Below are 57,671 nucleotides of genomic sequence, written 5' to 3' on the forward strand. Positions count from 1 at the left end.
TACTTCGTCTCGGCATAACCAAGCGGTGCTTGCTTCTGCGCTCGACTTTTCGTATCCTTGGCTTCGCCGAAGATACTTGCGCCTCAGCAATGCTCAAATAAATTTGGCATTGCTTTCGGCTTATTCGTACATTGGCTTCGCCGAAAATACTTCGTCTCGGCATAACCAAGCGGTGCTTGCTTCTGCGCTCGACTTTTCGTATTTTTGTCGCCGAAATTGTCCGAAACGTGTTCTCCGAACTTAAAAAAATCCTTTGCAGTCGCCGCGGAATCCTGCTTGCCGGCTGCGCGCTGACCCTGCTCTATGCCTTTTTCAGCCACGGCTATTACCACCACGACGAGCATTTCCAGATTCTGGAATATGCCTGCATGAAACTTTTCGCCACTCCGACGTCCGACCACCTGGCGTGGGAGTTTTCGCTGATGATGCGTTCGGGCATGCAGCCGTTCATCGTGTGGTGCCTGGGCCGGGTGCTGCTGGCGCTGGGTGTCTATTCGCCTTATCTGCTGATTTTTGTGCTTCAGCTGTTGTGCGGTGCATTTTCGGTGGCGGCGTTGCTGGTTTTCGGGCGTGCCGTGCGCGATGAGCTGGGCGATGAGCGGCAGGAGCGGATTTATCTTGCGCTGGGTCTGCTGTTGTGGTTCCTGGCCTATCTGCATGTGCACTTCAGCGCGGAGATGATGGCGGGCAACATGTTGCTGCTGCTGGCGGCCGCGACGCTGCGCTATCTTTCGTCCGACGGGCGGCACGAATTCCGGTGGGGGCTTCTGCTCGGGGCGCTGGCCGGAGCGACTTTCGTGGTGCGCTATCAGACCGGGTTCGCCTTGCTGGGCTATGGCTTGTGGCTGCTTCTCTTCCGGCGCCGCTGGAAACTCTATGCGGGTATGGTGCCGGGCGTGGCCGTACTTCTTGCGTTCGGCCTGCTGACCGACCGCTGGCTTTACGGCGAATGGACGCTTACACCGGTCAACTATCTGCGCGAAAACATTCTCAACGGCCATATGCTCAAGTTCGGCGTCGAACCGTGGTGGTATTATTTCACGGCATCGCTGGCCGAAAGCGGGGTGTTGTTCGGGCTGCTCGTTTGGGCCGCCATGCTGCGTTACTTCTGGCGGCAGCGGCGGAGCGTGGTCACGTGGATGCTGGTGCCCTTTCTGCTGGTCCATTTCTTCATGGGCCACAAGGAAATCCGCTTCTTCTTTCCTGTGCTCTTTTTCGCTCCCTATTTCATTACGCTTTTCTTCAGGGACCTGCTGCCGCATACCTCTCCGCGGCTGTTCCGCTGGGTAGCGGGTTTCATGGCAGCGTTCAACGTCGGTGCCGTCCTCTTTGTGGTGGCGCAGGACCCGGCCGACTTCTATTTCTACCGGATGATGACCCGCTATTGCCGCGACAGGGGCGAGGTCGTCGGGCTCAATGTTTCTTCGGAAAAAAGTTATTACAGCTGGCCGCAGTATATCCTTGAGCCGCAGGTCATCGAGACCCGTTTCTACATGCCGCGCAATATGGACCTCCGCCATTTCGCCACTTTCGGCGAACTCGAATCTGCCGTGCAGGAACTCTGCGGCGGCGGACGGCAGGTGCTGCTTTTCTCTCCGGACCCCGCCCTGGCGGAGAAATGCGCTTTGCCCCTGCGTAAAATCGTTTGGAGCCCTTATCCGACGTGGGTCGTGCGCCATTTCAATTTCAACGACTGGACCCGGTACAGCGTGCGCTCCAAGAACGTCTACGAGGTGCTGATTGCGGAGAGCCGCGACCCGGACCGGCTTTGATTCGGCGGGGCCAGTCGGCTTCGCGCGATGCGGCGCCCGGTCCTTTCGTTTTTTGTCCGGCCGAAGTCCGGCCGCCGGGTTCGGGGTGCTGTCATTCGGCCGCGTTTCTCTGCCGTTTTTCGTCTCTACGCGCTTTTCGATTCCTGCATAATCTTCTTTTCGGGCGCATGAATGCACTGCCCGGTAAATCCTCGCTTTCTGGAGTTCGTCGGCTTCCGGTTTGGCATGGGATTTGTCTTTTGTAGGTCAACTGCGGGTCAGCAACCGCAGTGAGGTTTCTTCATTTATTTAAGTTTGGGTTAGTAGTTTTAGGAGGGCAACCTCCGGGGGCAGCAGGCAATCGTGAGATTCCCTGCTGTTTTTATTTATAACGCCAATTTGAAAGAAATTGCAGATTTTCATTTGTAATTTGTATGATTTTTATTATATTTGGCGCAGAGGTTCAGAAATTTCCGTTTCGCATATTGTCCAACCTTAAAAACCGAAAGCCTATGAAACAGCTGTTCCCAAAACAGAATCATTCCGTTTTGCTGGCTGTGGTGGCCTTGTTGTTCGGGACCCTCTCGTGCAGCAAAACGGACGTGGCGGAGTTGCCGGTCGTCGGACCGGAGCCACAACAGCAGCGCATTGTGCTAACTCCCACGCGCAGTTACGAAGAAGCGCTGACCCTCGCGCAGCAGAGCATCGCCATCGTCGACAAACCTGCGACCCGCGCTCTGCATGCGCGTACAATCCGCAGCACCCGGGGCCAATGCGTCACGGTCCCCGTCACCCGCAACGGCGAATCGCAGGCCGACACACTGATGTACGTCTTCAATTTCGAGGGCAACAACGGGTTTGCCGTCATCGCAGCCAACCGGGCCGTCGACCCGGTGCTGGCCGTAGTCGAAAACGGCAACTATACCTACGGCGAGCAGACCGGCGTGGAGAATTTCGACTTCTACATGGATGCAATGACTGCCGGATTGGGTGAAATAGTCAAACCACCGATTTTCGATACATTGATTACTGTCCCGAGTTTCAAGACGGTCGAAGTCGACGAAGACAGACATTGCGACCCGCTCGTTCCTGTCGAGTGGAACCAATATGGTACGTTCGGATCTTATGCAGACAACGGATTAGCGGGATGCTCGGCTATCGCTATGGGCCAAATCATGGCGACCTACAAATATCCGACCTTGATTACAACCACTTATCCCAACAACGGATTTACGCAGCACTACGGTGAAACTATCGAATTGGATTGGGAAATCATGGTCGTTTATCCTTCAGTCTATCAGATTCCGGCTCTGTTACGAGAAATCGGACAAAAAGTCGGTATGGATTATAGTAAGAGCGGTGAGAGTGAAGCTAAAGTTTCTAAAATTCCGGCAGGATTCAGGGCATTCGGATTCCAATGCGGCGGTTATTCCGCATTCGATATCGGTTTGATACGTTCCGCATTGGACAAGCATCGTCCTGTTTTTATAGATGGTCGCAAGTCCACTAACACTAAAAAGGGACATGCCTGGGTCGCCGACGGATATATCTATACGCGAAAAGGTACCGAGTACTACGAACTTAGAATTATCGACGACGGATTCCGCAAGCCGTATCGGGATTACGTAAAGGTATCTTCCAATGTAGTAACTACCGACCTTGTACATTATAATTGGGGATGGGATAAGTCTCTCAACGGTTATTTTGCTGCAAACGGTTCAACTGAACCTTATATAAATCTGACTACGCTCGTTCCATATCTATAATCATAAATCTGAAAGCTATGAAAAAATTATTCGCATTTATAGTATTATCTTGCGCAATCTCGTTAACGGCTTGCAACAATACGGACAATGAGTTCGACAGCCCAATCTTGTCGAAGGTCGAAGAGATGTTGAACAATCGGACGTCCGAGCCCGATTTGGCCGCATTTCTCGAAACGGCGCAAACCGGAGTTTGGCTCTACGACGATCTTTGTCTCCATTATACGAACGGTGAAACTTATGACGGAGGTTGGGATGGGGGATGCCCTGTTGATTACATGATGCTTCTGCCAGGTGGAGAATGCCGTATTTTTTTGGATTTGATGTTCAATCCCTTGATTCCGATGCTTTACCAAAAAGTCGAGTGGAGCGTCAGCGAACAGCGGGCCAACACGCTCGAACTCTACAGCGAAGAAATCGAGCGGAGCGCTGAGACGACCCATTACGACCAGTATGACGCGAGAACTACGCTCGAATTGCTCTACTTCCAGGACGGCATATTCATCATGAAGGGCATGCAGCCGTTCGCCTATGGCGGCGGGATGACCTCGCAAGGCATTTATTGGGACTATTGCACCATCGTCGGCCGCATCGCCACGGACAAGGAAACGGTCGAAAAATACCGGGCCTGCGAATCCTACGACGAGTATCGCGCGCAGCATCCCGATATGTTCCCCGACAGATAGCCGGATAACCGCCACGCCCCGACGGCCGCCCCATCCGGAGCGGCCGTTTTTTTGTCCGTAGCGGTAAAGCGTCCTTGCAGGTTTGCGGACGAAAAACGGGTCCGGTCCGCCAAAAAATATTACCTTTATAGAAAATAGGCTGCGTCTCAACAGTATCGAATAAATTTGGTACTGCATTCGACTTGCGCTATCTTTGCAGAAGATAAATTTTGCCGCGGCAAAGCCCGAACGAGTTCGGCTGTGCCCTCGGCTTGATTATCTTTGTCGATGCAAAAAGCACGAACCGCCATGAAAACAGCGACTCTAACGTTCAATCCGATTCAAGAGAACACCTATGTGGTGTGGGACGAGACCCACGAAGCGGTCATCGTCGATGCGGGCAACAGCAACGACCGCGAAAACGCGGCGCTGGAGCACTTCATCGCCGAGCACGGACTGCGTCCGGTGATGGCCGTCAACACCCACGGCCATTTCGACCACACGCTGGGCGTCTGCCACCTCAAGGAGCGCTACGGCATTCCGTTCGCCCTGTCGGCCAAAGACGGTTTTCTGCTGGAACATGCGCAGACAAGCGGCTCGATTTTCGGTGTGAAAGTGGGCGCCATGCCGACTATCGACATCGACCTGGATCGCACGCCCGAAATCCGTTTCGGTACGACCGTCTTGCAGGTAATTCCCACCCCGGGCCATACGCCGGGCCATGTGGCGCTTTACGAGCCGCAGTCCGGGGTCGTCTTCACGGGCGACACTCTTTTCCGCGAGAGCATCGGGCGCACCGACCTGCCGGGCGGCGATTATTCGTGGATCATGCGTTCGATACTTGACAAGCTGCTCCCGCTGGGCGACGGCACCCGGGTGCTGCCCGGTCACGGTGAGGAAACGACCATCGGCCACGAAACGCTCTACAATCCTTTCGTGACCGAAGTGCTCAACAACGAAGTCGATTGCCGGCAATGACCCGTCTGCTGCATCGGATACTCTACCGCCTGCTTCCGCTCGAAGGTTATCTTCGGGCGGTCAGCCGGATGTTCTTCGTCTTCCAGCGGCTCGGAATCGGGCGTTTCGCTCCGGCTACGGAGTACGTCTACCACCTGCCGCAGTTGGTCCGCAAAGGCGACGTCTGCATGGACCTCGGCGCCAACCTCGGTTATTACACCCGCACGCTTTCGCGGCTGGCGGGTCCTGCGGGATGCGTCCACGCGGTCGAGCCCGTGGCCCCGGTCCGCAAGGTGCTGAGCCGCAACCTGCGCCGCTGCGGCAACGTGGAAATCTACCCGTTCGCCCTCGGCACGGAGAACAAACCCGTCCGCATGGGCAACGATTCGGCGCGCACGAGCGGTTACTTGGGTACCGGGCAGAATTTCGTGAACGACGCCGGCGGCACGGTCGACGTGGAGTTCACAGCCGAAATGCGGCGCGGCAGCGAGTTGTTCGCCCATTTGCCGCGGCTGGATTTCGTCAAGTGCGACATCGAGGGCTACGAGCTCATCGTCATGCGCGAGATGCGGCCCCTGCTGGAGCGGTTCCGTCCCACCGTGCTGATTGAAACCGGAGGCGAAAACCGTCCTGCAATCATCGGGCTGTTCCGCGCGATGGGATACGACGGATTCACCCTCGACCGCGGCCGCGAGGTGCCCCTCGACCCCGACCGTGATAACGGGAAAGACATCGTTTTCAGACCACGGCCGTGAACCATTCACCTTTCATTTTTCACTTTTCACCTTATCGAAAATGCGCATCGACATCCTTACCGTAGTACCCGAACTGCTCGTTTCGCCGCTCAACGAATCCATCTTGAAGCGTGCGCAGGAGAAAGGGCTGGTCGAAATCGTGGTCCACAACCTCCACGACTACGCCCACGACCGCCGCAAGACCACCGACGACTACCCGTTCGGCGGCGAGGCGGGGATGGTGATGAAGTGCGAACCCGTCTTCGAGCTGGTCGAGAAGCTCCAGGGCGAACGCTCCTACGACGAAATCATCTACACCTCGCCCGACGGCGTTCCCTACAACCAGCACGAAGCCAACCGTTTGTCGACGCTCGGCAACATCATCATCCTCTGCGGCCATTACAAGGGTATCGACCACCGTATCCGCGAGCACCTCGTCACGCGCGAAATTTCGATAGGCGACTATGTGCTCACGGGGGGCGAGCTCGCCGCCTGCATCATCGCCGATTCGGTGGTGCGCATCATCCCCGGGGCCATCGGCGACGAAGCGTCGGCGCTGACCGATTCTTTCCAGGACAACCTGCTGGCTCCTCCGGTCTATACGCGCCCGGCCGAGTTCCGCGGGTGGCGGGTCCCCGACGTGCTGCTTTCGGGCAATTTCGCCGAAATCGCCAGGTGGCAGGACGAGCAGGCCTACGAACGGACCCTGAAACTGCGGCCGGACCTTTTGACAGAAAGTGAGAGGTAAAAGGTTAAAAGTGAAAGGTATGTTTATCCGGGAGAAAAGCAAAACATTTGCAGTCCGAATCATTCGGTTTTATAATTATTTGAAAGAGTCGAATCAGCATACGTTGGGTAAGCAGGTTCTTCGGAGCGGGACTTCCATCGGTGCCAATGTGTCCGAAGCAACGAATGCCCAAAGCGACAGGGATTTTCTCTTGAAACTCAATATTGCGTTGAAAGAGTGTTCCGAAACCAAATATTGGTTGGAAATACTTTACGAGTCGGATACCGTCGATAAAGCTGTGTTCGATTCGATTTACCCGGATTGCGTCGAGCTCGAAAAATTGTTGACTTGCGCTGTCAAGACTACCAAAGCCAAGTTGTAAAAATACTTTTCACCTTTCACATTTAACTTTTCACTTCTTCATGAAATATTATCTGATAGCAGGCGAGCCGTCGGGCGATCTGCATGGCGCCAACCTCATCGGGGGGCTTCGGAACGCCGACCCGGCAGCCGAATTCCGTTTTTGGGGCGGTGACCGCATGGCCGAGGCGGGCGGACGCGTGAACCTGCGGAAGCATTACCGCGAGACTTCGTTCTTCGGTATCGTGCAGGTGCTTCGTAATTTGCGGACCATCAAACGGCAGATGCGCGAGTGTCAGGCCGATGTCGCGGCGTTCGCACCCGATGTGTTGATTCTCGTCGATTACCCCGGGTTCAACATGAAGATGGCCCGTTGGGCCAAGGAGCACGGCATCCGCACTTTCTATTACATTGCCCCCAAGGTGTGGGCGTGGCGCGAGTGGCGGGTCAAGGCCATTCGCAGGTATGTCGACCGCCTGTTCATCATCTTCCCGTTCGAGTGCGAATATTTCCGCCGCAAGGGCATCGAGCCGATTTTCGAGGGCAATCCGCTGGTCGATGCGCTCGAAGCCCGGCGGGAGACGCTGCCCACGGCCGAAGAATTCCGCCGCAGGCATGGATTGGACGAGCGGCCCATCGTCGCGTTGGTGGCCGGAAGCCGCCGGGGCGAAATCCGCGACAACCTGCCGCTGATGGCCCGGCTTTCGGAGCGTTTTCCCGGGCATCAGTTCGTCGTGACGGCCGTGCCGTGGCTCGAACGTTCGCTCTACGAGCAATATATGGCCGGGAGCGACCTCCGCTACGTCTGCGACGAGACCTACGAGACACTCCACGTTGCCGAAGCGGCCGTCGTGACTTCGGGTACGGCGACCCTCGAAACGGCCTTGCTGGGGATTCCCGAAGTGGTGGTCTACCGCACGCTGTGGTTCCAGGTCAAGTTGCAGCCCTACGTACTCAAGGTTCCGTGGGTATCGCTCGTCAACCTCAATCTCGGGCGCGAGGCCGTTACCGAAATCATTCAGTCGAACCTCTCCGTCGACCGGGCCGAACGCGAGCTGCGGGCCATCGTGGCCGGCGGGGCGAAGCGCGGGCGGATGCTCGCCGACTTCGACGAGCTGCGGGCCGTCATCGGCGGTCCCGGCGCCAGCGAGCGCTTCGCCCGCCGGATGGTGGAGGAGTTGAAACGTTGAACCCGCTTTGTCTGTAACCCCACCGGGCATGAATAGTTCTTTGCTTGCATCCATCGTTCTGCTGGTCTGCGCAGGCATCGCCTGCATCCGTCCGCAGTGGCTTTCGACAATCCGCCATTATTCCGATGCGGAGCGCCGGAACATCGAGTTGAAGCGGGTGCGGCGGACGGTCGGCGGTGGGTTGCTCCTGCTGGCTTTATTGACAGGCGCCGGAGGTTGGGTGTTTGTGGTCGCGGGTGTTCCGGAAACCGCACGCAGTGTTCTGCAAATCCTCGTGCTCTTTGTCGGAGTTGTCGCCATCGTTGCACGTGTAGAAAAGTTCAACCATAACAGATAGCCAATGAAAATCATCTGCATAGGTCGCAATTACCGGGCGCATGCCGAGGAGCTGCACCGGGACATGGGGCTGGCGGCGGATGCGGCCGAACCGATTTGGTTTCTGAAGCCCGACACGGCGCTGCTGCGCAACAACGACCCGTTCTACATTCCGGCGTTCTCGCACGAGGTGCATTACGAGTGCGAGTTGGTGGTGCGTATCGACCGTGTCGGCCGTTCGATTGCCGAGAAGTTCGCCCACCGTTATTACCGCGAGGTGGGGCTCGGCATCGACTTCACGGCCCGCGACCTCCAGCGCGAAGCCATCGCCAAGGGGTTGCCCTGGGAGCCGGCCAAGGCGTTCGACCGTTCGGCGGCGCTCTCGCCCGAATTTCTGCCGTTGGCAGAGTTGGGCGGCGACGTGCAGAACCTGCGGTTCGAGCTCTCCGTCAACGGCGAAGTGCGCCAGCAGGGTTTTACGGGCGACATGCTTTTCAGCGTCGACCGTATCGTCGCGGCGGTTTCGCAGTATACCACCCTGCGCATGGGCGACCTCATCTACACCGGAACTCCCGCAGGCGTGGGGCCCGTCGTTCCCGGCGATTGCCTGCGCGCCACGCTCGAAGGCCGCGAATTGTTGAATTTCGACATCAAATAGAATGAACCTAAATTCACACTGAAAAACAAGAATTCTGCAAGGCTTCCGGCCTTGCCGCCCGGGGCCGGCTCGCGCAAAGCGCGACCCCCGCAGCCGGCCCGGGCGAACACCTTTCACCTTTCACTTTTCACTTTTCACTTTTCACTTTATATAATGTTGCTTCCCGAAAAACTCCGCCCTTACCGCCTGTTGCTGGCTTCGCAGTCGCCGCGCCGCCGCGAGCTGATGAACGGCTGCGGCCTGCCTTACGCGCCCGCTCCCCCATACGAGTGCGAGGAGGTCTATCCCGACAAGCTCGCCGCCGAGGAGGTCCCGGCCTACCTTTCGCAGCTCAAAAGCGATGCTTTTCCCCGGCCCCTCGCGCCCGATGAAATCCTCATGACCGCCGACACCGTGGTCATCCTCGACGGCCGCGTGTTGGGCAAGCCCCGCGACCGCGACGATGCTTTCGCCATGCTGCGCCGCCTTTCGGGCCACAGCCATACGGTCGTCTCGGGCGTGACGCTGCGCACCGCCGCCCGGCGCCGTACTTTCTCCGCCCGCACGGAGGTGTGGTTCCGCACCCTCTCCGACGAAGAGATCGTTTTTTACATAGACAGCTACCGACCCTACGACAAGGCCGGTTCCTACGGCATCCAGGAGTGGATCGGCTATGCCGCCATCGAGCGCATCGACGGTTCGTTCTTCAACGTCATGGGGCTGCCGATTCAGCGCGTCTATACCGAACTCGAAAAATTCATCGACCAACATTGAAACCATGAAACGTATTCTGCTGACCCTTTTTTCGCTCCTGCTGCTCGCGCCCGCCACGGCCGACGAGGGGATGTGGCTTCCGAGCCTGATTTCGCACCGCATCGGCGACATGCGCGCCAAAGGATTCCGCCTCACGGCCGACGACATCTATTCGGTCAACAAGGCTTCGATGAAAGACGCCGTGGTGCTTTTCGATGGCGGCTGTACGGGCGAGCTGGTTTCCGCCGAGGGGCTTCTGCTGACCAACCACCACTGCGGTTACGACGCCATCCAGAGCCATTCGACGCTCGAACACGATTATCTGACCCGCGGTTTCTGGGCCCGCTCGCGCGACGAGGAGCTGCCCAACAGAAACCTTAACGTCCGCTTCCTCGTCCGCATGGAGGAGGTGACCGACCGCATGGCCGCAGGCGAGACGGCCGACGAAATCGTCCGCAAGGCCGAAGCCGAGGGCAAAGGCTACAAGGCCGCTGTCGAGCAGATGTACTACGGCAACCAGCAGTTTCTCTTCCTCTACGAGCAGTTCGACGACGTGCGGCTGGTCGCCGCGCCGCCCTCGTCCATCGGCAAGTTCGGCGGCGACACCGACAACTGGATATGGCCCCGCCATACGGGCGATTTCTCGGTGTTCCGCGTCTACGCCGGGCCCGACAACAAGCCTGCCGCCTATTCGCCGGACAATGTGCCTTATCGTCCGCGCCGCCATTTCACGGTCTCCACGCGCGGGGTCGGCGAGGGCGACTTCACGATGATTTACGGTTTTCCCGGCAACACGCAGCAGTATATCCTCTCGGACGTGGTGAAGTACATCGCCGAAACTTCCGACCCGATGAAGATTGCCATCCGCACGGGGCGGCTCGACATTATCGCCGAGGCCCAGGAGAGCGACCCGGCCCTGCGCATCTACTACGCGGCCAAGCACGCCACGATTGCCAACGCATGGAAAAAGTGGCAGGGCGAGGTGCTGGGCATCAACCGGCTGGGCACCTATGACAAGAAGCTGCGGACCGAAGCACGGTTCGTCGAAGCCACGGGCGACGCCGAAGTGCTGGAGGAGCTGCGCAAGGAATTCGCCCGGGCGCTGCCTTATTATTATACGCGCGAGCTGCTGGCCGAGACGCTGCTGACCCTCGCTTACGGTTATGCCGAGGAGGAGAAGGCCGACCCGCTTTTCGCCAAGCGCGAGCCGACCGAACGGGCGCTCTACCGCCAGGCGTTCGGGGAGTATGCCGCCCGCAACAATCTTTTGCCCGCGATTCCCGAAATCGAAGCCGGGATAGGGCAGTACGGTTCTCCGGAAGCCTATGCCGACCATATTTTCGGGTTGGCCGTGAACGACCCCGCGAACGGCGAAATCGCGGCGCTGAAAACCGCCGTCGGAAAGCTCCATGCCGAAATCGTCGGCCGGCTCGGCACCCGGTCGCTGCGCAACTTCAACAGCGCACACATGAACGAGCTCTATGCGCGTTATGTCGAGGGGCTGCGCCGCTGGGCCGCCGCCGAGAAGCGCGAGGGCGCCATGTTCCCCGATGCCAACCTCACCCTGCGTGTGGCCTACGGTACGGTGGCGGGCTACGAATATGCCGACGGCGAGTACCACAAGCCGCTGACCACCCTCGACGGCATCATCGCCAAGGACAACCCGGCGATTTACGACTACGACATTCCGCAGTCGCTGCGCGACCTCCATGCCTCGAAAGCCTACGGCCGCTGGGGCGTCGAAATCGGCGGCCGCCGCACGGTGCCGGTCTGCTTCCTGGCGACCAACCACACCACGGGCGGCAATTCGGGTTCGCCGATTCTCAACGCCCGCGGCGAATTGGTGGGCATCAACTTCGACCGCACGTGGCGTTCGACGATGAGCGACATCGAGTTCGACCCCGCTATCTGCCGCAACATTGCCGTCGACATCCGCTACGTGCTGATGGTCATCGACCGCATCGGCGGCGCAGGGTACCTGCTCGACGAAATGACCCTCCGTTAAGCGGTCGTCCCGCAGCCGGGCCGGCGGAGTGTTCGTCGGCCCGGCGGGCGGGGCGTTTCGGATAAAAATTCGTCGCGCGTATCGAAAAATTTGGCGGTTTGAAAATTATGTCCTATATTTGTGCTCCCGAATCGCAAGTTTCGGTATGTGTCGCCCAGGTGGTGAAATTGGTAGACACGCTACTTTGAGGGGGTAGTGAACGTTTAGTTCGTGCAAGTTCGAGTCTTGTCCTGGGCACTGGAAACCGCGTCAAACAATCGTTTGACGCGGTTTTGTTTTGCGGTTCCGCCGGACTGCGCGCCGAAGACGCGTCGCAGGCGGCAGCCTCGAAATACTTTTCGACTTTCGGCTTTTATTGCTATTTTTGTGTCGGCAAATCGAATCTTATGGCAAGAAAGAAAGCGAATTACCCTTTGATCGAAGGGCTGGAGATAACGACCCTGGCGGCCGAAGGCAAGGCGATGGGCCGCTGGAACGAGCAGGTGGTCTTCGTTCCGATGACCGTGCCGGGCGATGTGGTCGACGTGCAGATTCGCGTCAAGCGCCGCCGCTTCATGGAGGGTTATGCAGTCCGTTACGTGAAGAAGTCGCCCTTGCGGGCCGAGCCGTTCTGCGAGCATTTCGGTACCTGCGGCGGCTGCAAGTGGCAGAATCTGCCTTACGAGGAGCAGCTGCGGTTCAAGCGCGGGCAGGTGCGCGACCAGCTGACACGCATCGGCAAGGTCGAACTGCCCGAAATCGCGCCTTGCCTGGGTTCGGAGCATACGCAGTTCTACCGCAACAAGCTGGAATTCACCTTTGCCGACCGTCGCTGGCTCACCCGCGAGGAGGTGGCGGCCGGGGGCGACATCGCCACGGAGCCTGCCGCCGGGTTTCATATCCCGGGCATGTTCGACAAGGTGCTGGACATTCGCAGGTGCTGGCTTCAGCCCGAGCCCTCGAACGCCCTGCGCGACGAGGTAAAACGTTTTAGCATCGAGCACGGCTACACGTTCCACAATGCGCGGACGCACGAGGGGCTGATGCGCAACATGGTGGTGCGGACCGCATCGACGGGCGAGGTGATGGTCATCGTGGTCTTCGGGGCCGACGACCGGCCGAAAATCGAGGCGCTGCTGGACCACCTGGCGGCGAAGTTCCCGCAAATCACATCGCTGTGCTATGTCGTCAATACGAAATTCAACGATTCGACGGGCGATCTCGACGCGGTGTGCTACCGCGGCAAGGACCATATCGTCGAAGAGATGGAGGGGCTGCGGTTCAAGGTGGGTGCTAAATCGTTTTATCAGACCAATTCGGCGCAGGCCTACGAGCTTTACAAGGTGGCGCGGGAGTTTGCCGACTTGAAATCCGACGACGTTCTTTACGACCTCTATACGGGCACGGGCACTATCGCCAACTTCTGCGCCCGCCATTGCCGCCGGGTGGTGGGCATCGAGTATGTGCCCGAAGCCATCGAGGATGCGAAGCTCAATTCCGAGCTCAACGGCATCGGCAATACGGCGTTCTATGCGGGCGACATGAAAGCGGTGCTCGACGATGCGTTCGTCGAAGCCAACGGTCGGCCCGACGTGGTGATTCTCGACCCGCCGCGCGCCGGGGTCGACGAGCCTGTCGTCGACGTCATTCTGCGGGCTGCGCCCGAACGCATCGTCTACGTGAGCTGCAACCCCGCTACGCAGGCCCGCGACCTGGCTCTGCTGGACACCGCCTACCGGGTCGTGGCCGTGCAGCCCGTCGACATGTTCCCCCACACGCACCACGTCGAGAACGTGGTGAAACTCGTGAGGAGACAATAAAGGCGGGGATTCCGGCGTTATATTTGCAAACAGAACGCTTGTCCAAAAAAACAGAAGATTATGAAACGCATCGTTTTACTGGCGGCCGCCGTGGCCGCATTCGCACTGCCTGTCTCTGCGCAGACGCAGGAAGCCTTCCCGAGCTATATCCAGGTGAACGGACGCGCCGAAAAGGAAATCGCGCCCGACGAATTCTACCTTTCGGTGGTCATCGATGAACGCGATTCCAAAGGCAAGATTTCGGTCGAAAGCCAGCAGCGCGACATGATTGCCGCGCTGAAAAAGCAGGGCGTGAACATCGAGAAGCAGCTCAAGGTTGCCAACCTGTCGAGCGAATTCTTCAAGAAGAACACTTCGGTGGCGACGGCCAAATATCAGCTGCAGCTGGGTTCGGCGGCCGAGGTGGCCAAGGTATGGCAGGCACTCGACAAGCTGGGCATCTCCAACGTTTCGATACTGAAGGTGTCGCACTCCCGGATCGACTCGCTCAAGGAAGCGGTGCGCGTCGAAGCTATCCGCAACGCACAGCAGAGCGCCCGCACGCTGGCCGAAGCCATCGGTCAGAAGGTGGGCAAGTGCTTCTACATCTGGGACTCGAACAACGACATCATGCCCTCGTACTACAACAATGCGCTGACCATGCGCAGCATGAAGGCGATGGATGCCGCCGGGGCCGAGGGTGCTGCCGACGAAGAGCCGCTCGACTTCAAGACCATCAAGCTCCAGTACAGCGTGCAGACCAAGTTCGTGCTGGAATAGCGCGCGGCACGTGTTTCCGACAACCGAAGAGGATGGCCCCGCCGTCCTCTTTGTTGTCTGCGGCGGTGGAATTCGCCGCGCGGTTTGCGTTTTTCCGAAATTTAACCTAATTTTGTTTTCTTACGTTTCGATTATGAAAAAGGAACATCGTTTCAGCTACGAGCATTACGATTCGCCCGCGGCGCTTCCGGAGGCCGACCGGGCGTTGGTGGCCGAAGCCGAACGCGCCACGGCGAGGGCCTATGCTCCCTACTCGAAATTCCGCGTCGGAGCCGCGGCCCGGCTGCGCAGCGGCCGGATTCTGAGCGGCAGCAACATCGAGAGCGAGGTCTTCCCCGCGGGGCTGTGCGCCGAGCGGTCGCTGCTGTTCTATGCGCAGGCCAACTTTGCCGACGACCCCATCGAGACGCTGGCCATCGCTTCGGACCCCTCCGAACGCGAGTGCTACCCCTGCGGGCAGTGCCGCCAGGTGATGGTCGACGTCGAACGCCGCCAGGGCTGCCCCATGCGGGTCATCATGAGCGGCAGCGGCACGGCCAGCATCGTCGAAACGGCGGCGCAGCTGCTGCCTTTCACCTTTATCTTGTAGCCCCATGTTCTCGCCCGACGATATTCTTTATGAAGACAACCACCTGCTGATAGTCAACAAGCACTGCGGCGATTTGGTGCAGCCCGACCCCTCGGGCGAGAGTGCGCTGGAGGACCGGATAAAGCGCTTCATCAAGGAGCGCGACGGCAAGCCCGGCGAGGTGTTCCTCGGCGTGGTGCACCGCATCGACCGCCCGGTGAGCGGCGCGGTGCTTTTCGCCAAGACCTCCAAGGCGCTGGTGCGGCTCAACGAAATGATTCGCGAGGGGCGCATCCGCAAGGTCTACTGGGCGCTGACCGAGAACCGGCCCGAAGCCGAGAGCGGCGAGCTGCGCCACTATATCCTCCGCGACGGCAGGACCAACCGCTCCAAGGCGTTCGACGCTCCGCGGCCCGAAGCCAAGGAGGCGCGGCTGAAATACCGGATGGCCGGCGCCGGGACCCGCTACACGCTTTTGGAGGTGGAACTGCTGACCGGGCGGCATCATCAGATACGCGCCCAGCTCTCGAAAATCGGCTGCCCGATTCGCGGCGACCTGAAATACGGCGCCAAGCGTTCACTGCCCGGCGGGGGAATTTCGCTCCATTCGCGGCAGGTGGCGTTCGACCACCCGGTGCGGCACGAGCAGGTGGAGGTGACGGCTCCTGTGCCGGCGGGCGACAATTTGTGGGCTTGTTTCGAGAATTCGTAGCCGAATGCGTCTGCTTGTTCAACGTGTGCGGAGCGCCGCGGTCGACATCGGCGGCGAGCGCTGCTCCGAAATCGGGGCGGGGCTGCTGGTGCTGGTCGGCGTGGGCGGGGACGACACGCAGGAGGACATCGAATATCTGGCCGGAAAACTCGTGCGGCTGCGGATTTTCGACGACGAAGCGGGCATCATGAACCTCGACGTGAAGCAGGCAGGGGGCGGAGTGCTGGCAGTGAGCCAGTTCACGCTGATGGCCTCGACGCGCAAGGGCAACCGGCCCTCCTATGTCAAGGCGGCGCCCGAAGCGGTCTCCCGGCCGCTTTACGAAGCGTTCGTGCGGCGGGTGGAAGAACTGCTCGGACAGGCGGTGCCTACGGGGCGTTTCGGGGCCGACATGCAGGTGTCGCTCGTGAACGACGGCCCGGTGACGATATGGATGGACTCGAAGAACAAGGATTGAAAACTACGGCCCGGAACCGGATTCCGCCGCGGCCGACAAAATAAAATAACCGGACTAACGTTTCCTCCTCATGAGAAGATTTTTCGCGTTTGTTTATTGTTTTTCTGCGCTGGCGTTCGCGGCCTGCGACGACAACAAGGGCGATTCGCCCGAGCAGTGGTTCCGCCAGCCCGAAGTGACGGTCGACGGACTGACCGCCGAGGTGACCTGCCTGACGCTTTTCGGCAAGGGCGTGCTTGCGTCGAACCCCTGCGGCTTTGTCTGCCAACCCGTTTCGAGCGCTTCGACGGCTCCGGCGATTACGGTCACCGACCCCCGTATCGAGGACAGCATGCTCAAATGTACGCTGACTTCGCTGGCCCCCGAGACGGTCTACATGGTTTATCCGTTCGTCGATATGAACGGCGAGCGCATGGCCGGAAAGCCCGCCGTGTTCCAGACCTGGGAGGCTCCCGAAGAGCCCGACCCGGACAACCCGGGCCCGGACGAGCCTAAGCCAGATCCCGATCCGGACCCCGACCCGGATAATCCCGACCCCGACAAACCTACCCCCCCCCAGGACCCCGGTGCGACCCGTCACTCGGGCTGGGCCGAACTGCTGGGCGAGAAAGAGAATGCGGACTATTATTATGCCTACTACATGTGCGCCAATGCGCCGACGGTCCGCAACTATACGGTATGCTTCAGTAAAGAGCTGTGCGGTCCGATATGGGTGGCGTACCCGATGCACAAGTACTACACGAACGGAGATGTGGGCCGTAATGAAAAATGGCAGTACGGGCCGATTATCCCGACGAGCGTGCAGCCCAGTCTGAAATCGGCGTACAAGCCCATCAACAGCTATTCCCGCGGCCACATGCTGGCCTCCAACGACCGTCAGTCGAGCGTGGCCATCAACGAGCAGACCTACTATTTCACTAACATGTCGCCGCAGATTCAGAACGGCTTCAACGGCGGTATCTGGAAAGACCTTGAACTGAATTGCCACAAGATGATATGCTCCGATACGCTCTATATGGTGACGGGCGCTCATTTTGCCAATCGCAATACGACCTGCGAGGACAACAGCAAACCCGCCAAAAAAGTAACCGTGCCGACGAACTTCTACAAGGTGCTGATCCGTTCCAAGGCGGGCAATACGGGCAAACCCCTGTGGGAGCTTTCGGCCGATGAAATAGAATGCGCCGGATACTGGTTCGACCACAAGTCCTATTCGGGTGTGACGCCGTCGCAGTTCATCAAATCGGTGGCGTGGATCGAACAGCAGACCGGACAGACGTTCTTCCCGAACGTGCCGCAGGCGCCCAAAGGCAAGCTCAATACGTCGTTCTGGAAGATATAGATGGTTTATCCTTGGGGCGATTCGCGGCGGTATAACTCCTATGCCGGGTATTTCCGCCGGGTATTCGGCGGCCGGGTGCAGAAGCTCTCGGCAGATGCCGGATTCACCTGCCCCAACCGTGACGGCACGATAGCCGAGGGAGGGTGTACGTTCTGCAACAACGGAGCGTTCACCCCCTCTTATTGCATCCCCTCGAAAGGCATCCGCCGGCAAATCGAGGAGGGCATCGAATTCCATAGGCGGCGTTATCGCGGTGCGTCGCGCTACTTGGTTTATTTCCAGTCGTTTTCCAACACCTATGCGCCGCTCGAACGGCTGCGGACGCTCTATGCCGAAGCGCTGGCGCATCCGGAGGTGGCGGGCATTGTCGTGGGGACGCGTCCCGACTGCATCGACGAGGAGAAGCTCGATTACTTCGCCGGGCTGGCCCGGACGCACTACGTAGCCATCGAATACGGCATCGAATCGACCTGCGACGAGACGCTGCGCGCCGTGAACCGCGGCCACGACTTCGCCACGGCCTGCCGTGCCGTGCGGATGACTGCCGAACGGGGGCTGCATGTCGGCGCCCATTTCATTTTGGGCCTGCCGGGCGAGAGCGACGAAATGCTTGTTGCGCAGACTTCCCTTATCAACGCCCTGCCGCTGACGACGGTCAAATTCCACCAGCTGCAGATTTTCCGCGACACGCCGATGGCGGCGCAGTACGATGCCGACCCCGGGCAGTTCCGCTTCTGGACGCTCGACGAATACATCGCTCTTTTCACAGAAATCCTGCGCCGCCTGCGCCCCTCGCTGGTGGTCGAGCGTTTCGCCTCCGAAGCGCCGCCGCGTTACCACTACGGGCCGAATTGGGGCTTGGTGCGCAACGAACAATTGTGGGCGATGCTCGAAAAACGGCTGGAAGAGACAGACGCCTGGCAAGGGGAGCTTTTTGCTGCTAAAACGTTTTAGCAACGAGTGCTGCCATATGCCGCCGAGGGCCGGATATTGGCCGGGAAAGAAAAGAATCTACCGTAGCGATTTTTTATTATCTTTGCAACAAGCTAATATTTCGCCATTATGGACGGTTTCTCGACCAATCGGTTCTTTGCAGGCATCAAGGAGTATTTCCTGATGACCGTGGGCATGTTCCTCTACGCGTTCGGCTGGATAGGCTGCATCCTGCCTGCCGACGGCATGGGCGGCGGCGCGGCGGGTTTGTCGCTGGTGCTGTGTATGTTCGTCGAACACCTTTTCGGGTGGCAGGTGAGCATCGGCACGATGGTTTTCATGATCAATGCGCTGCTGCTGCTCGTGGCGGGATTCATCGTGGGGTGGAAGTTCGGCGTCAAGACCGTCTTCTCGATCATCATGATTTCCGTGGCGATGAACTTCTGGGAGAGCGTACTGCCGCCCGAAGGCCTCTTCTCGGGCCTGGAGAACATCCTCCAGGTTATCCTGGGCGGTATTCTGGCCGGTTCGGGCGTGGCCATCTGCTTCATGCAGGGCGGTTCGACGGGCGGCGTGGACATCGTGGCGATGATTATCAACAAATACCGCACGGTGCGCTACGGCAACATCGTCATGTGCTCGGACTTCATCATCATCGGCTCGTCGCTGCTGGTCGGCAAGACCCTCACGACGGTGGTCTACGGCTATATCCTCACGGCGGTCTTCGGCTATACGGTCGACATGATCATGTCGGGGAACCAGCAGTCGAACCAGATTTTCATCATGAGCCGCAAGTACGACGAAATCACCAAGGCCATTCTGGAAGTCGCCCACCGCGGTGTGACGCTGCTCGACGGCATGGGCGGCTATACGCGCGAGGAGATGAAGGTTGTGGTCGTCGTGTGCCGCAAGCGCGAGACGTCCGACGTGCTGAAGGTCGTCAAATCGGTCGACCCGACGGCTTTCATGTCGATAGGTTCCGTGGCGGGCGTCTACGGCCAGGGTTTCCAGTCCCTGCCCAAGATGTAGATGGAGCGCTACGCTGACGTCGTGCTGCCGCTGGCGCAGCCGGCCTATACCTTTGCCGTCCCGGAGGGGATGGAGCTGGCGGCGGGCTGTGCTGTGGAGGTGCAGTTCGGCCCCCGCAAATTCCATACGGGAATCGTGTGGCGCGTGCATGAGCGCAGGCCCGATTTCAAACGTATCAAACCCGTGCAGCGTCCGCTGTACGACCGGCCCCTGCTCACCGCGGCGCAGATGAAGCTGTGGGAGTGGGTCGCTTCCTATTACATGTGTTCGCTGGGCGAGGTGATGCGCGCGGCGCTGCCGTCGCTGATGAAGCCCTCGGCCGACAGCCGCGAGCGTTTCGCCGACGAGGAATTCCGCCCCCGCACGGAATGCTATCTGTCGCTGGCGCCGGAACTTCGGGACGAAGAACGGCTCCACGAGGTGTTCGAGAAGCTGGAGCGCCGGGCTCCGAAGCAATACGAAGCGCTGCTTGAACTGGTCTCGGCCGGCGACGGCGGCGGACTGCCCGAGGGCGAGGTGCCGCGGCGGCTGTTGCAGGCCGACCGGGCTGTGCTGCATGCGCTGGAGCGCAAGGGCTTTGTCCGGGCTGCCGAACACGAACGCACCGCCGAGCGCGGCGAAGCCGTTTTCCGGCTGCCGCAGCTGACGCCCCACCAGCAGGCGGCGCTCGACGAACTGCGGCGCCAGTTTGCCGACGGCAAGGCGACGGCCCTGCTGCATGGGGTCACTTCGTCGGGCAAGACCGAAATCTACATCCATCTGATTGCCGAAGTGCTGGCGCGGGGCGGCGACGTGCTGCTGCTGGTGCCCGAAATCGCGCTGACGGCCCAGCTGATCGAACGCATGGAACGCATCTTCGGCAGCCGGGTGACCCCCTACCATTCGCGGCTGACGGACCGCCAACGCTCGGAAACCTACCTGCGGCTCAACCGCTCCGAGGGGGGCGAATTCGTGGTGGGGGTGCGGTCGTCGATATTCCTGCCGCTGGCGCGCCTGCAACTCATTATTGTCGACGAGGAACACGACGCCAGCTACAAGCAGGTCGAACCTGCGCCCCGCTACCATGCGCGCGACTGCGCTGTGATGATGGCGCGGATTTTCGGGGGCCGGACCCTGCTGGGGAGCGCCACCCCCTCGCTCGAAACGTGGCTCCACGCCTCGGGCGGGAAGTACGGCCGGGCGACGCTGAGCGAACGCTACGGCGATGCCCGGATGCCCGAAATCATCGTGTCGGACACGCTGCGGGCGGCGCGGCGCGGCGAACGGCACGCCCATTTCAACAAACTGCTGCTCGACAAAATCGGCGAGACGCTCGGCCGGGGCGAACAGGTCATGCTGTTTCAGAACCGCCGCGGGTTTTCGCCCTATGTGGAATGCACGGAGTGCGGCTGGACGGCCCGCTGTCCCGACTGCAACGTGACACTGACCTACCACAAGGCAGGCGGCAGGCTGGTCTGCCACTACTGCGGCCACAGCGAACCCGTACCTGCCAAATGCCCGTCGTGCAAGGTGACCGACGTGGTGCCGATGGGATTCGGCACCGAGAAAATCGAAGAGGAGATAGCCCGCATCTTCCCCGAGGCGCGGGTGGCGCGGCTCGACCGCGATACGGTGACTTCCGAAAGGGCGTTCAGCGCCATTGTGGCGGCGTTCGCGCGCCGCGAAACCGACATCCTGGTAGGCACGCAGATGATAACCAAGGGGTTCGACTTCGAGGGGGTCGCGCTGGTGGGGATTCTCAACGCCGACAACATGCTCAACAATCCCGATTTCCGGGCCGGGGAACGGGCCTTCCAACTGATGATGCAGGTGGCGGGCCGGGCAGGCCGCCGGGCGCAGGGGGGCGAGGTGGTCATCCAGACCGCCGAACCGGGCCATCCGGTCGTCCGGCAGGTGGTCGAGGGCGATTTCGGGGCGATGGCCCGGATGCAGCTGGCCGACCGCGAAGCCTTTTTCTATCCGCCCTACGCCCGGCTGACGACCCTCACGCTGCGTCACCGCGATTTGCAGCTGCTGCGGCGCGGAGCCGTCCATCTGGCTGCCGGGCTGCGCCGACGCTTCGGCCGCCGACTATTGGGCCCGATGGCCCCGCCTGTCGACCGCATCCGCGGCGAATACCTGCTGGGGCTGCTGCTCAAAATCGAAAGCGGCGCATCGTCGGCCCGCGCCCGAGAACTGCTGGGCGCCGAATTGCAGGCTTTCGCGCAACACCCCGAATTCCGCCATATTGCCGTCATCCCCAATGTCGACCCTCAGTGAGCTGCTGCGCGATGCGGCCGCGCTTGTGCTTCCTCCGGTCTGCCCGGTCTGCGGCACGCGGCTGATGCCGGGCGAACGGGGGCTCTGCACGCTGTGCCGCCTGACGGCGCCGCTGACGGGCTACTGCGGCGAAGCCGACAATCCGGTGCTGCGCAAATTCTGGGGGCTGGTGCCCGTCGTGCGGGCGTCGGCTTTTCTGTATTACGTCCGGGACAGCGGGTGGCGGCGGATGATTCACGGATTCAAATACCGCGGAGCGTGGCTCGCGGCCCGGACCATGGGCGAGTGGTACGGCGAATGCTTGGCCGAAAGCGGGCTGTACGGCGGTGTGGATGCGGTGGTTCCGCTGCCGCTTCATCCCGTCAAGCGGATTTGGCGCGGATACAACCAGTCGGAATACCTTGCCGAGGGAATCGCCGCGGCGTTGGAGGTGGCGGTCGACCGCCGCAGCGTGCGCCGCAGCCGCTATACGGCATCGCAGGCGCTCAAACCGCACCGCGAACGGGCTGGAAACGTGGAGGGAGCCTTTGCGGTGCGGCATCCCGAACGGCTGGCGGGCAGGCATATCCTGCTGGTCGACGACGTGATGACAACGGGCAGCACCTTGGCCTCCTGCGCCCAAGCTATCGTGCAGGCGGTTCCCGACTGCCGCATCAGTATCGCCGTCCTTGCTGTTTCTCGCCGCGAGTTGGGGCTGAAAGAGTGACCTCTCCTCCCGCAAAATGAAAAACCGGCCTTGCAAAGGGCCGGTTTTTTGTTGTGTCGAGCGGGGCGCTAAGCCGGGCGGATGCGTCCGCGGAAAGTGCAGAGGTGGTTCTGCCCCCGGGCGTGTCCCATCCGGACGGCGCATTGGTCGCTGCCCGCATAGAGCGTGATGTACATTTCGTAAATTGCTTTTAGGTTCTTTTTATTCGCAATTTTCAATTGAAATATTCGGTCTCCCTTTTCAGTAACTGAATTTGCTTCAACCTGTACGTCATAAGATGCTCGTAAATCGCTCAATCGTCGAAACGGTTCGTTTCGGAAAAGTACTGATGATAAATTGAGCAATCCTTGATTGCCTTCTACGGAGAAATAACTGCTGGTTACGTCTGTGCGTTGACCGTTAGGAGCGTACACTTCGTCGATGTCAATGACATAATAACCTGCATCGAGGGCTGCGATTGCCACAATGGAGGAGGACTGCCGAGCAGAAGAGTTTTTTTGCGCTGCGCATCCCGTAAGCAGCGCAGTGGCCGTCATTGCGGCAAGCAGGGTTCGGATGGATTTCTTCATGGCGGTGTGGTTTGCTGTCAAGATACGAAAAAACAGCGACACGGCCGCATCGTTCCATTTTTTTTTGCGCTGTTTTTTGATATGTCCGCCCGAATCGCTACTTTTGAAGGCTGAAAGAAACCCTACGAAATGGCTAAGGATTTTATCCCTTCCCGGCGCAACGGCGAAGCCTACGAAGCGCTGACCGACACGCTCGGCAGCGTACCCCCGCAGGCGGTCGAACTGGAGGAAGCGGTACTGGGCGCGCTGATGCTCGAAAAGGACAGCATCATCGCGGTGCAGGAATTCGTGACCCCCGAATCGTTCTACACCGAGGAACACCGGCTCATATACAAGGCGATCGAAGAACTGTCGATGGAGCTGAAGCCCATCGACCTCTACACCGTGACCGAACGGCTCAAGGTGAAGAAAGAGCTGAAGAAAGTCGGCGGGGCTTCGTATCTGGCTCAGCTGACGCAGAAAGTCGGGTCGGCGGCCAACGTGGAGTTCCACGCCAAAATCATTGCCCAGAAGTACGTGCAGCGCGAGCTGATACGCTCGGCGACCGAAATCCAGAAACGCTCCTACGACGAATCGACCGACGTGACGGAGCTGATCGGGTTTGCCGAGGGCGAAATCTTCAAGGTTTCGGAGGGGCATGTCAAGCGTTCGGTGCAGTCGTCCAAGGATATTCTGGCCCGGGCGCTGATGCAGATCGAGGAGGCCTCGAAGAACACCAGCGCTTTCAACGGCGTGCCGTCGGGTTTCATGGCCATCGACCGGGTGACGCTGGGCTGGCAGCTCTCGGACCTGATTATCATCGCGGCCCGTCCGTCGATGGGTAAGACGGCGTTCGTGCTTTCGATGGCCCGCAACATGGCCGTCGACCACGAAGCGGGCGTGGCGTTCTTCTCGCTCGAAATGTCGTCGGTGCAGCTGATGATGCGTCTTATCATCGCCGAGACGGGGCTGAGCGGCAACGACGTCAAGTCGGGCCGCCTGTCGCCCGAGCAGTGGCGCCACCTCGAATCGGCCACCAAGCCGCTGGGCGCCGCGCCTTTGTTCATCGACGACACCCCGGCCCTTTCGGTCTTCGAGTTCCGCTCCAAGGCCCGGCGGCTCAAGATTCACAACGACATCAAAATCATCATCATCGACTACCTCCAGCTCATGACGGGCAACCAGGACTCCAAGGGCAACCGCGAGCAGGAGGTGGCGTTCATTTCGCGCACGCTCAAGGCCATCGCCAAGGAACTGAACGTGCCGATTATCGCCCTGTCGCAGTTGAGCCGCGCCACCGAGATGCGCGGCGGCTCGAAGCGTCCGCAACTCTCGGACCTGCGCGAATCGGGCGCCATCGAGCAGGACGCCGACATCGTGGCGTTCATCCACCGCCCGGAGTACTACGGCATCAACCAGGACGAGAACGGCATGCCGACGGCCGGAATGGCGGAAATCATCATCGCCAAGCACCGTAACGGCGCCGTGTGCGATGTCAATCTGCGCTTCCTCAAGGAGCAGGCGCGGTTCGCCGACCTGGACGATTCGATGCTGCCGCCCTCGCAGGCCTACGAAAGCCAGCAGGCCTACGACGACTATGCCAGCGGCTCGAACGGCGGTCCGGCACCGGGCGGCATGGGCGGTCTGGGAGCCGCTGCGGGCGGCGGCGAATTCGACATAACGCCTCCGTCGCTGGGCGATGAGGCTCCTTTTTAATCCGCACTACGCACCGTGTTCGTCAAGACATTCGCAGGGGCAGTCGTCGGTATCGACGCCGTGACGGTGACCGTCGAGGTCAACATCGCGGGCGGCGGGCTGGGGCTCTACCTGGTGGGGCTTCCCGACAACGCCGTGAAGGAGAGCGAGCAGCGCATCCGTGCGGCGTTCGAGAACTCCGGCGAACACATGTCGGGCAAGAAAGTGGTGGTCAACCTGGCCCCGGCCGACCTGCGCAAGGAGGGCGCCGCGTTCGACCTGCCGATTGCCGTGGGGATTCTGGCGGCCATGGGGCGGATAGAGACCGGATCGCTGGCCGATACGCTGTTTGCGGGCGAGCTGTCGCTCGACGGGTCGGTCAAACCCGTGCGGGGCATCCTGCCCGTAGCCATCCAGGCTCGGCACGACGGTGTGAAACGGCTGGTAGTACCCGCGGCCAATGCGGCCGAAGCGGCGGTCGTCGAGGGCGTCGAAGTGTTCGGGGCGGGCAGCCTGAAAGAGGTGGCCGCCTTTCTCAATGGCGAAGCGGAGATTGCTCCGGCTGTGGCGGCTGCGGACAAAACAGCGGTTGCGGAAGCGGGCCGCTACGACGAGGATTTCGCCGACGTCAAGGGGCAGGCCCATGTCAAGCGCGCGTTGGAAATCGCTGCCGCCGGGGGCCACAACGTACTGATGATCGGTTCGCCGGGTTCGGGCAAGACGATGCTGGCGCGCCGGATGCCTACGATTCTGCCGCCGCTTTCGTCGGAGGAGGCGCTGGAGACGACCAAAATCCACTCCGTGGCCGGGCTGGCCGGCAGCGAGGGGCTGCTGTCGCGGCGTCCGTTCCGCTCGCCACACCACACCGTGTCGCAGGTGGCGCTTATCGGCGGCGGGCAATCGCCCCACCCGGGCGAGGTGTCGCTGGCCCACAACGGGGTGCTGTTTTTGGACGAACTGCCCGAGTTCGGCCGCAGTGCGCTGGAAGTGCTGCGCCAACCGCTGGAGGAGAAGCGGATTACGGTGGCCCGGGCGCGTTATCGGGTGCTCTACCCGGCCAACTTCACGCTGGTCGCTGCCATGAACCCGTGTCCGTGCGGCTACTACAACCACCCCTCGAAAGAGTGCAGCTGCTCTTCGGGCGCGGTGCAGCGATACATGGGGCGGGTGTCGGGCCCGCTGATGGACCGCATCGACATGCACGTCGAGGTGACGCCCGTCGAAGCGTCCGAACTGGCCGACGCCGCGCCGGGCGAACCGAGCGCTGCCATTCGCGAACGGGTGTGCCGGGCGCGGGAGGTGCAGCGCGAACGCTTCCGCGATTGTGCGGGGGTGCATACCAACGCCATGATGAACGCGGCGATGCTGCGCGAATACTGCCGGCTGGACACCGCGTCGTCGGCGCTGCTGGAACAGGCCATGCAGCGGCTGTCGCTCTCGGCCCGGGCCTACGACCGGATTCTGAAAGTGGCGCGCACGATTGCCGACCTGGCGGGACGCGAACGGATCGAAGCGGCCGACGTGGCCGAAGCGATCAACTACCGTTCGCTCGATCGCGAGAGCTGGGGACGATGAAAATTAAGACTTGAAAATTATCCGGTTCGCCGTTCGGGGCGGCGACGAAGCGGGCGGAAGATTCCTCGCTTCGCTCGGAACGACAGAACAGGCGGATCGAAATTGACCGATACGATGAAGACGAAGAAACATATCATTCTTTCGGGCGGCGGCACGGGCGGCCATATCTATCCGGCCGTGGCGGTTGCCGAAGCCTTGCAGCGCCGTTTGGGCGACGGTGTGGAACTGCTGTTCGTGGGCGCCGAGGGCAAGATGGAGATGGAAAAGGTCCCTGCCCTGGGCTATCGCATCGTGGGACTGCCCATCGCCGGATTGCAGCGGCGTCTGGAATGGCGCAACCTGCTGGTGCCGCTGAAGGTGTGGCGCAGCATCCGGCTGGCCCGCAAGACCATTCGTGAATTCGGCGCCGATGCCGTTGTGGGCTTCGGGGGCTATGCCAGCGCTCCGGTGCTGTGGGCGGCCCAGCGCATGGGAGTGCCGACCCTGATTCAAGAGCAGAATTCCTATGCCGGAGTGACCAACAAGATTCTTGCGAAAGGCGCCCGGCGCATCTGCACGGCCTACGAGGGGATGGAACGGTTTTTCCCGGCCGGCAAAATCCGGCTCACGGGCAACCCGCTGCGGGGGCGCTTCTCCAAGGAGGGGGCCGACCGGGCCGAAGCGCTGCGGCACTACGGCTTCACGCCCGACAAGCAAGTGGTGCTGGTGGTCGGGGGGTCGCTCGGCACCCGGTCGCTCAACGAAATGATGAAACACTGGATTTGCTCGCTCGGTGGAGCTGAAGCTCCCGTGCAGGTCATCTGGCAGACGGGCAAATATTACGAACGCGAAATGCGCGAATTCCTGGCGGCCCATCCGACGCCGGGCATCTGGCAGGGGGCGTTCATCGAGCGGATGGACCGCGCCTATGCGGCGGCCGACCTGGTGGTGTCGCGCAGCGGCGCGGGGACGGTGTCGGAGCTGTGCCTGGTGGCCAAGCCTGTGCTGTTCGTACCCTCGCCCAACGTGGCGGAGGACCACCAGACCAAGAACGCCCGGGCGCTGGAACAGCACGGGGCGGCGGCTATCGTGACCGATGCCGCATGCCGCACCGAGGCGATGCCGCGGGCGCTGGAACTGCTTGCCGACGGGCAGGCGCTGCGCCGCATGAGCGAAAACCTCGAAAAACTGGCCCGGCCGCGGGCCGCCGAAGAAATCGTGGACGAAATCATTCAATTGCTGGCATAGTATGGAGTTCTCGAAAGTCTATTTCCTGGGAATCGGGGGCATCGGCATGAGCGCCCTGGCGCGCTACTTCCTCCACGAGGGCAAGCGGGTGGCGGGCTACGACCGCACGCCGTCGCGGCTGACCGCGGAGCTGGAGGCCGAGGGAGCCGAAGTGCATTACGACGACGATGTGCAGGCCATTCCGGCGGCATTCCTCGACCCGTGCGACACGATGGTGGTCTATACGCCTGCTGTGCCGCAGGACCACGGCGAGTACCGCTATTTCTGCGAAAACGGGTTCACGGTCGAGAAGCGCTCGCAGATGCTGGGTCATCTGGCCGAGGGCAAGTACGTGATGGCCGTGGCGGGCACGCACGGCAAGACGACCACGTCGACGCTCGTGGCGTGGCTCAACCGGGCGCTGACGGGCGGCGGTTCGGCTTTCTTGGGCGGCATATCGAAGAACTTCGGCGGCAACCTGGTGCTGGGCGACGGACCCCGGCTGGCGGTCGAAGCCGACGAATTCGACCGTTCGTTCCTGCGGCTTTTCCCCGATGTGGCGGTGGTCACCTCGGCCGATGCCGACCATCTGGATATCTACGGTACGCACGAAGCGGTGAAGGAGGCTTTTTCGCAGTTCGTGCGGCAAATCCGCCCGGGCGGCTTCCTTGTTATCAAGCAGGGAGTCGACATCGTGCTTGACAATCCGGCAATCCGGGTCTACCGCTATGCCTACGATACGCCGTGCGACTTCTATGCCCGCAACGTGCGGCTACAGGAGGGCGGGCACTATCTGTTCGACCTTGTGACGCCTGGCGGGGCGGTCGAAGACTGCACGCTGGGGATTCCCGGGTGGGTCAATATCGAGAATGCCGTGGCGGCCGTGGCGGCCGTGTGGTGCGCCGCGCAGGCCGAGGGGGCGGCGTTCGATGCCGAACGGCTCCGGGCGGCGCTGGCGTCGTTCTCGGGCGTCAAGCGGCGTTTCGAGTTCTACGTGAACACGCCCCGGCAAGTCTACATGGACGACTACGCCCACCATCCGCGCGAACTGGCCGCGACGCTTACTTCGGTGCGCAAGATGTTTCCGGGGCGGCGCATCACGGCGCTGTTCCAACCCCACCTCTACACCCGCACGCGGGACTTCTACGCCGGATTCGCCGAAGCGCTTTCGCATGCCGACGAGGCAGTGGTGCTGCCGATTTACCCGGCCCGCGAGGAACCGATTCCGGGCGTGACCTCCGAAATCATCGCCGAGCGGGTGACCGTTCCCTGCCGCATCGTCGGGCGCGAACAACTGGCCGACGAAGTGGCCGCCATGGATACCGACGTTGTGGTGAGCTTCGGCGCAGGCAACATCGACGCCTGCTGCGAAGCCATCGCCGAAAAACTCCGTCCGAAAAGCTGATACCGAATGCCTATGAACCGTTCGCTGCGATATGTTTTGCTGGCGCTGCTGTGGAGCGCGGTGGCGGGCTACCTGTGCTTTGCGGGGGCTGTGGCCGTGCGCGGCCGTGCGAAACGGACGGTCTCGCGGGTCGAAATCGAAGTGGTCGACAGCACCTCGCGGGGCTGTCTGGTCTCGACGATGCGCGCGCGCGAATGGATAGGCCGCAGCGGAATTCCCACGATCGGCACGGCAGTTGATGCGGTGGACCTGCGGGGCATCGAACGGCTGATAGCCCGCAACGGTTTTGTGAAAGAAGCGATTGCATCGGTGGACTATTCGGGCACGCTGCGTGTTTCGATCAGCCAGCGCGAACCGCTGCTGCGGCTGCTGACCGACGGGACGAACAGCTATGTGACGGCCGACGGCTACGTGTTCGCGGCGCCCAAGGCCTCGTCGCTCTATGTTCCGGTTGTCACGGGCGACTACCGCCTGCCGTTCCCCAAGGACTATGTGGGCAGCGTGCACGCCTACATGCAAGCCGAACTGGCCAAGTCGGAAGCGCGGATTGCCGCCCTCGAAAAAGAAAAATACCCCTTTTTCCGGCAGGAAATCGAAATCGAACGCCGCATGAAGGAGGTGCGCCGCCGCCGAATCCGGCAGGGCTTTTTCGAGCGGGCGACCGACTTCGAGCGCCGGGTCGCCGAACTCAGGGAGGAGAAGACCGTCCTGCGCCGCAAGTTCCGCTACGAAGCCGCCCAGGTGCAGGAACGCATCGACCGGCTGGGCCGCCGGCAGGAGGAGGAGCGCGAACGGCAAAAAAAATTGGTCGAAAACTACGAAGATTTCGCGAAACTCCTTACCTTTGTGGAAAGTGTCCGCAGCGATGCGTTCTGGAGGTCGGAAATCGTGCAGATAATTGCCCGCACGACCCCCGGCGGAGCCTTGGAGGTCGATCTGGTGCCGCGCAGCGGCCGCCATGTCGTCCGTTTCGGGCGTCTGGAGCAGGCCGACCGCAAGTTCGGCAAGCTGATGCGCTTCTACGAAGGGGGCCTTTCGCGCATCGGATGGGACCGCTACCGGACCATAGACATCAGATATAACGAGCAGGTGGTTTGCAGGAAATAAAAGATTCAGCCGTGGAAACAAAAAACTATACCGTTGCGGTCGATTTGGGTTCGTCGTCCGTCGTGGTCGCCGTCGGGGAGACGCGTGACGACGGCCGGATGCACGTCGCGGCCGTGGTCTCGAAGCCCGTCGAGGGGGTCAACGCCGGGCGGATCGACAACATCGAGCTGGTGAGCCGGGCCATCCGGGAAGCCGTCTCGGAGGTCGAAGCCCAACTGGGCATCCGCATCACGGAGGCTTACGCCGGCATTTCGGGCGATTTCGTGCGGTGCGCGCGCCATACGGACCATGTCTATGTCTTCGATCCCGAAACGGGGGTCAGCCAGCGCGATGTCGACGCGCTGTTCGACCGCATGCGCAATGTGCAGGCGCCCGACGACGAGACCATCATGGAGCGTATCCCGCAGAACTACATGGTCGACGACAGCCAGGAGGTGAAGAACCCCGTCGGCTCGTTCGGCAAGAAACTCTCCTCGACGTTCAATTTCATCCTGTGCCACAAAACCCCCATCCAGCGGCTCGATATGGCGCTGAAGCGGCTCAGTATCAAGATGCTGGGCGTTTTCTCCGACGCGCTGGCCACTCCCGAGGCGGTGCTGCTGCCCGAAGAAAAGGAGGAGGGTGTCGCCGTAGTCGATTTGGGGGCAGGGGTCACCGACGTCACGGTCTACTATCGCAACGTAGTGCGCTATACGGTCTCCATCCCGATGGGCGCTTCGGCCATCAACCGCGACATCCGCACGATGGGGGTTCCCGAAAAACATGTCGAAAGCCTCAAGCGCCGCTATGGTTCGGCGGTCGCCGAGCTGGCGCCCGAGGACAAGCTCATACGTGTCAACGGCCGCACGGCCCGCGAAGCCAAAGATATTTTGCTGCGCAACCTCGCAACGGTCATCGAAGCGCGCGCGACCGACATCGCAGAGTTCGTGCAACAGGAAATCAAGGATTCGGGCTACGCGTCGAAACTCGCCTACGGCATCGTGCTTACGGGCGGTTCGGCCCAACTGAAAGACCTCGACGAGCTGTTCCGCCGCGTGACCGAAACGGACGTGCGTGTGGCGGTGCCCGATGTGGGCATTGCCGAAGAATCGGGCGAGTTGGCGGCCAATCCGGCTTATGCGACGGCGGTCGGCATTCTGCTCAAGGGTGCGGCACAAGGTGCCTGCGCCGTGGTCGAGTTCGTGGCTCCGGCAGCATCCGCTCCCGCCGCGTCGGCACCGGCGGCCCAGCCTGCGGCGCCTGCGCGTCCGGCTCCGGCCCAACCTCGTCCGGCCGCTTCGGAGCCGCGCCGCGGTTTCGTGCCGCCTGCCGCACAGCCTGCTCCCCAACCAGCTCCTGCGCCCCGGCCCGCACAGCCCCGGGCGGCTCAGCCGCGCCCTGTGCAGCCCCAGCCCGAAGCTCCGGCACCGACGGCTCAGCCTGTCGCCCGCATTCCGGCCCGGCAGCCCGCGCCCCAGCAGGAACCCCCGAGAATCGAACCCCGCCAACCGCTGGCCGCGCAGCCGGAACCCGAGGAGGAACGCCCCGTGGTGATAGATTCGCGGCGCAAACGCGACTGGAGCTCCATATTCCAGAAAGCATTCGACAAGGTGAACCAAAGTTTCACGGCCGCCGAAGACGAGGAAATCTGACGCCGGGGGAGCGCTCACGAATTACGCAACAGAGAATCGAACAGCGATTGCATAATCTGCCTTTCAACGACTTATGACAGACGAATTGATGTCGGAAATCAGAGCGCCGCGCGGCACGCGGTCGATTATCACGGTAGTGGGAATCGGCGGTGCGGGCGGCAATGCCGTCAACCACATGTGGAGTCTCGGCATCCGCGGCGTGTCGTTCATGGTCTGCAACACGGACCAGCAGGCGCTCGACAAGAGCCCGGTGGAGACCAAAATCCGTCTCGGCGCCGAAGGGCTCGGGGCGGGCAACGACCCCGAGAACGGACGCCGTGCCGCCGTGGAGACCCTGCCCGAAATCCGGCAGCACTTCGAGGAAGCGGGCACGCGGATGCTCTTCATCACGGCCGGAATGGGCGGCGGCACGGGTACGGGCGCTTCGCCCGTCATCGCCAAGCTGGCCCGCGAAATGGGGCTGCTGACCGTGGCTATCGTCACTTCGCCGCTGGCCGTCGAGGGCAAAATCCGCTATGAGCAGGCGTTCCGCGGTATTGAGGAATTGCGGCAGAACGTCGATTCGCTGCTGATTATCAACAACGAGAACATTCTCGAAATTTACGGGCGTCTGTCGCTCAAGCAGGCGTTCGGCAAGGCCGACGACATATTGGCGTCGGCCGCCAAGGGCATCGCCGAAATCATCACCGTGGAGAGCGATCTGGTCAACGTCGACTTCGCCGATGTCTCCAAGGTCATGCGCAATTCGGGCCGCGCCCACATGGCCGTCGCTACGGCCGAGGGCAACGGACGCGCCGAATCGGTGGCCGAAGCGTCGCTGCGCTCGCCGCTGCTGGACCACAACCTTATTTCCGGGGCCAAGAATATCTTGCTCAACATTTCCGTGTCGAACGCCGACGAACTGATGTACGAGGAAGTCACGCGCATCCTCGAATACATCCAGGCCCATGCCAGCGTGCAGGACGAAAACGGTGTGGTCCACGACGCCAATATTATCTGGGGCACGAGCGAAAAGCCGCAGTTGGGCAATGCCATTGAACTGGTGGTAGTCGCCACTGGATTCCGGAGCGAGGAGGTGCCCGAGGCGATGAAGCAGATCATTCCGCCTGCGCGGACCGTCCAGCCTGTCGGGGCTGCGGAGCCGGGGGCTCCGGTGCTGGAGCCCATCAAGCCGCTGGCTCCGGCCAAGCCGGCACAGCCGCGGCCCGGCGAACAGGTGGTGCTGGGCGCCAAGTCGACCCGTTACAGCAATATCGACGCGCTGCTTTCCAAACCCGCCTACCAGTCGCGCAACTCGAAGTTCGTGGAGCGCGTTTCCGGCGGCCGCAAAGAGGTGCTGCGCGACAAGACGGCCGAGAACCAGGCGCCCAAGGAGGAGCCGGACAGCGGTTCGCTTTTCGACTAACTAACACGCTCCCGGTTTGGAAGAGACCCCCTGGATTCATTTCAACGGTTTTTCGGCCCATATCGCTGTGCTCTGCGCGGTGACGCTGGTGCTGCTGTGCATTTCGGCCTTGGTGTCGGGTGCCGAAACCTCGTTTTTCTCGCTCTCGCACAACGACGTGCAGCGGCTTAAGCAGCGTTCGAGCGCTTCGGCCGCCGCTGTGCTGAGACTGTTGGGCGATGTCGACATGTTGCTGGCAACGATTCTGGTAGCCAACAACCTGGTCAATATCTGCATTACGATTCTTACGGCAAGCATCGTCGATGCGGTCTTCACGTTCTCCCACCTGGAGTTCCTTTTCAAGACCGTCGTCGTTACGTTCCTGCTGCTGCTTTTCGGCGAGGTGCTGCCCAAGGTGCTGGCGCAGACCACGCCCATGCGCTTTGCGCAGTTCGTCGCCCAGCCGCTTATCGTCCTGCGGTGGGTGCTCTATCCGCTGTCGTTCATCCTTGTGCGGACCAGCAGCCGCATCAGCGAAAAGGCGGCCCACAAAAGCGAAATTTCGCTCGACGAACTGGCCGATGCCGTCGACATGACGCAGGCTTCCAACCCCGAAGAACATGTCATGCTGTCGGGAATCGTCAACTTCGTCAATACCGAAGTGCAGGAGATCATGAAGCCGCGCGTCGACATCACGGCGCTGGAACTCACCGACGACTACGAAAAGGTCAAGCGCACCATCATCGCGTCGGGCTTTTCGCGTATCCCCGTTTTCGAGGAGGACATCGACAACATTCGCGGCACGCTCTACGTCAAGGACCTGCTGCCCTATATCAACCACGGCAACGAATTCGGGTGGCAGCAGCTCATACGCAAGCCCTATTTCGTGCCCGAGCACAAGAAAATCAACGACCTGCTGGGCGATTTCCAGACCAACAAGGTCCACATGGCCATCGTCGTCGACGAATACGGTTCGACGCTCGGCCTGGTGTCGCTGGAAGACATCATCGAAGAGATCGTCGGCGAGATTTCCGACGAGAGCGACAACGACGAGAGTTTGTACACGCGGCTCAATGCCAAGAGCTACCTGTTCGACGGCAAGACCCATATCGGCGATTTCGAGCGCATTCTCTCGCTCGACGAGGAGACTTTCTCCGACGTGCGGGGCGACGCCGAGACGCTGGCGGGGCTGATGCTCGAACTCAAGCGCGACTTCCCGCGCAAGGGCGATGTCTTCACTTCGCACGACATCCGTTTCACGGTCAAGGAGATGGACGCCCACCGCATCGACAAAATCCGCGTCGATTTGAAATAGTTGCGCGAGTTGAAAAATTGTTTCCGCCTTGCCGCTCCGGACGAAGGTCCGGGCATGAACCCAATGGGTGATAATGTTCTGTGCGGTCGGTCGGAGTGCGGCCCGATTTATAATTCTTAATTTTTCATTTTTCATTCGGTCGATGTTCCGCCTCTTTGTCGAACGGCCCATGTCCGCTTCCGATGCCGCCCCATGGGCGACGCCGGACGAACTTGCGTCGGCGGCGGCTTTTCCGCCAGCGCGGCAGGCGGAGTGGCTTTCGTGGCGGGCGATCGTGCGGCGGGAAGTGTGCCGCGAATTCGGGTGCCGTCCGGCTGAAATCGCAATCGCTTACAACGAGACGGGGGCTCCCGTTGTCGAGGGTGCGGCGGTGCATGCGGCGGTTTCGCATTGCCGGGGCAGTGTCGCCGTGGGGCTGTCCGACGCTCCGTGTGCGGTGGACATCGAATCGCTGGACCGGAATTTCGGCCGCATTGCATCCCGCTATATGACCCCCGCGGAGCAGGCGCTCTCTGACGACCCGCGGTGGCCTGCCGTGGTGTGGAGCGCCAAGGAGACCCTTTATAAATATGCCGGGCGCAAAGAGCTCGATTTGCTCTGCGACCTGCGTGTGGAGCAGACCGATTTCTCGGCTGGCAGGCTTGTCGGCCGGATTCGCAGCGGCGAAGTGCTGCTATTGCGCTTTCTGTTCTTCGCGGGCCGCGTCATCGTCTTTTTGTCGTAGTCATGGAAAGCCCTCCGCCCCGTTTGCCTGCGGCTTCCGCTCCGGATGCCGATGCGGCTCGGTGTTGAGTTCGAGGAATAAACAGAAAGCGACCGGAACCGTATACGGTTCCGGTCGCTTTCTGTGAGTGAAAATGCGAAACGGGTGAACTTATTTCAGCCCCAGCTTCTTGGCGATTTCCTTGGGCAGAGCCTTTTTGTTGACCATGATGTCGGTGGTCTTGTAGGCCACGAACGGCCGCGAGAAGTAATAATACCCGGCGTAGGGCGGTCGCACGTCCCACGAATTGAGCACCTTGTAATAGGCGTTGCCTGCCTGGTCATGCGCCGTACCGACGATCACCATGCCGTGGTCGTCGGTCGTTTCGTAGTTGTCGAAAGCTGTCTGGCGCATCTCCTGCGTGATGACACGCTCTTTGCCCGGCTTGTCGAACGTGTAGAGGGCCGCTTCCTTTTCGCGTTCGGTCAACTTGCCCCAGCGTTCGGCTTCGGTGCCGCTCATGCTGTCGAGGTCGGCTTCGGGGACGATGCCTAAGGCCAGCGAACGGCTGAATCCCTTTTCACTCACGTCGGTGCCCCATGCGATGGGGTGGTTCTCGGCCAGCGCGTGGTCGATGACGGCCATCATTTCGTCGAGCGGCAGGTTGTAGACCGTGCCCCACATCCAGTTGTCGGGCACTTCGAGGATGAACTGCGTGTAGAACGGATGATGGGTGAACGACGTCAGGTCGATATAATCCTCCATGTCGATGGGCAGCGAGGCCGCATAGGAGGCCGGGGTGTATTCCTTGCCCTCGTAGGTGAAAGTCTCGGGCATCTCGCCGAAATAGGCGTCGAGCAGGGCGCTGAAGCCGCGGCGCCACGCCGTCGACAGCGGTTTGCCCGAACGGTCGCCGACCGAAATGATCGTGTCGAGGTAGGCCTTGAATACGGCCGTCAGCTCGTGGAAGTCGGGCTTGTCGGTGCCGTAGTTGAGCCCCGGGTAGACCTCGAACGGCACGATGCCGTATTTCTTGATGGTCTCGGTGACGTCGTGCGCCGCACCGCCCTCGGCGAAGTTCAGTTCGCCGTGCATCCGGACGTATTTTTCGGCCTTTTCCATGAAGGTGTGGCGGACGATCCACATCTCCGAGAGGTGGACCGGAGCGCCGCCTGCGCGCAGGATTTCACCCTCCAGAAACGAAAGGGTCGAGAAGCACCAGCATGTGCCGCTGCGGTGCTGGTCCTTGACGGGTGTCATTTGCAGCACCTTGGTGTCGGTGAAGCGGTAGCCCTCGGGCTGGGTCTCTTCGGGTGTCGTCTGGGCGACGGCGCTGCACAGAGCGCCGACGGCCAGCAGGGTAAGCAAAAAGTTTTTCATCTGTCGTTGGGTTTGAAGTAGCGTTCGTTTCGCCGAACGCCGGGGGCAGCAGCTGCGGTCGGGCCGGCTGCTCCCGGTGGACCGGGATGCCGCTCTGCGGACCGCTGCACGCATAAGAAACGGCTGCGGCGCCCGGATAGTATATGCCGGCGTCTATTTTTTCGCTCCGGCCACGATTTTCCGGCACTCCTCCAAGGTCAGCTCGGCCGCCTTGGCCCCTTTGGGCAGACGGTAGTTCTTGCCTTGGTAGGCGATATAGGCGCCGTAGCGGCCGTTCTTGACCAGCATGTCGGGGTCTTCGGCGAATTCGCGGAGCGGTTTGTTGGCTGTGGCGGCGGCTTCCTTGTGGGCGCGGACTACCTCTACGGCCCGGTCGTAGCTCACCGTGTAGGGGTCGTCGGTCTTGGCCAGCGAAGCGAACGACCTGCCGTAGCGGACGTAGGCGCCGTATTTGCCGATGCCGACGGTCAGCTCCTCGCCGTCGAGCTCGCCCAGCATGCGGGGCAGCGCAAAGAGGGCCAACGCTTCGTCCAAAGTGATGGATTCGATGAGCTGCCCTTTCTTGAGCGATGCGAAGCGGCTTTTCTGCCCCTCGCCGCCCTCGATTTCGACCATCGGGCCGTAGCGGCCGATGCGCGCCTTGACCGTATGGCCTGTCGCGGGGTCGGTGCCGAGGATGCGGCCCTGGCTTTTCTTGTCGGTCTGCTGCTCGATGGCCCTGTCGACCATCTTGTGGAACGGCTGGTAGAAGTCGCCGATCATGCGGTTCCATGTGATGTCGCCCTCGGCCACGCGGTCGAACTCCTTCTCGACGCTGGCCGTGAAGTTGTAATCGACGATGGAACCGAACTGCGCTTCGAGATAATCGTTCACGACCATGCCTATGTCGGTGGGCGACAGGCGGTTTTTCTCCTTGCCGAAGTTTTCGGTGAGGGTCTTGGCCGTTACCTTGGCGTTGGCGAGCGTCAGTTGCACGTAACTGCGTTTCTGCCCGTCCTTGTTCTGCTTGACCACGTAGCCGCGGTTGATGATCGTGGAAATCGTCGGGGCGTAGGTCGACGGACGGCCGATGCCCAACTCTTCGAGCCGCTTGACGAGCGAGGCTTCGTTGTAGCGGGCCGGAGCCTGCGTGAAGCGTTCGGTGGCGGTAATACCGGCGACGCTGAGCAGGTCGCCCTGCGCCATCTTGGGCAGCAGCCCCTCGCCGCTTTCGGCGGTCTGGTCGTCGTCGGTCGATTCGGAGTAGAGCCGCAGAAAACCGTCGAACCGCACCACCTCGCCTGTGGCGATGAACTGGAGCGGCGACCCCTCGATGTCGATGGCCACCGTCGTGCGGTCGATTTCGGCGCAGACCATCTGCGAGGCGACGGTGCGCTTCCAGATAAGCTCGTAGAGCCGTTTTTCGGCCGTCGTGCCCTCGATTTGCTGGCGGTCGATGTAGGAGGGGCGGATGGCTTCGTGGGCTTCCTGGGCCCCCTTGGTTTTGGTCTTGTAATTGAACCAACGGGAGTATTTTTCGCCGTAGAGCCTGATGATTTCCTCCTTGCACTGGGCCAGCGCCTGCTGCGAAAGGTTGACCGAGTCGGTACGCATGTAGGTAATCAGACCCTGCTCGTAGAGGTGCTGGGCCACGGACATGGTTTGCGAAACGGACATGCCCAATTTGCGCCCGGCCTCCTGCTGGAGCGTCGAAGTGGTGAACGGCGGTGCGGGATAGCGCTGGGCGGGCTTTTCTTCGGCCTTGGCGACCGTGAACGCCTTGCCGACGGTGCCGCGCAGGAATTCTTCGGCCTGCGCCTGCGTGTCGAAGCGCGAGGAAAGCTCGGCCTTGAAAAGCGTCTTGTCGGGGTCGCCGGCGGCGTAGAACTGGGCCACGACGCGGAAATAAGGCTTCGACCGGAACGCAATGATTTCGCGCTCGCGCTCGACGATGAGCCGCACGGCGACCGACTGCACGCGTCCGGCCGAGAGCGACGGCCTCACCTTTTTCCACAGCACGGGCGAGAGCTCGAAACCCACCAACCGGTCGAGGACGCGGCGCGCCTGCTGGGCGTTGACCAAGTCCATGTTGACCGTGCGCGGCTTCTCGATGGCTTCGAGGATGGCCCGCTTGGTGATTTCGTGGAAGACGATGCGCTTGGTGCGGTCGACGGGGAGCCCCAACACTTCGGTCAGGTGCCATGCGATGGCTTCTCCTTCGCGGTCTTCATCGGAAGCGAGCCAAACGGTTTTGTTCTTGGCCAGCCGGGCCAGCTCGTCGACCACTTTCTTCTTGTCGCCCGGGATTTCGTAGACGGGCGCGAATCCTTCGTCGATGCGGATGCCGAGGTCCTTTTTCGAGAGGTCGCGGATGTGGCCGAAACTCGACTTGACGATGAAATCCTTGCCGAGGAACTTCTCGATGGTTTTGGCCTTGGCGGGGGACTCGACGATGACTAAATTTTCCTGCATGGTGTGTATGGCTTCGTTCAAATGCGAAAACCTAAGCGGATAGACTTAGGTTCGCATCGCAGAGACGTGTCCTGCTATTTGATGAGGTTGTATGCTATTTCAAAACGGATGGGCGCGGTGTTCTGCACGGGGGCCTCCTCGTCGGTGGTCATGCCCTGCAATACGCCGTAGGCCGAACTGTAAAGACTGTATGCTTCGAGACCCGCGTAGATGGTACGGTTCTTCACGTTGTCGAGTTCGACCGGGCGGTTTTCCGCTTCGGCGGCCCGGCGCTCGGCCAGATAGCTGTTCCACAGCGTCTGCGCGTAACCCGTTATGTCCATCGCGTAGCAGCCGCGGCTGCGTTTGAGATAGCCGTCGTAGGCAAGGGTGTAACTGCTGTTGTTCTTCTCGGCCGTGTAGTTGTAGTCTGCAATCGGGGTCAGCTTCTTGTAATCCGTGTAGAGCCCGATGCGTTTGGGCGCCGCGTCCATTTCGGCAATCAGACGCCCGGGATTCGCCGGGTCGATTTGCGAAGGGTCGTAGTCGCTGCCGCTGAAGTAGACCAACATGCGGACCTTGCTGAACGCCAGCGTCGAGTATTCCTGCTTGTCTTCGGCTCCGGCTATCAAGGCTTCCAGCTCGTCGAAAAACTGCTGTGTGAAAGTGATTTCGGTGGCTATGCCGCCCAAACCCTCGACAATCAGGCGGCTGTCGGGCTCGCGCGTGTCTTTGCTTCCCGGTGTCGGTTCCTTGACGTTGGCCGGGTTGATCATCGTCCCCTTGCCATAGTCGCGTCTGAGGGTGTTGACCGAGACGTTGCCGTGGGTTTCGGACCCTGTGTGGTAAAAGGCATAGTTCATCCGGATGGTGTCCTGGACGAGCGAGGGGTCCGCTTCGACCCGGTTACGGCCGTAAATCACCAGCGACGACGCCAGGAGGTCGGTGGCATAGATAGTGCCCTTGCCGCTCACGGCCTGGTCGCTCTCGGGCCGGATGTAAAGCCCCTTGAACTCCTCGAGCCATTGTACCAGGCTGTCCTGCGTGGTGTAAATCGAATATTTGCCCTTGTAGGGACCCTCCTCCAGCATCAGCCGTTTGATGAAGTGCTCGCCCTCGTCGGTGATTTCCAGCGGGATGTTGGCTGACGACGGTTTCGTGCGCTTGCCGTCGGGGAACGTGAATCTGAAAAGCGGCTTTTTGCCGACGTATTTGTCGGGGTTGAAGTTCAGATAGAACACCGTGTCGGCCTCGCCCTCCTTGAGATAGTCGTTGCTGACGATTTCATAGATGCCGAACTGCTGGGGAGTGAGCGTATCGGCGCCGTACTGCGAAATCGAGAGCTTCAGCACGGCCGAATCGACGAAAGGCCTGTACCCGAAAAATCCCGGCCGGTCCACTTTCATATTGTAGAGGAACTGCGTGAGGAATCCCGCCGTGCGCAGGCCCAGCGTATCGTTCAACTCCGACCCCATGTATCCGTAGCTGAGGTTCGACGACACGAGCGAATCGCTCTGGAACAGACGTGTCTCGACGTAGCGTGCCGGTTTTTCGCCTTTGCGGGGCAGGGTCGTATAACCTGCCAGCATCTGCTGATTCTCCGGCACGAGGTTCGAGCCCAGCGAATCGTCCACCGTCGTGCAGGCTGCTGCCGCCGCAGCCGCCATGACCAGGAGCACGAGCGCCCGGGCCGCGTCGGTCCGGAGGAATCTATTGAATATCTTCATAGAATCGGTTGTAATTATCGAAAAATCCGTCTTCTTCGGGCGAACGGTATTCGAGCATCGGCTTGCCGCTTCGGCGGGCGAGCTTCAGCACCTTGGCGTCGACGTCGGGCGACGCGACGATGATACCGTCGGCATATTCCATAACGAAACGGCAGAGATTTTCGTATGACGGACGTCCCAGAAGCGAAAGATTCGCGTCCTGCACCCCCTCTCCGGCTATCTTGAGGCCGAACTCCTTGTCCAGTTCGCCGGGGAAGCCGTCGTCGTAGAGCGAGACCACCACCTTCACGTCGCGGAAAATCGGGTCGTCGGCGAAGACCTTTTTCAGATAGACCGGCACGACACCGGCGAACCAACCGTGGCAGTGGACCACCGTCGGGGCCCAGCGCAGCTTCTTGACCGTCTCCAGGACGCCGCGCGCAAAGAAGATGGCCCGCTCGTCGTTGTCGGCGAATTCGCGGCCCTCGGCGTCGTGCAGAATCGCCTTGCGCGAGAAATAATCGTCGTTGTCGATGAAGTAGATCTGTACGCGGGCGGCCGGTATCGACGCGACCTTGATGATGAGCTGGTGGTCGTTGTCGTCGATGATGAGGTTCATGCCCGAAAGCCGGATTACCTCGTGCAGCTGGTGGCGGCGCTCGTTGATGCAGCCGTAGCGGGGCATGAACGTGCGGATCTCGTTGCCGCGCTCCTGCATGGCCTGCACCAGCGAACGGCACAACTTGGAGGCCTCCGTTTCGGGAAGATAGGGCGCTATCTGCTGACAGACGTACAGAATCTTGCTTGCCATGATCCGTGGTTTTAGTCGGACGGGGCGGTTGCCGCGGTCGGGAATGCGTCGGGGGCGTTCCGTCGGACGGCGGCCGCTCCGGGCCGGATTTATGTTGCTACAAAGGTACGTAAAAAATCTGAAACTCCCGGACGTTTCCGGGCCGGCGGGGCGCGGGCGTCAGAGAATCAGCATCGCGTCGCCGTAGGTTCCGAAGCGGTAGCCCTCGGCCTTGGCGGTTTTGTAGGCGTTCATGACGGTTTCGTAGCCGCCGAACGCCGCCACCATCATCAGCTGCGTCGAGTAGGGCAGGTGGAGGTTCGTCACCATTGCGTCGGCCACCGAGAACTCGTAGGGCGCGAAGATGAACTTGTTGGTCCAGCCCTCCATGGGCTTGATCATGCCTGCGGTCGAGACGGCCGTTTCGAGCGTCCGCATGACGGTTGTGCCGATGGCCACGATCTTGCGGCCGTCGCGTTTGGCCTCGTTGACCGTCGCGGCCGTTTCGTCCGTCACGATGAACTGCTCGGAATCCATCTTGTGCTTCGAGAGGTCTTCCACGTCGACCGTGCGGAAGTTACCCAGCCCTACGTGCAGCGTGATGAACGTCCGGTCCACCCCTTTGATTTCCATGCGCTTCATCAGGTGTTTCGAGAAGTGCATGCCTGCCGTCGGAGCCGCCACGGCGCCTTCCTTGGCGGCAAAGATGGTCTGGTAGCGTTCGGCGTCCTCGGGCTCGACCTTTTCGCGCACCCACTTGGGCAGCGGCGTCTCGCCCAGGGCGAACAGGGCTTCCTTGAACTCCTCGTAGCTTCCGTCGAAGAGGAAGCGCAGGGTCCGCCCGCGCGAGGTGGTGTTGTCGATGACCTCGGCCACCAGCAAGTCGTCGTCCCCGAAATAGAGCTTGTTGCCGATGCGGATTTTGCGGGCCGGGTCGACCAGCACGTCCCACAGCCGCAGCTCGCGGTTCAGCTCGCGCAGCAGGAAGATTTCGATTTCGGCCCCCGTCTTCTCCTTGTTGCCGTAGAGCCGCGCCGGAAACACTTTCGTGTCGTTGAATACGAACAGGTCCTTTTCGTCGAAGTAGTCGAGGATGTCCTTGAACATGCGGTGCTCGATCGTGCCTTTGGCGCGGTCGATGACCATCAGCCGCGATTCGTCGCGGTTGTCGGCCGGGTGGCGGGCCAGCATCTCCGGGGCGAAGTCGTAGCCGTATTGCGATAATTTCATGTTGAAGATGGGTTTTCGTTATTTCATGCAGGTTTTCTCTCCTCGGCAAAGCCCGAACAAGTTCGGCCTGCGCTCGGCTTGCCGAAAAGCGCGCGAAAAAACACGTACAATATAATACGCAAAAATCGTTATTTTGTTTCGGTCTGCCGCAGTTTTTCCAGAAACTGCTCCAGCTGCCACGCCTGCTCGGCCGTGAATCCGCCGCTGCGGGTGCGGCGTAGCGAGGTCAGGTGGGCGCCGCTGCCGAGCGCTTCGCCGATTTCGCGGGCCAGCGAACGGATGTAGGTGCCCTTGCTGCATCGTACCCGGATGCGGATGCGCGGCAGGGCGTATTCCAGCAGTTCGATTTCGTAGATGTTTATCCGGGCCTGGCGCAGTTCGACCGTCTCGGTCGTCTCGCCCGCCCGGGCCAGTTCGTAGGCGCGCATCCCGTCGATTTTCTTGGCCGAGAAGAGCGGCGGGGTTTGCAGGCGCTCGCCCTCCAGCGTGCGGAGCGCTTCGAGCACCCCCTCGCGCGTAATGTGCTCGTAGGGGTAGGTCCGGTCCACGGGGTGTTCCAGGTCGTAGCTCGGCGTTGTGGCGCCCAGCATCACATCGGCCACATATTCCTTTTCTTCGGCTTGCAGCGCTTCCACCATCTTGGTCGCGCGGCCGATGCAGACCAGCAGAATACCCGTAGCCAGCGGGTCGAGGGTCCCGGCGTGGCCCACCTTGATGCGCTTGTAACCAGCCTTTTGCAGGGCGAACTTGATTTTGCGGACCACGTCGGTCGAGGTCCATTCCAGCGGCTTGTCCAGCACGGCGATGTAGCCCTCCTCGAAGTTGAGGCCCCGGAGGTCGAATTGTCCTTGGGTCATATGCAGTAGCTGATGATGCAGATGCCACCCGCCACGGCGCAGTAGAGGGCGAACCAAATCAGCCGGCCCCGCTTGACGGTTTCGATCATGAAGCGGCAGGCCAGGCAGCCCGTCACGAACGCCGCCGCGAATCCGGCCAGCAACGGCCCGGCGGCCACGCCTGCCGTGAGTTTTCCTGACGCGATTTCCAACAGGGTTTCGCCCAGAATCGGCGCCAGCACCATCAGAAACGAGAATTGCGCGACGGCCGCTTTCTTGTTGCCTAAGAGCAGCCCCGTGGCGATGGTCGAACCCGAGCGCGAGAGCCCCGGCATGGCGGCGCAGGCTTGGGCGATACCTATTATAAAGGCGTCGCGGTAGGATATATCTTCTTTCTGCCGCGGTTTGGCGTAGTAGGCGAAGGCAAGCAGGGCCGCTGTCAGCAGCAGCATCGCCCCCACGACGGCCAGAATCCACGGCGCTCCCAGCATGGCGTCGATGCGGTCCTTGAGCGCGAAGCCCACGATTCCGATGGGAATCATCGAAAGCACGATTTTCAGTACGTAGGCTTGTTCGGCGTTGAACCGGCGCGAGAAGAGACCCTGCACCAACCGCCGCACTTCGCTCCACAGCACAACGAGGGTGCTCAGCACCGTCGCGGCGTGCAGCGTCACGTCGAACGTGAGGTTCTCTTCGATTTCCACGCCCAGGAGCTCCTTGGCGATTTGTAGATGTCCGCTGCTCGACACGGGCAGGAATTCGGTGATGCCCTGCACGATGCCCAGCAGAATGGCCTGCAACGTATCCATCGCTCTATTTCCAGCGTTTCAGAATGGCGTATGCCTCCACCGCGAAGCCGCCGATGACGAGGATGGGGGCCAGCGTGATGCGGCGCCACGAGAACATGGCGTAGTTGAATTCGTCGGGCGAATCGCTGCCGCCGCCGGCCATCAGGACGAAGCCTAAGAGGATGATTCCGAAGCCCGCGGCCAGCAGGATGTAGTTGCGGCGTGTCAGCGGCATCCGGGGATTCTCGGGGGTGTCGTTCGGTTGTTTCATATCAGTAGAGATAGATTTTGTTCGATTTCATGTTGACGAATTTGTTGAGGGCGGCCCAGGTGAACAGTCCCGAGATGACGATTCCGCCGCCGAGCATGGCACCGAAAATCAGCAGGCCCGTGCGGTTTGCGTCGGCGAGGGCCTGCAATTCAGGCACCGCTTCGTTCAGTCCGTAGGCCGCGGCGGCCAGGAGCAGCGAAGCCATCGTTCCGGCCCAAATGCCCTGTGTGATACTGCTGGCAAGGAACGGTTTCATGATGAACCACTTCGTCGCCCCTACCAACTTCATGGTGTTGATCAGATAGCGTTTCGAGAAGATGGCCAGCCGGATGGTATTGCTCAGCAGAATCAGCGAAATGACGAGCAGCGCCCCGCCGAACAGCAGCAGTACGAAGCGGATTTTGCCCACGGTCGAATGCAGCCGCTGGGCCATCAGCGCCGGGTAGCCCACATGCGCCACCCCTTTCAGGTGTTCGGCTCCCCGGATGAAGGCTTCGATCAGCTCGCGGTCGGCCGAGCGGGCGGTGAGGGTGAGTTCGTAGGAGTTCAGCAACGGGTTTTCGTCGAGTATCTCCTCGAAGCGGCTGCCGAAAAGGCGGCGGAATTCCTGGTCTTCGAGCTTCTGTTCCTTGGGGACGTAGACAATCGTTTCGACCAGTTCCTCATCGGAGAGCTGCCGCTCGATTTCCTGCCGCTGCTTGTCGCTCAGCCCGTTTTTCAGTTCCACCGACACCTGAATGCTCGATTGGAGCGTCTGCGCGACCTTCATTGCGGCCAACATCAGATAGCCCACCGAGCCCAACAGAAAGAGCACCAGTGTGATGCTCACCGTCGAGATGAAGTAGGAGTTGCGGACCTTGCGCTTCAGTCGTTTGCTGTCATCCATTCCGTTCTCTTTTTCGGCTGCGGAGCCAATGTATGATTGCCGCGGCCGCGCCGGCCAGAATGGCGAGCGAAGCCGCAAACGTGATTCCCTCGACCCAATCCCAGCCCGGGGCCCGGAAAATCCATTCGACGGTGTGTTTTCCGGCGGGCAGACGCATGGCGCGCAGGACGTAGTCGGCCCGGAAATAGGGGGCCTGCTCGCCGTCGATGAAGGCCGTCCAGCCCTTGTCGTAGTAGATTTCCGAGAAGACCGCTGCGGCTTCGCCCTCTGCCGAATATTCGTATGTCAGACGGTTGGGGCGGTATTCCGTGAGGGCGATTTCACCGCTGGCGAGTTTGCCGAGTGGGGCGAGATAACAGCACGAGGTTGCCGTCGAGAGAGGCGATACGACCGCCGTCGTGCGCAGGTCGAGGGTCCCGAGCGCGTCGATTTCGGCTTGGGCCGTCGGCACGCAGACGACCGAATCGACCATCCACGCCGCGCCGTATTCCGTGCCGCGCCGCACCGCCTCGGGGGCTCCGTCGCGCCCCGGTACGATGGCATAGCGCGTGTTGAGCATGTCCAGGACGTTTTCGTCGGCCGCCGAAAGATAACGGTCGATGAGGTCTTGGTAGCGGGCCAGCTTGGCGCCGTGGTAGCCGCCCACCGAACGGTGGAAATAGGAGGTGGTCGCGTCGTTGAAGGTGCTCACCGTCAGATTGATGACGCGGTATCCCAGGTCGGTGTCGGCCATTATCGCCTTGTCGGCCGCCGTCGGTACGACCCGGTTGCGGCGTGCCGTCACGAAGCTGTCCGGCGAGAGGAACCGCAGGTCGACGGGCACCAGGTCCAGAAGCATGATTCCCGCCAGCAGAGCCGTCAGCGCGTATTTGTTGATTTTCCGCCACACGAAAAGGGCCACGGCTCCCGCCGCCAGCGCAATCATCAGCAGCGAGCGCCACGCATCGGTCCGCATCATCGAAGCGCGTTCCGCGGCCATCGCCGCTGCCGTCATTTCGCCCCATTCCGCGTCCATTCCGCGGTCGATGTAGGTTTGCAGGTCGTTGGCCCGGAAAATCCGGTGGTATTGTTCGGTCATCATCGCCGCGCTGTCGTCGTACCCGAAGTCGAACAACGTCCCTCCGGCCACGGCCAGCAACAAGCATAGCCCGCCCGTCGTTCCGGCCGCCCAGGCCAGCCCCCGCAGGAGCCGTTTCTGCGGAACGTCGCCGCGCCACAGCTGTACGAGCGCCAGCGCTCCCAGCATTGGCACGGCCCACTGCACCACCACAAGCGTCATCGAGACCGTGCGGAACTTGTTGTAGCCGGGCAGTACGCGGAACGCCAGCTCGGTGAATCCCATCAGGTTACGGCCCCACGCCAGCAGAATCATCAGCACCGAAATGCCTGCTATCCACCATTTGTTGCGGCCCCGGGCCAGCGCCAGCCCCAATGCCGCCAGGAAGACCGCCGCCGCGCCCAAGTAGGTCGGGCCGCCCGTGTAGGGCTGTGTGCCCCAATAGGCAGGCAGCTGTTCGGCCGCTCCGTGCAGTCCCAGGCGGTTCGTCACGGCGGCCACTTCGCCGTCGGGCGCAAAGGCAGCGCCCGAATCGCGCCCCATGAAGTCGGGCACCAGCAGGTTCAGCGTCTCGGCCCGTCCGTAGCTCCACGCCGTAGCGTAGTCCAAATCGAGACCGCCGCGCTTGCTGTCGGTCTCCACGGCCAGTTCAGAGCCGCCGCGAATCGTTTCTTTGGAGTGCTGGGCCGTGTACCAGAGCGGCCCGAAGTTCGACGCCACGGCCAGAATGCCAGCACCTGCCAGCACGGCGGTCCGCACCCCGAAGTCGCGCAGCCGTTTTTCGCGCAGGGCCACGATTCCGTCGCTGAGCCACAGCGCGGCCATTGCCAGCATGAAGTAGTAGGTAATCTGCGGGTGTCCGGCTCCGATTTCGAGCGACGCCGCCACCGCCGTGACGGCCGCACCGTACCACTTGTTGTTCCCCCGCAGGGTCATCCAGGCGCCGCCCATCATCAGCGGAGCATAGACCAGCGCCCACATTTTGGTGAGGTGTCCGGCTCCGATGATGAGCAGGAAGTAGGTCGAAAGTCCGTAGGCCAGCGCCGGGACGATGCCCGCCCACGGGTCGACGCCCATCATCAGGAGCATCAGCCACATGGCCGTCATGGCAAAAAAGAGGAACGCGGCCGGGGTGTCGAGGATTTTGACGATCTGCCCCACGCTTCGTTTCACCAACTGGGCCGGATAGGCCACGTTTATCAGGTAGGCCGGCATTCCGCCGAACATGCCCCCCGTCCATTGGGGGTCTTCGCCTGTTTCGAGCCTCATCTGCGTGATGTCGCGGGCCATTCCCTCGTATTGGACCACATCGTGCTGCGGCAGCGCTTCGCCCCGGAACTGGGGGGCGAAATAGGCGGCCGCGACCACGAAAAAGAACAGCAGGGCCGCTGCTGCGGGCAACAGCCGTGCGGCGAAGCCTTTCGGTAGATTCATTCCGATGATTCTTTTTGAACAGCCAAAGGTACGAATAAGCGAGGGCAAACACAAATTTATTTGGGGTTGCCGAGCGGGAGTATCTTCGGTGAAGCCAAAGGTACGAAAAAATAGCCGATCATCGCGCCCGAATTGCGAATTTTCATTATATTTGCAGTAATTTTATCCCGCGCGGACCGGCCGCACCATGGCCGGGCCTTTCGCCGGCACGGCGTTTTACGCCGGTTCGTCGCGTTTTTTCGTCAGATGACAACACTCGATATAATCCGTAAACCCGTCGAAGCGGAGCTCAGAGCGTTCGACGAATTCGTCGAACGGCAGTTCACCGCCGAGGGCGAGCTGCTCTCCGAAATGCTGCAGTATGCGCTTTCGTCGCGCGGCAAGGGCATCCGGCCGCTGCTGGTCATGCTTTCCGCCGCCATGAACGCGCCCATGCCCGGGGCTTCCCTCGGGCGGCGGCCTTGCCTGGCCGCCATGCTGGTCGAAATGATCCACGTCGCCTCGCTCATCCATGACGACGTCATCGACGAGTCCGACACCCGGCGCGGCAAGCCGTCGGTCAACGCCCGCTGGCAGTCGCACAAGGCGGTCATCCTGGGCGATTACATCCTCGCACGCAACATGAACCTCGGGCTTCAGAGCGGGCAGTACGATTTGGTCACCCACATTTGCGGGGCCATGTCGGCCTTGTGCGAGGGCGAGGTGCTGCAGGGCGACTGCGCCGAGAAGCACGTCATGACGCGCAAAAGCTACCTCGACATCGTCCACAAGAAGACCGCCAGCCTTATCGGTGTCAGCGCTTCGTCCGGGGCTCTGGCCGTCGGCGCCACGCGCGACAAGGTCGCACGGATGCGGCACTTCGGCGAGTCGCTCGGCATGGCGTTCCAGATTCAGGACGACATTCTCGACTATACCTCCACCGCCCGCACGGGCAAGCCTGCCTACAACGACCTGCGCGAGGGCAAGATTACGCTGCCGCTCCTCTGCGTGCTGGAGCGTATGGGCGAGGAGCGGCAGGCCGAGGTCATCGCACGGCTCGTCCGCTGTCACGAGGACCCCGCCGCCATGGAGTATCTCCAGCGCATCGTCGAAAACGAGGACGGCATCACTTCGGCCATCAGCATCATGCGCAGTTACCTTTCGCAGGCCATCGAACTCCTCTCCGAATTCGGGCCGTCCGAGTACAAGACGGCCATGATCGACCTCTGCGCCTACGTCGGCGAGCGCGACCAGTAGCGAAAATTCCAAACTCACAAACTACAGATAAACTTATGGAACAAAACAACCGTTACAAGCTGCCCATCGTTCCTGTGGTCACCATGTTCTTCCTCTTTGCGATGATTTCGTTCGTGACCAACCTTGCAGCGCCTATCGGCACCATTTGGCGCAACGCCTACGAGGGGTCGAACACCCTCGGCATGATGGGTAACATGATGAACTTCCTGGCCTACCTCTTCATGGGTATTCCGGCCGGCAACATGATCGTGCGGATCGGTTACAAGAAGACTTCGCTCATCGCCATGATTGTCGGTATCGCCGGCCTTTTCACGCAGTACCTGTCGAGCCGCTGGGGCGCCGGCACGGTCCTCTTCACGATGGACAAGTTCACCATCCACCTCAATTTCATCATCTACCTCCTGGGCGCCTTCATCTGCGGATTCTCCGTCTGCATGCTCAACACGGTCGTCAACCCCATGCTCAATACGCTGGGCGGCGGCGGTGTCCGCGGCAACCAGCTGCTTCAGTTCGGCAGTACGTTCAATTCGCTGTCGGGCACCCTCACGCCGCTGTTCGTCGGCGCGCTTATCGGCACCGTCACGGCTCAGACCACCATGGGCGACGTCACGCCGCTGCTGTTCCTCGCCATGGGTGTCTTCGCTGTCGCATCGCTCATCATCACCTTCGTCGCCATCCCCGAGCCGCACCTCCGCAAGTCGGCTGAAAAACAGGAGAAGGCGGCCCACAGCCCCTGGAACTTCCGCCATACGGTGCTGGGCGTCATCGGTATCTTCATCTATGTCGGTGTCGAGGTCGGCATCCCCGGTACGCTCAATTTCTACCTCGCCGACAGTTCGGCGCGCGGCGCCGGGCTTCTGACCAACGGGGCGGCCGTCGGCGGCGCCATCGCGGCGGTTTATTGGCTTCTGATGCTCGTCGGGCGTTCGCTCAGCAGTCTTATCAGCGGCAAGGTTTCCAGCCGTGTGCAGCTTCTGACCGTGTCGGCTACGGCCATCGTCTTCGTGCTCCTGGCCATCTTCATCCCCAAGGAAGTCACCGTCATGATGCCCGGTTACAGCGTCGGTCACGGGTTCAGCCTGGCCCATGTTCCGGTTAGCGCCCTGTTTCTTGTGCTCTGCGGTCTTTGCACGTCGGTCATGTGGGGCGGTATCTTCAACCTCGCCGTCGAGGGGCTCGGCAAGTACACAGCCCAAGCGTCGGGTATCTTCATGATGATGGTCGTCGGCGGTGGCGTGCTGCCGCTCTTCCAGCAGTTCGTGGCCGACAAGGCCGGGTACATGACCAGCTATTGGGTCATCATCGCCGGGTTGGCTTACCTGCTCTATTATGCGCTTGTCGGGTGCAAGAACGTCAATACCGACATCCCTGTCGAAGAATAGACTATTATAGTTCACTGAAAGGTCCGGCTTCCCGATGCGGAAGCCGGACCTTTTTGGTGCGTTGGCATGCTGCTCCGAGCACGGCGAAAAAAAACGCGTGCCGGCGCCTGTCATTCTGAGTGCCGAGAAGAATCTTCCGGCATCAATATAGGAAAAAGACGATTCCTGTGAAGTGGCACGCCACTGCAAGATTTATCAGCAGGTGCCATACCATGTGGTGGTAGCGGAATCCCTTGCGGGCGTAGAACCACGCGCCTAAGGTGTAGAACACTCCGCCCGCGGCAATCAGCACCAGCAGCGGCGTCGATGCCTGGCGGACGAACAGCGGCATGAAGAAGACGATGGTCCAGCCCATGACCAGATAGATCGTCAGGCTCACGGCGGGTATCGAGCGGCGCGACAGCGATTTGTAGAATATCCCGAACAGCACCATCGCCCATTGCAGCGCCGTGATGAAGATACCTTGCCAGCCGCCGATGACTGTCACGGCGATGGGGGTGTAGCTGCCCGCTATGGCTACATAGATGAATATGTGGTCCAGTATGTGGAATATCTCCTTGTGTTTCGACTGCGGATTCATCGAGTGGTAGAGCGTCGAGGCCAGGAACATCAGAAAGATCGACATGACGAAGACGCTCACCGCGGCGGCCGCGGCTATGCTCTCTCCTGCGTGTATGTAGGCCCATACCGCCGCAAAGGGCAGGGCCGCCAGTGCCAGCAGCGACATCGCGCCGTGGCTCACCGCGTTGGCGACTTCTTCGCCTACGGTCGGAATGTAGCGGGTGTGTTTTTTCATCGGTTCGTCGGGTCGGATTCCGGTGCCAAATGTAGGAAATTTTTTTCTACCTTTGCAAAGGTGCCGTTCCCGCGGGGCGGCGTTGGGTCAATAAGGTCAGGCAAAATGGATATTTCACGTTACGATGATTTCCGCGCGTCGGTGCGGAGCGGTTTTTCGGCACGGACGCAGCAGGCCGTCGACGAAGCGTTGGCATGGGCTGCCGAGAGGCTCGGCGGTGAGCTGCGTTACGACGGGAGCCCTATGCTCGACCACGCCGTGGCCGTCGCTTCCATCGTCATCTCCGAGGTCGGGTTGGGGCGCAATTCCGCTGTCGCTTCCATTCTCCACGACGTCGTGCGGTTGGCCCACAAGCGGCTTTCCGCTGCGGAATTCCTCGCCCTCACCGACGAAATCCGGGCCCGTTTCGGCGAAGAGGTCGTCGGCATCACCGTCGGGCTCGCCAACATCTCGGCCCTGCGGCTCAAGGTTGCCAAAGAACAGGCCGACAATTTCCGCGACCTGATTGTCAGCTATTCCGAGGACCCGCGCGTCATCCTCATCAAGCTCGCCGACCGTTTGGAGGTGATGCGCTCGCTCGACATCTTCCCCCGCGAGAAGCGGCGCAAGAAGAGCTGGGAGGCCATGAACCTCTATGCGCAGATTGCCCACAAGCTCGGTTTGTACAGCATCAAGAGCGAGTTGGAGGACATCGCCCTCAAATATCTGGAGCCCAGGGATTACGAACATATCGTCGCCAAGCTCGAAGAGAGCGCCGACGAGCGCCGGGCTTTCATTGCGCGGTTCCTTGTACCGGTCGAGGAGCGGCTGAAGAAACTCGGAATCAAGTACCATATCAAGAGCCGCACCAAGTCGATTTTCTCCATCTGGACCAAGATGCAGAAGCAGCACGTACCGTTCGAGGGGGTCTACGACATCTTCGCCCTGCGCATCATTATCGACTGCCCGCGCGAAGAGGAGAAACAGCTGTGCTGGACGGCTTATTCGGTCGTCACCGATTTCTATACGCCCAACCCCAAGCGCATGCGCGACTGGATTTCCATCCCCAAGTCCAACGGCTACGAATCGCTCCACACCACCGTCTCGGCCGAGGGGCGTTGGGTCGAGGTGCAGATACGCACTGAGCGCATGGACGCTGTGGCCGAACGCGGCATTGCGGCTCACTGGCGCTACAAGGGCGTGAACCAGGGGGCGCAGACCAGCGAAATGTGGCTCGGCCGCCTGCGCGAGCTGATGGAGGACACCACCCATTCGCTGGCCCAGCGTTTCGACGCCAAGCCCGCTTCGGGCGAGATTTTCGTCTTCACGCCCAACGGCGACCTGCGCAAGCTGCCCGAGGGGGCTGCGCTGCTCGATTTTGCGTTCGACATCCACACCTCGCTCGGCGCCACCTGCGTCGGCGGCAAGGTCAACGGCCGTCCGTCGTCCATCCGCGACGTGCTGCACAACGGCGACATTGTCGAAATCCAGACTTCCAAGAACCAGACGCCCAAGGCCGACTGGCTCTCGGTGGTCGTCACTTCCAAGGCACGGAACAAAATCAAGTCGTTCCTGCGCGAGGAGCAGGCCAAGCACACCCGCATGGGGCGCGAGGAACTGGAGCGCAAGCTCAAGAACTGGAAAATGGCCCTCACCATCGACGAAGCGGTGGCTTACTTGGGCAAGTATTTCAAACTTCGGCTCGGTACCGAGGTCTACGCGCTTATCGCTACGCAGAAGGTCGATTTCGGGTCCATCAAGGAGATTCTTGCGCGCCACCTCTCGGGCGAGGCCGCCGAGGAGCGCCGCGCCGCCGCGGCCGAAGCCGAACGGCAGAAGACCTACGCTTCGCGCGAAAGCGCCGCACCGCAGGACGCGCTAATTATCGACGACGACATTTCCAAAATCCAGTACAAGCTGGCCCGCTGCTGCAACCCCATCAAGGGCGACGACGTCTTCGGGTTCGTCACGATCAATTCCGGCATCACCATTCATCGCACCGATTGTCCCAATGCGCGGCGCATGCGCGAGAGTTACCCTTACCGGGTCATCGAGGCACGGTGGCGGCAGTCGGCCTTGGGGGCTTTCCGCGTCACTATCCGTATCGTCGCGGCCGACACCACCGGTATGGCCAACCACATTACCGAGACCATCAGCCGCGAGCTGAAGCTCAACATCCGCTCCATCAATTTCGACGCCGCTTCGGGCGGCTGCGTCTCCGGTACCGTCTCCGTCGAAGTTCCCGGTTCGGGGGTGGTCGATACGCTTATCCATTCTATCATGCGTATCAAAGGCGTCCAGCGGGCCTACCGGATTAATTAAGTGAAAAGCAGAAAGTGAAAGGTGAAAAGGGGCAGCCAATGAAACTTCGTTCTTGCCTCTCACTTTTCACCTCTCACTTTTCACCTTTCACCCTATCTTAAAGCAGCGGCGAGAAAATCCGCATGAACGATTCGGCCCAGCGGCGGGTGCGGGGGCGGCGGAACCAGTCGCCCGGGGTCACGCGGCGGCAGTCGCCGAGGTCTGTTTCGTAGATGGCCGCCAGTCGGGCGTTGAATGCGCGGTCGTAGACGAACGCGTTCACCTCGAAATTGTGCTCGAAGCTCCGGAAGTCCATGTTCGCCGAGCCGACGACCGCCAAATCGTCGTCGATAAGCAGGAGTTTGGAGTGGAGGAATCCCGGGGCGTAGAACGCTATCTTCACCCCAGCTTGTATCATGTCGTCCAGGTAGGAGTGGCTCGCCAGGTCGACCACCCGCGAATCGGAGCGTTCGGGCAGCATCAGCCGCACGTCGATGCCTGCCAGGGCCGCTTCTTGCAGCGCCGCGTTGAGCGTTTCGGACGGCAGGTAATAGGGCGTTTCGATCCATACGCGCTGCGCCGCCCGCGACACGGCGTATTCGACCGCTTGCAGCAGGGTGCGCCATTTGCCCAGCGGGCCGCTCGGCACTATCTGCATCACGTTGTCGGTCAGCCGTTCCGGCGCCGGGAAATAGGCCGGGCCTCCGACGGCCTGTTTGGTTGTCGCGGACCAGTCGCTCAGAAACGACGCCTGCAATCCCGCTACGCCGCTTCCCTCGATTCGGAAATGGGTGTCGCGCCAGCGCTCGCGCTTGCCGTTGCCGCGTTCGATGCCCAGCACATAGCGGTCGGCGACGTTCATCCCGCCGATGAATCCTATACGGCCGTCGATGACCCCGATTTTGCGGTGGTTGCGGTAGTTGACCTTGCTCGTGAACCGCGGGAATTTCACGTGCAGGAACGAATACGCTTCGATGCCATCGGCCCGCATTCCCTCGAAAAAGGCTTTCTTCACCCCGGTGCAGCCCACGTCGTCGTAAAGTATCCGCACTTCGACCCCTTCGCGGGCCTTGGCCGTGAGCGCATCGCGCAGGCGGCGGCCCGTCTCGTCGTCGCTGAAAATGTAGTATTGGATATGGATGTGGTGGCGCGCCCCGGCGATTGCTTCGAGCAGCGCGTCCATCTTCGTCTTTCCGTCGACATAGGGGGTCAGCCGGCTTCCGTAGAGCGGTACAGCGAGGGCCGTTTGGCTGAGGAGACGCGCCAGCGGAAGCCGCTGCGGCGGAATGCCCGTTCCGCCTGCCGCGTCGTTCTCTTCCAGCCGGGTGGTGATTCGTTTGCGGGTGCGGCGCGAGATGATCCGGCGCTTGGAAAGGTTCTGCCCGAAGAAGAAGTAGATCGCCAGCCCGGCACCCGGCGCCAGTACCAGCACCAGTATCCACGGCAGGGTCTTCAGCGGGTTGCGGTTGTCGGTGATGATGACCAGCACCACGCCGATGATCGTCAGCGTGTAGACGACCAGAAAGATCGTGCTCAGAATCTGTAACATGTCGGTTTCTTCAGGCCCGGGCGGCTGCGTCGGGCGTTGGGCCGCGTCGCCGCCCGGGCTATTGTTTTCCCGGGATTTCCACCCCGTAGAGCAGGTGTTCCACGCCGCGCAGGAAGTTGCGCTTGTGCAGTTTCGGTGAGTATACGTAGCCGTCCAAGGTGAAGACCCGGTTCGTGCGGGTGTCGACGGTCGTGTAGCTTACGAACGGACCGCCCATGAAGTCGCCCGCCACGTCCCAGAATCCGCGCATCTCGCACCAGAGGCGCCCCTCCAAGTGGAACATCCGGAATTCGGGCGGGAAGACTTCGGAGGTGGTCATGTAGGAACCCTCCGAGGGTCCCGGTATCCGGGCCGCGAAGCGGTTGCGGGCCTTGACGAGCGCTTCGGCCGTCATCGCCGCGGAGCCTTCGTAGGGGTAGGAGTAGACGAAGAAGCCCTGGCTGGCGGTGGGATATTCGTAGCGCGCCCAGATGAAGTCGGGCTTTTCGGCGGCCAGGATGTAGCCTTTCGGCACGTTCATCTTCACGCCGAACGTGCGTTCGATGGCTTGTTCGACGGCCGGAGCACCGAATTTCTCGGCATAGGCGACCGCCCGGTTCCGTTCGGCCGCTTCCAGCGCGGCTACCAGTTCGCTGCGGTAGGTCGAGACGTAGTCCACGATGGATTTTTCGTCGGGGCCTTGGAGCGTCAGTACGATTTGCGGCGTCGCCGTCACGTCGTATTCTACGCCCGTGGCCGCCTTCGTGATCGAGGGGTCGATGTTGACTTTGAGGATGTTGCGGTGCTTGGCCAGCATGCCCGTGAAGTCCTGCGCCCTCACGCGCAGCACGTCGAACTTGGGCTCGGTCTGGTTCAGATAGGGCACCGGCGCCGTCAGTACGGAGCGCAGCGTGTCGCCCGCCGGACCGTTCCATTCTTTTTGTTCGCACACGACGAGCAGTTCGTAGGGCGCGCCCTGGGCCGTCTGGGACGACGAGCTGCCCAGCGTGCGGAATGCGTCGCAGGCCGTCGCCGCCACGGCGGCGAGCAGAAGCAACGATAGGTGACGGAGTGTTTTCATGGCGTCGGGAATTTGAGGTGTTCGCGGCAGGCCGTCGCTTCCGTGGCTTGTCGCGGCCGGGAGGGGCGGCCCTTGTCTCGGCAATGCCGGTTTTATTCGGGCGCTGCATGCGGCCTGCCCTATCTTCGGCGAAGTTACGAAAAATTTTCTTTCTTATTCGGATTTTCCCTGTTTTTAACTGCCGCTTGCTTCTGCGCTCGACTTTTCGTATCTTTACAGAAGATAGGCTTCGTCTCAGCAATGCGCCAAATAAATTTGGCATTGCATTCGACTTGCGCTATCTTTGCATTTGCCATGCGTCTGAAACCTCCGAAAATAATCCGCCGGCTGATGCCCGACCTGATTTGGGAAATCGACGACCCCGAGGGCGTCTTCCTCACTTTCGACGACGGGCCTACGCCCGGTATCACCGAGTGGATTCTGGCCACGCTCGACAAGTACGATGCCAAAGCCACCTTTTTCGTGCTGGGCAAGAACGTCGAAATGTACCCCGACCTTTTCCAACGCATCCTTGACGCCGGGCACCGGGTGGGCAACCACACCTATTCCCATCAGAAAGGGTGGGGCATGAGTCTCGAACGTTATACAGAGGACGTCGATTTCGCCAACGACCTGGTTCGCAGCGACCTGTTCCGCCCGCCCTATGCGCGCATCACCCCGGCGCAGGCCCGGCTGCTTGGGCAACGCTACAAACTGATTATGTGGGACATCATTTCGCGCGACTACAACCGCCAGCTTTCGCCCCGCACGTGTCTGAAGAACGTCACCAAGCATCTGGCGCCCGGGGCCATCGTCGTCTTCCACGACAGCGAAAAGGCGTTCCGCAACATGCGCTACGCCCTGCCCCGCACCCTCGAAAAAATCCGGCAGGCCGGGCTTCGTTGCAAGGCTATCGAGCTGTGAGGCGCTGCCGCCCGAAATCCGCTTTTTGCAGCTTTGCGGAATTTTTCCTATTTTTGCGCTCGGACAAAAATTTCAAAACGATACCGTTATGACCATTACAGCCGCCGACATCAAGATCGGCATGTGCATCGAAATGGACGGCAAGACCTTTCTTGTAGTCGATTTCCAGCATTGCAAGCCGGGCAAGGGCCCCGCTTTCGTCCGCTCCAAACTCAAGAACCTCGAAAACGGCCGTGTACTCGAAAACACCTTTTCGTCCGTGGGCCAGAAAATCGAGCAGGTGCGTGTGGAGCGCCGCCCCTATCAGTTCACCTACGAGGACGACCTGGGCGCGCATTTCATGCACACCGAGACTTTCGAGGAAATCAACATCGAAAAGAGCCTGATCAACAACTACGACCTCATGGCCGACGGCCAGATTGTCGAGGTGATGTTCCACACCGAGAAAGAGACCGTTCTCTCGGCCGAACTTCCTCCCATCGTCGACATGGAGGTTACGTATACCGAGCCGGGTATCAAGGGCGATACCGCTTCGACCAATTCGCTCAAGCCCGCCACGGTCAACACGGGCGCCACGGTCCGCGTGCCCCTTTTCATCAATACCGGCGACAAGATTCGCGTCGATACCCGCACCCGCGAGTATTACGAGCGTATCAAGTAGCTGTTG

The 57,671-nt window shown here is 60.9% G+C and carries 50 protein-coding genes and 1 tRNA gene; 37 read left to right on the plus strand and 14 right to left on the minus strand.

The window, feature by feature from the left end; genetic code table 11:
* Positions 1-227: 227 nt before the first annotated feature.
* The 23 genes from QVG21_RS05200 to QVG21_RS05310 all read left to right on the plus strand — a co-directional run bounded on the left by QVG21_RS05200 (position 228) and on the right by QVG21_RS05310 (position 22,421).
* Positions 228-1,772: a glycosyltransferase family protein gene (locus QVG21_RS05200; protein WP_287922826.1), complete on the plus strand. Its 1,545-nt coding sequence runs from the start codon at positions 228-230 to the stop codon at positions 1,770-1,772.
* 491 nt (positions 1,773-2,263) lie between these two features.
* A complete protein-coding gene (locus tag QVG21_RS05205; protein WP_287922828.1) occupies positions 2,264-3,517 on the plus strand; it encodes a C10 family peptidase in 1,254 nt (417 codons plus the stop codon).
* A gap of 341 nt (positions 3,518-3,858) precedes the next feature.
* Complete coding sequence (locus QVG21_RS05210; protein WP_287922830.1) at positions 3,859-4,200, plus strand: hypothetical protein; 342 nt, start codon at positions 3,859-3,861, stop codon at positions 4,198-4,200.
* A gap of 288 nt (positions 4,201-4,488) precedes the next feature.
* Complete coding sequence (locus tag QVG21_RS05215; protein ID WP_287922832.1) at positions 4,489-5,157, plus strand: MBL fold metallo-hydrolase; 669 nt, start codon at positions 4,489-4,491, stop codon at positions 5,155-5,157.
* Positions 5,154-5,891 (plus strand): FkbM family methyltransferase, encoded by a 738-nt coding sequence (locus tag QVG21_RS05220; protein WP_287922833.1) that lies wholly within the window; start codon positions 5,154-5,156, stop codon positions 5,889-5,891. The genes QVG21_RS05215 and QVG21_RS05220 overlap by 4 nt, the downstream gene beginning before the upstream one ends.
* Positions 5,892-5,931: 40 nt before the next feature.
* Complete coding sequence (gene trmD, locus QVG21_RS05225) at positions 5,932-6,618, plus strand: tRNA (guanosine(37)-N1)-methyltransferase TrmD (RefSeq protein WP_287922835.1); 687 nt, start codon at positions 5,932-5,934, stop codon at positions 6,616-6,618.
* Positions 6,619-6,637: 19 nt separating this feature from the next.
* A complete protein-coding gene (locus tag QVG21_RS05230) occupies positions 6,638-6,979 on the plus strand; it encodes a four helix bundle protein (protein WP_287922837.1) in 342 nt (113 codons plus the stop codon).
* A 40-nt stretch (positions 6,980-7,019) separates the two neighbouring features.
* Positions 7,020-8,147 (plus strand): lipid-A-disaccharide synthase, encoded by a 1,128-nt coding sequence (gene lpxB, locus QVG21_RS05235; RefSeq protein WP_287922839.1) that lies wholly within the window; start codon positions 7,020-7,022, stop codon positions 8,145-8,147.
* 28 nt (positions 8,148-8,175) lie between these two features.
* Positions 8,176-8,484, plus strand: coding sequence for a hypothetical protein (locus QVG21_RS05240; protein WP_287922840.1), 309 nt, complete (start codon positions 8,176-8,178; stop codon positions 8,482-8,484).
* A 3-nt stretch (positions 8,485-8,487) separates the two neighbouring features.
* Positions 8,488-9,120: a fumarylacetoacetate hydrolase family protein gene (locus QVG21_RS05245; protein ID WP_287922842.1), complete on the plus strand. Its 633-nt coding sequence runs from the start codon at positions 8,488-8,490 to the stop codon at positions 9,118-9,120.
* 153 nt (positions 9,121-9,273) lie between these two features.
* Positions 9,274-9,873, plus strand: a complete 600-nt coding sequence (locus QVG21_RS05250) for a Maf family nucleotide pyrophosphatase (protein ID WP_287922844.1) — start codon at positions 9,274-9,276, stop codon at positions 9,871-9,873.
* A 4-nt stretch (positions 9,874-9,877) separates the two neighbouring features.
* On the plus strand, positions 9,878-11,857 hold the full coding sequence (locus tag QVG21_RS05255; protein ID WP_287922846.1) for a S46 family peptidase: 1,980 nt from the start codon (positions 9,878-9,880) through the stop codon (positions 11,855-11,857).
* Positions 11,858-12,009: 152 nt separating this feature from the next.
* Positions 12,010-12,094: transfer RNA gene (locus QVG21_RS05260), tRNA-Leu, on the plus strand.
* Positions 12,095-12,243: 149 nt separating this feature from the next.
* Positions 12,244-13,656 carry a 23S rRNA (uracil(1939)-C(5))-methyltransferase RlmD gene (gene rlmD, locus QVG21_RS05265; protein ID WP_287922847.1) on the plus strand — a complete coding sequence of 471 codons (1,413 nt, stop codon included), beginning with the start codon at positions 12,244-12,246 and terminating at the stop codon, positions 13,654-13,656.
* Between the two features lie 60 nt (positions 13,657-13,716).
* On the plus strand, positions 13,717-14,415 hold the full coding sequence (locus tag QVG21_RS05270; protein WP_287922848.1) for an SIMPL domain-containing protein: 699 nt from the start codon (positions 13,717-13,719) through the stop codon (positions 14,413-14,415).
* A gap of 133 nt (positions 14,416-14,548) precedes the next feature.
* A complete protein-coding gene (locus QVG21_RS05275; protein WP_287922850.1) occupies positions 14,549-15,004 on the plus strand; it encodes a cytidine deaminase in 456 nt (151 codons plus the stop codon).
* Between the two features lie 4 nt (positions 15,005-15,008).
* Positions 15,009-15,695, plus strand: a complete 687-nt coding sequence (locus QVG21_RS05280) for an RluA family pseudouridine synthase (protein WP_251213820.1) — start codon at positions 15,009-15,011, stop codon at positions 15,693-15,695.
* Positions 15,696-15,699: 4 nt separating this feature from the next.
* On the plus strand, positions 15,700-16,152 hold the full coding sequence (dtd, locus tag QVG21_RS05285; RefSeq protein WP_287922853.1) for a D-aminoacyl-tRNA deacylase: 453 nt from the start codon (positions 15,700-15,702) through the stop codon (positions 16,150-16,152).
* Positions 16,153-16,222: 70 nt separating this feature from the next.
* Positions 16,223-17,494, plus strand: a complete 1,272-nt coding sequence (locus QVG21_RS05290) for a DNA/RNA non-specific endonuclease (protein ID WP_287922855.1) — start codon at positions 16,223-16,225, stop codon at positions 17,492-17,494.
* Positions 17,495-18,448, plus strand: a complete 954-nt coding sequence (gene mnmL / locus QVG21_RS05295; protein ID WP_287922857.1) for a tRNA modification radical SAM protein MnmL/YtqA — start codon at positions 17,495-17,497, stop codon at positions 18,446-18,448.
* A gap of 108 nt (positions 18,449-18,556) precedes the next feature.
* The gene (locus QVG21_RS05300; RefSeq protein WP_251213816.1) at positions 18,557-19,456 is read left to right on the plus strand and encodes a YitT family protein; all 900 of its coding nucleotides are present in this window, start codon (positions 18,557-18,559) and stop codon (positions 19,454-19,456) included.
* Positions 19,457-21,715: a replication restart helicase PriA gene (gene priA, locus QVG21_RS05305; RefSeq protein ID WP_287922858.1), complete on the plus strand. Its 2,259-nt coding sequence runs from the start codon at positions 19,457-19,459 to the stop codon at positions 21,713-21,715.
* Positions 21,699-22,421, plus strand: coding sequence for a ComF family protein (locus tag QVG21_RS05310; protein ID WP_287922860.1), 723 nt, complete (start codon positions 21,699-21,701; stop codon positions 22,419-22,421). Before priA ends, QVG21_RS05310 begins: the two co-directional genes overlap by 17 nt.
* 68 nt (positions 22,422-22,489) lie before the next feature.
* On the opposite strand, the gene QVG21_RS05315 is transcribed toward QVG21_RS05310, so the two are convergent.
* A complete protein-coding gene (locus tag QVG21_RS05315) occupies positions 22,490-22,990 on the minus strand; it encodes a hypothetical protein (RefSeq protein WP_287922861.1) in 501 nt (166 codons plus the stop codon).
* 129 nt (positions 22,991-23,119) lie between these two features.
* On the opposite strand from QVG21_RS05315, the gene dnaB reads away from it, so the two are divergent.
* The 9 genes from dnaB (at position 23,120) to QVG21_RS05360 (ending at position 35,011) form a co-directional block, all read left to right on the plus strand.
* On the plus strand, positions 23,120-24,685 hold the full coding sequence (gene dnaB / locus QVG21_RS05320) for a replicative DNA helicase (RefSeq protein ID WP_287922862.1): 1,566 nt from the start codon (positions 23,120-23,122) through the stop codon (positions 24,683-24,685).
* A gap of 15 nt (positions 24,686-24,700) precedes the next feature.
* Positions 24,701-26,239, plus strand: coding sequence for a YifB family Mg chelatase-like AAA ATPase (locus QVG21_RS05325; protein ID WP_287922864.1), 1,539 nt, complete (start codon positions 24,701-24,703; stop codon positions 26,237-26,239).
* Between the two features lie 114 nt (positions 26,240-26,353).
* Entirely contained in the window at positions 26,354-27,466 is a 1,113-nt protein-coding gene (gene murG / locus QVG21_RS05330; RefSeq protein ID WP_287922866.1) for an undecaprenyldiphospho-muramoylpentapeptide beta-N-acetylglucosaminyltransferase, read from the plus strand.
* Between the two features lies 1 nt (position 27,467).
* The gene (gene murC, locus QVG21_RS05335) at positions 27,468-28,850 is read left to right on the plus strand and encodes a UDP-N-acetylmuramate--L-alanine ligase (protein ID WP_287922868.1); all 1,383 of its coding nucleotides are present in this window, start codon (positions 27,468-27,470) and stop codon (positions 28,848-28,850) included.
* Positions 28,851-28,862: 12 nt separating this feature from the next.
* On the plus strand, positions 28,863-29,957 hold the full coding sequence (locus QVG21_RS05340; protein ID WP_251213808.1) for a cell division protein FtsQ/DivIB: 1,095 nt from the start codon (positions 28,863-28,865) through the stop codon (positions 29,955-29,957).
* An 11-nt stretch (positions 29,958-29,968) separates the two neighbouring features.
* Positions 29,969-31,588, plus strand: a complete 1,620-nt coding sequence (gene ftsA / locus QVG21_RS05345; protein ID WP_287922870.1) for a cell division protein FtsA — start codon at positions 29,969-29,971, stop codon at positions 31,586-31,588.
* Between the two features lie 73 nt (positions 31,589-31,661).
* The gene (ftsZ, locus tag QVG21_RS05350) at positions 31,662-32,993 is read left to right on the plus strand and encodes a cell division protein FtsZ (protein ID WP_251213806.1); all 1,332 of its coding nucleotides are present in this window, start codon (positions 31,662-31,664) and stop codon (positions 32,991-32,993) included.
* 16 nt (positions 32,994-33,009) lie between these two features.
* Entirely contained in the window at positions 33,010-34,287 is a 1,278-nt protein-coding gene (gldE, locus tag QVG21_RS05355; protein WP_287922872.1) for a gliding motility-associated protein GldE, read from the plus strand.
* A gap of 142 nt (positions 34,288-34,429) precedes the next feature.
* Complete coding sequence (locus tag QVG21_RS05360; RefSeq protein ID WP_287922874.1) at positions 34,430-35,011, plus strand: 4'-phosphopantetheinyl transferase family protein; 582 nt, start codon at positions 34,430-34,432, stop codon at positions 35,009-35,011.
* Between the two features lie 150 nt (positions 35,012-35,161).
* On the opposite strand, the gene QVG21_RS05365 is transcribed toward QVG21_RS05360, so the two are convergent.
* The 10 genes from QVG21_RS05365 to QVG21_RS05410 form a co-directional block, all read right to left on the minus strand.
* Complete coding sequence (locus tag QVG21_RS05365) at positions 35,162-36,370, minus strand: C1 family peptidase (RefSeq protein WP_287922876.1); 1,209 nt, start codon at positions 36,368-36,370, stop codon at positions 35,162-35,164.
* A gap of 153 nt (positions 36,371-36,523) precedes the next feature.
* Complete coding sequence (gene topA, locus QVG21_RS05370; RefSeq protein WP_287922878.1) at positions 36,524-38,821, minus strand: type I DNA topoisomerase; 2,298 nt, start codon at positions 38,819-38,821, stop codon at positions 36,524-36,526.
* A gap of 74 nt (positions 38,822-38,895) precedes the next feature.
* Positions 38,896-40,527, minus strand: a complete 1,632-nt coding sequence (locus tag QVG21_RS05375; protein ID WP_287922879.1) for a DUF4270 family protein — start codon at positions 40,525-40,527, stop codon at positions 38,896-38,898.
* Complete coding sequence (locus tag QVG21_RS05380; protein WP_251214134.1) at positions 40,511-41,317, minus strand: glycogen/starch synthase; 807 nt, start codon at positions 41,315-41,317, stop codon at positions 40,511-40,513. The genes QVG21_RS05375 and QVG21_RS05380 overlap by 17 nt, the downstream gene beginning before the upstream one ends.
* A gap of 159 nt (positions 41,318-41,476) precedes the next feature.
* Positions 41,477-42,526: a tRNA preQ1(34) S-adenosylmethionine ribosyltransferase-isomerase QueA gene (gene queA, locus QVG21_RS05385; RefSeq protein ID WP_251214133.1), complete on the minus strand. Its 1,050-nt coding sequence runs from the start codon at positions 42,524-42,526 to the stop codon at positions 41,477-41,479.
* Positions 42,527-42,654: 128 nt separating this feature from the next.
* Entirely contained in the window at positions 42,655-43,383 is a 729-nt protein-coding gene (gene truB / locus QVG21_RS05390) for a tRNA pseudouridine(55) synthase TruB (protein ID WP_287922881.1), read from the minus strand.
* Entirely contained in the window at positions 43,380-44,171 is a 792-nt protein-coding gene (locus QVG21_RS05395) for an undecaprenyl-diphosphate phosphatase (RefSeq protein ID WP_251214131.1), read from the minus strand. Before QVG21_RS05395 ends, truB begins: the two co-directional genes overlap by 4 nt.
* A gap of 4 nt (positions 44,172-44,175) precedes the next feature.
* Positions 44,176-44,421, minus strand: coding sequence for a DUF3098 domain-containing protein (locus QVG21_RS05400; RefSeq protein ID WP_251214130.1), 246 nt, complete (start codon positions 44,419-44,421; stop codon positions 44,176-44,178).
* A 1-nt stretch (position 44,422) separates the two neighbouring features.
* A complete protein-coding gene (locus QVG21_RS05405; RefSeq protein WP_287922884.1) occupies positions 44,423-45,307 on the minus strand; it encodes a cell division protein FtsX in 885 nt (294 codons plus the stop codon).
* Positions 45,300-47,798, minus strand: coding sequence for a YfhO family protein (locus tag QVG21_RS05410; protein ID WP_287922886.1), 2,499 nt, complete (start codon positions 47,796-47,798; stop codon positions 45,300-45,302). Before QVG21_RS05410 ends, QVG21_RS05405 begins: the two co-directional genes overlap by 8 nt.
* Before the next feature lie 246 nt (positions 47,799-48,044).
* On the opposite strand from QVG21_RS05410, the gene QVG21_RS05415 reads away from it, so the two are divergent.
* Together QVG21_RS05415 and QVG21_RS05420 are read left to right on the plus strand one after the other, a co-directional pair.
* Positions 48,045-49,034, plus strand: coding sequence for a polyprenyl synthetase family protein (locus QVG21_RS05415; protein ID WP_251214127.1), 990 nt, complete (start codon positions 48,045-48,047; stop codon positions 49,032-49,034).
* Positions 49,035-49,069: 35 nt separating this feature from the next.
* Entirely contained in the window at positions 49,070-50,416 is a 1,347-nt protein-coding gene (locus QVG21_RS05420; protein WP_287922890.1) for an MFS transporter, read from the plus strand.
* Positions 50,417-50,558: 142 nt separating this feature from the next.
* Here the strand turns inward: QVG21_RS05420 and trhA are convergent, their stop codons facing one another.
* The gene (gene trhA, locus QVG21_RS05425) at positions 50,559-51,212 is read right to left on the minus strand and encodes a PAQR family membrane homeostasis protein TrhA (protein ID WP_287922892.1); all 654 of its coding nucleotides are present in this window, start codon (positions 51,210-51,212) and stop codon (positions 50,559-50,561) included.
* Between the two features lie 105 nt (positions 51,213-51,317).
* On the opposite strand from trhA, the gene QVG21_RS05430 reads away from it, so the two are divergent.
* Positions 51,318-53,513, plus strand: coding sequence for a RelA/SpoT family protein (locus QVG21_RS05430; protein WP_287922894.1), 2,196 nt, complete (start codon positions 51,318-51,320; stop codon positions 53,511-53,513).
* A 97-nt stretch (positions 53,514-53,610) separates the two neighbouring features.
* Here QVG21_RS05430 and cls read toward each other — a convergent pair whose 3' ends face one another.
* Entirely contained in the window at positions 53,611-55,041 is a 1,431-nt protein-coding gene (gene cls / locus QVG21_RS05435) for a cardiolipin synthase (protein ID WP_287922896.1), read from the minus strand.
* Between the two features lie 58 nt (positions 55,042-55,099).
* Positions 55,100-56,101 (minus strand): DUF4837 family protein, encoded by a 1,002-nt coding sequence (locus QVG21_RS05440; RefSeq protein WP_287922898.1) that lies wholly within the window; start codon positions 56,099-56,101, stop codon positions 55,100-55,102.
* A gap of 294 nt (positions 56,102-56,395) precedes the next feature.
* Here QVG21_RS05440 and QVG21_RS05445 point away from each other — a divergent pair, with 294 nt between their 5' ends.
* Positions 56,396-57,004 (plus strand): polysaccharide deacetylase family protein, encoded by a 609-nt coding sequence (locus QVG21_RS05445; protein ID WP_251214121.1) that lies wholly within the window; start codon positions 56,396-56,398, stop codon positions 57,002-57,004.
* An 88-nt stretch (positions 57,005-57,092) separates the two neighbouring features.
* A complete protein-coding gene (gene efp, locus QVG21_RS05450) occupies positions 57,093-57,665 on the plus strand; it encodes an elongation factor P (RefSeq protein WP_251214120.1) in 573 nt (190 codons plus the stop codon).
* Positions 57,666-57,671 lie beyond the last annotated feature (6 nt).

The sequence above is a fragment of the Alistipes sp. UBA6068 genome (genome assembly GCF_949428155.1).
GTDB lineage: Bacteria > Bacteroidota > Bacteroidia > Bacteroidales > Rikenellaceae > Alistipes > Alistipes muris.

Excerpts from the sequence above, each read along its gene's own strand:
- QVG21_RS05205 (WP_287922828.1), top strand. The coding sequence starts at position 2,264 with ATGAAACAGCTGTTCCCAAAACAGAATCATTCCGTTTTGCTGGCTGTG.
- QVG21_RS05210 (WP_287922830.1), top strand. The coding sequence starts at position 3,859 with ATGCTTTACCAAAAAGTCGAGTGGAGCGTCAGCGAACAGCGGGCCAAC.
- QVG21_RS05215 (WP_287922832.1), top strand. The coding sequence starts at position 4,489 with ATGAAAACAGCGACTCTAACGTTCAATCCGATTCAAGAGAACACCTAT.
- QVG21_RS05220 (WP_287922833.1), top strand. The coding sequence starts at position 5,154 with ATGACCCGTCTGCTGCATCGGATACTCTACCGCCTGCTTCCGCTCGAA.
- trmD (WP_287922835.1), top strand. The coding sequence starts at position 5,932 with ATGCGCATCGACATCCTTACCGTAGTACCCGAACTGCTCGTTTCGCCG.
- QVG21_RS05230 (WP_287922837.1), top strand. The coding sequence starts at position 6,638 with ATGTTTATCCGGGAGAAAAGCAAAACATTTGCAGTCCGAATCATTCGG.
- lpxB (WP_287922839.1), top strand. The coding sequence starts at position 7,020 with ATGAAATATTATCTGATAGCAGGCGAGCCGTCGGGCGATCTGCATGGC.
- QVG21_RS05240 (WP_287922840.1), top strand. The coding sequence starts at position 8,176 with ATGAATAGTTCTTTGCTTGCATCCATCGTTCTGCTGGTCTGCGCAGGC.
- QVG21_RS05245 (WP_287922842.1), top strand. The coding sequence starts at position 8,488 with ATGAAAATCATCTGCATAGGTCGCAATTACCGGGCGCATGCCGAGGAG.
- QVG21_RS05250 (WP_287922844.1), top strand. The coding sequence starts at position 9,274 with ATGTTGCTTCCCGAAAAACTCCGCCCTTACCGCCTGTTGCTGGCTTCG.
- QVG21_RS05255 (WP_287922846.1), top strand. The coding sequence starts at position 9,878 with ATGAAACGTATTCTGCTGACCCTTTTTTCGCTCCTGCTGCTCGCGCCC.
- rlmD (WP_287922847.1), top strand. The coding sequence starts at position 12,244 with ATGGCAAGAAAGAAAGCGAATTACCCTTTGATCGAAGGGCTGGAGATA.
- QVG21_RS05270 (WP_287922848.1), top strand. The coding sequence starts at position 13,717 with ATGAAACGCATCGTTTTACTGGCGGCCGCCGTGGCCGCATTCGCACTG.
- QVG21_RS05275 (WP_287922850.1), top strand. The coding sequence starts at position 14,549 with ATGAAAAAGGAACATCGTTTCAGCTACGAGCATTACGATTCGCCCGCG.
- QVG21_RS05280 (WP_251213820.1), top strand. The coding sequence starts at position 15,009 with ATGTTCTCGCCCGACGATATTCTTTATGAAGACAACCACCTGCTGATA.
- dtd (WP_287922853.1), top strand. The coding sequence starts at position 15,700 with ATGCGTCTGCTTGTTCAACGTGTGCGGAGCGCCGCGGTCGACATCGGC.
- QVG21_RS05290 (WP_287922855.1), top strand. The coding sequence starts at position 16,223 with ATGAGAAGATTTTTCGCGTTTGTTTATTGTTTTTCTGCGCTGGCGTTC.
- mnmL (WP_287922857.1), top strand. The coding sequence starts at position 17,495 with ATGGTTTATCCTTGGGGCGATTCGCGGCGGTATAACTCCTATGCCGGG.
- QVG21_RS05300 (WP_251213816.1), top strand. The coding sequence starts at position 18,557 with ATGGACGGTTTCTCGACCAATCGGTTCTTTGCAGGCATCAAGGAGTAT.
- priA (WP_287922858.1), top strand. The coding sequence starts at position 19,457 with ATGGAGCGCTACGCTGACGTCGTGCTGCCGCTGGCGCAGCCGGCCTAT.
- QVG21_RS05310 (WP_287922860.1), top strand. The coding sequence starts at position 21,699 with ATGTCGACCCTCAGTGAGCTGCTGCGCGATGCGGCCGCGCTTGTGCTT.
- QVG21_RS05315 (WP_287922861.1), bottom strand. The coding sequence starts at position 22,990 with ATGAAGAAATCCATCCGAACCCTGCTTGCCGCAATGACGGCCACTGCG.
- dnaB (WP_287922862.1), top strand. The coding sequence starts at position 23,120 with ATGGCTAAGGATTTTATCCCTTCCCGGCGCAACGGCGAAGCCTACGAA.
- murG (WP_287922866.1), top strand. The coding sequence starts at position 26,354 with ATGAAGACGAAGAAACATATCATTCTTTCGGGCGGCGGCACGGGCGGC.
- murC (WP_287922868.1), top strand. The coding sequence starts at position 27,468 with ATGGAGTTCTCGAAAGTCTATTTCCTGGGAATCGGGGGCATCGGCATG.
- QVG21_RS05340 (WP_251213808.1), top strand. The coding sequence starts at position 28,863 with ATGAACCGTTCGCTGCGATATGTTTTGCTGGCGCTGCTGTGGAGCGCG.
- ftsZ (WP_251213806.1), top strand. The coding sequence starts at position 31,662 with ATGACAGACGAATTGATGTCGGAAATCAGAGCGCCGCGCGGCACGCGG.
- QVG21_RS05360 (WP_287922874.1), top strand. The coding sequence starts at position 34,430 with ATGTTCCGCCTCTTTGTCGAACGGCCCATGTCCGCTTCCGATGCCGCC.
- QVG21_RS05365 (WP_287922876.1), bottom strand. The coding sequence starts at position 36,370 with ATGAAAAACTTTTTGCTTACCCTGCTGGCCGTCGGCGCTCTGTGCAGC.
- topA (WP_287922878.1), bottom strand. The coding sequence starts at position 38,821 with ATGCAGGAAAATTTAGTCATCGTCGAGTCCCCCGCCAAGGCCAAAACC.
- QVG21_RS05375 (WP_287922879.1), bottom strand. The coding sequence starts at position 40,527 with ATGAAGATATTCAATAGATTCCTCCGGACCGACGCGGCCCGGGCGCTC.
- QVG21_RS05380 (WP_251214134.1), bottom strand. The coding sequence starts at position 41,317 with ATGGCAAGCAAGATTCTGTACGTCTGTCAGCAGATAGCGCCCTATCTT.
- queA (WP_251214133.1), bottom strand. The coding sequence starts at position 42,526 with ATGAAATTATCGCAATACGGCTACGACTTCGCCCCGGAGATGCTGGCC.
- truB (WP_287922881.1), bottom strand. The coding sequence starts at position 43,383 with ATGACCCAAGGACAATTCGACCTCCGGGGCCTCAACTTCGAGGAGGGC.
- QVG21_RS05395 (WP_251214131.1), bottom strand. The coding sequence starts at position 44,171 with ATGGATACGTTGCAGGCCATTCTGCTGGGCATCGTGCAGGGCATCACC.
- QVG21_RS05400 (WP_251214130.1), bottom strand. The coding sequence starts at position 44,421 with ATGAAACAACCGAACGACACCCCCGAGAATCCCCGGATGCCGCTGACA.
- QVG21_RS05405 (WP_287922884.1), bottom strand. The coding sequence starts at position 45,307 with ATGGATGACAGCAAACGACTGAAGCGCAAGGTCCGCAACTCCTACTTC.
- QVG21_RS05410 (WP_287922886.1), bottom strand. The coding sequence starts at position 47,798 with ATGAATCTACCGAAAGGCTTCGCCGCACGGCTGTTGCCCGCAGCAGCG.
- QVG21_RS05415 (WP_251214127.1), top strand. The coding sequence starts at position 48,045 with ATGACAACACTCGATATAATCCGTAAACCCGTCGAAGCGGAGCTCAGA.
- QVG21_RS05420 (WP_287922890.1), top strand. The coding sequence starts at position 49,070 with ATGGAACAAAACAACCGTTACAAGCTGCCCATCGTTCCTGTGGTCACC.
- trhA (WP_287922892.1), bottom strand. The coding sequence starts at position 51,212 with ATGAAAAAACACACCCGCTACATTCCGACCGTAGGCGAAGAAGTCGCC.
- QVG21_RS05430 (WP_287922894.1), top strand. The coding sequence starts at position 51,318 with ATGGATATTTCACGTTACGATGATTTCCGCGCGTCGGTGCGGAGCGGT.
- cls (WP_287922896.1), bottom strand. The coding sequence starts at position 55,041 with ATGTTACAGATTCTGAGCACGATCTTTCTGGTCGTCTACACGCTGACG.
- QVG21_RS05440 (WP_287922898.1), bottom strand. The coding sequence starts at position 56,101 with ATGAAAACACTCCGTCACCTATCGTTGCTTCTGCTCGCCGCCGTGGCG.
- QVG21_RS05445 (WP_251214121.1), top strand. The coding sequence starts at position 56,396 with ATGCGTCTGAAACCTCCGAAAATAATCCGCCGGCTGATGCCCGACCTG.
- efp (WP_251214120.1), top strand. The coding sequence starts at position 57,093 with ATGACCATTACAGCCGCCGACATCAAGATCGGCATGTGCATCGAAATG.